Below are 56,846 nucleotides of genomic sequence, written 5' to 3' on the forward strand. Positions count from 1 at the left end.
GTGCGGGGCAGACCTGTGTGTGCGGTGCGCGTATTCTCGTGCAGGAAACGATTTATCAACAGTTTATCGAGCGCTTCCGCACGAAGGCGGCTGGTATTCGCGTCGGCGACCCGGAAGACCCGAAGACGCAACTCGGCCCGGTTATCTCGGACCGTTCGCGTCAGCGCATTCTCGGCATGCTCGCGCGCGCGGAACAGGATGGCGCGAAGCTGCTGACCGGCGGCAAGATTCCGTCGCATCTGCCGCAAGGCTTCTATCTGGAACCGACGGTGCTGTACGACGTGAATCCGAAGTGCGAGATTGGCCAGGAAGAAGTATTTGGCCCGGTGACGGTCGTGATGCCGTTCAAGGACGAAGCGGACGCGCTGCGCATCGCCAACGATACGCAGTTTGGTCTTGCCGCGTCGGTGTGGACGCTCGACGTCGCGCGTGCGCATCGCGTGGCGAGCAAGCTCGAGTTCGGCATGGTGTGGGTCAACGACCATCACCGGCTCGACCCGGCTTCGCCGTGGGGCGGTTTCAAGAACAGCGGTGTGGGCCGCGAGACCGGCATCGAGTCGTTCGATCAGTTCAGCGAGCCGCGCGCGGTGACGATCAACACGACGGGCAAGACGGTCGACTGGTATGCGGACGATGGTCAGTTGAAGCGCTTGAACTAAACGGCGCGAGTAACGGGTTTAACCAAGGTAAGCAATAGTTTGAAAGGCCTGCGCCGCGTTGATGCGGCGTAGGCCTTTTTTTCATTGCTGCGACGTTTTCAAGGACGGTGGACTAGCCGTGTTTCGCAATCACGCATTGATGATCGAGCAACGGTTCAGCGGTGCCGCTCCCATCTTCGATGTTCAACGCGCTATTGACGATCAGCCAACCGTCTTTCGTGGTTGCCCCGGCGCCTGTGACAAAAATGGTTTGCTCGGCCATTTCGTCGGTACCCGGGCGATCGCGCGCGACGACCCGAAACGGATTGTTCTGCGCCGACAGATTCGCAACCCGCATCACCCGATATCGATGGCCCTGGAGCGTCGCAGGGCGCCACATGCCAAGCGGTTCGTCGCGATAGGGAGCGAGCGCGCCGATGATGTCGGGCTGCACGCAGTCGATATGAATATGCAATTGCTGTTGCGAGCGTCGAAATTTCGAATTGATTTCAAGTCCGAGCTGATCGTCTGGCAATTGAACCTTCGCGCGCACGCTGACGTAGTGCCGTGAATGCCACGCATCGACCCAATAGTCGGGTGCATCCGGCTCGAGAATCTGCGGGCTCTCGATGCCGGTGACCCGATCGGTTGGAATCAGCAGGAACTGGGTGCTGCCTTGGATATCCTTCAGGATCGCATAGCGTTTTGCGAGGTTGACGTCCGTGCATACCCCCGGCTTGCCGGTCGACTGCTCGGGCGGCACGCATTGTTCATGAACGATTTGCCATAGCGCATTCGGGTTGCTGGCCGCCAGCGACGCGCAGCCGCCCACTACCACGGCCAGCGAAAAGACCAGTGTTTTCCGCAAAAAATTGAACATTCAAAAGACTCATCGGTAGTTAGATAGTGGGTGGCGCAAGTGCGCCGAGAACCTGTTCGCATGCGCTACCGATCGCAAGCAGGCGCCTGTCGCTGCCGAGTGGGCCGTCGAACTCGATGCCGACCGGCAAGCCGTCCGCGGTGCGGCCGGCGGGCACTGACAGGCCGGGCAGCCCGGCATTGGCCGACGGATCGGTGTTGCGCAGGTACGCGAGCATCGTGTCGAGCACCCGGCCGTTCACCGAGACCACCGACGAGCCGCGAATTTCATCGAGCGGCGTGGCGGGAATGCAAGTAGTGGGAAACAGCAGTGCATCGATGCGCTGCGCGGTGAATGTCGTAGCGTACAGCTGTTGCAGCCGGGGCCGCCAGGTGGTGAGTGCGGCCTGATAGTACGGTCCGAATGGGTCCGCGAGAATCGCCGCGAAAATTTCGCGCACGTCGGGACTCGCAATTGACTGCGCGAGTTCTTCGACCGTCTGCACCGGCGCATGGTTCGCAGTCAGCCATGCGCGGATATCGTCGAGCGTTTCATGCGCGGTGATTGGTGCCGTTTGCTCGTTCAGTGCCAGCAGGTCGGGTAGCGCGAGTTCGACGAAAGTCACGCCCGCGGCTCCGAGCGCACGCTGCGCGGCGCGCGCGACCGCTTCCACTGCCGGGTCAAGATCGCTCCATAGCGGCACGGGCAGGCCAATGCGCAGGCCTGCAAGCGCGACCGGCGGCAGCGTGCTGTCGCCGGTGATCACCGCGTCGAGCAGCGCGGCATCGGCCACCGTGCGCGTGATCGGGCCGACCGTATCGCGCGTGTGGCTCAGCGGAATGACCGCGTCCGGATCGTGATAACGGCGTTGCGCGCCGCCATTGCCCACCGATGGCCGAAAACCGACGCATCCTGTCAGTGCGGCCGGAATGCGATTCGAGCCGCTCGTGTCGGTGCCCAGGCCCGCGGGTGCAATGCGCGCGGCGACCGCAACCGCATTGCCGCCCGACGAACCGCCCGGAATCAGGCCTGGGTCGTACGGATTGCGCACGGGTCCGGGCGCGGCGAAATTGGTGCTGGTAATGCCGCACGCGAGCTCATGCATGTTCGCTTTGCCGAGCAGCACTGCGCCCGCATCGATCAGACGCTGGACAGAGGGCGCGTTGCTCTTCGGTTTGAAACCCGCGAGTGCGGGCGTGGCGCCCGCCGTCTGCAAATCCGCAGTGTTGATGTTGTCCTTCACGACCACCGGCAGACCCGCGAGCGGCAGGCGCGCTTTCGCGTCGGGCGATAACGCATCGATACGACGCGCGGCCTTGAGCGCGCCTTCCATATTCAACGCGGTCAATGCATTAAGGCTTGCGAGCGCCGCTGCGCGGGCGAGCAGCGTTGCCGCGTAGTCGGTCGCGCGCAGCTTGCCCGCCTGGATCGCCGCAACCGCTTCGCATGCGGTGAGTGCCAGTTGTTCGTCGACGGTCCATGCCATGCGGTATTTCCTCCCGGTGGATGCGCGCGGCCGCGTCCGCACAGCCACAGCCAGGCCGCACGGCGCGGAATCGGCGCGACGGGAGGCCTTTTACTTCTTCATGAAGCGCAGCGCAAGCCGCGCGAGCCGCGGCATCATCAACGGACGCAGCAGACGTGCATCATAGCCGCTCATGCGTTGCTCGTTTTCGACGACGCACAGTGCGAGAAGTTGCCGCGCGTTCAGCCCATCGCCGATCGTCGCACTGTTGGCCGCGAGGAAATTGGAATCGTGCGCGACGCCGTCGGCATCGATACCCTTCGCGATGGCGATGCGGTCCCACACCAGTTTTGCCCAGATCGCGGCCACGCGCAGCGAGTGCCATGGACGACGCCACCACGGCATCGTGCGCCGGTACCAGGTGACCCAGTTGATAAAGAACAGGATATGGCGCGCCTCTTCCTGAATGACCGGTTCGAAGGTTTCGACGAGCGCTTCGGGGAAGTAACCGGATTGCTGGGCTGAACGGAACAGGCCGAACGCGAAGAAACTGTCGATGCATTCGCTATAGCCGGTAAACATCCATGCCCATTCGGGATCGCGCGGCGCGGGGTATTCGGGCTCCGGCGCAAGCTCGATGCCGTATGCGGCGACGAGGCGCGACAGCACGTGCTTGTGACGCGCTTCTTCGGCTGCGTCCATTTCGATCGCTTCGCGTAGCAACGGGTCCTGCAATGTGGCCGCGTAAGTGGCCACGCGAATCGATGCGCGACCTTCGGTTTGTACGGCGATGTCCCAGATCGGTAGCGACGTCAGGCGTTTCAGCGCGTCCGGCGCGAGCGGTGGCCAGTTGATGACCGCGGGTTTATAAGGGTTATGAGTTTCCAGCAACATGCGGCAGAACATCTGCTTGTGATCTTCGGAGCCGATTCGCATGCGGGCCTGGTGTCGATACTTCCAATGGCGCAGCGCATGGTCGGCTCGGGCGGCAGCAGCATCTGTCAAGGTATCGGACATGGCAGGTGTGATGGAGCGTCTCGCAGATATGGCACCCTATTTTGTCACAATAATCTGGTATGTCGCTTGCGCGGCCGCACCGGCCGCCACAGGCAAGCGTTTGCGCATATGTCGGCTGCCGGCGCGAATGCTGTCCTGGTGCTGAATCGCACCTGTATCGGTCAGCGGCTTTCGTATGGTAATTGGACTTGCGCTGCGCGTCTTTTATTGATGGTCGTCGACCCACAGACGTCCCCAGCGGAACGCGTAGGCCAGCGCGTGTTCTTCGTCGAAGAAGTAGTCGAGTGCGTCGAACGAATACGCGTGGCCCGGCTCCGCCGCGCTTTTCTCGATGGTCAGATTGGCCGCGAACAATCCGTTCGGCAGGCGCTGTGCGGCGGGGGCGACCCGGTACCCCTTGTAGCGAATCAGTCGGTTCATTTGGTCCTGAGTCCGGTTCTGGTTCATCCGGTTGACGCGACTATCGTTCGCCAAAGCTTGCACGTCTGTGGGGTCGCACACGGTGCGACGACGCGCTCTGTGCGCGTGGCCGCATAGCGCGTGCGATTGGCGTGCGATTGGCTTTCGCGTGACGTGAACTGGCGGATCGGGTGGCGCTGTTCCGTGACACGGCTTAACGATCGGCGCGATGCGGACCGTCACCGTCGTCGATGCACATAAAGTGCGTGGTGCTCGAGCGCGGCGACCGGTCCTTGCCCTTGGTCTTGCGCTAGTCGGCCAGAGCGAAGATGCCCGCAAGGCTCGCATGAGGTGAACCGCCGGGTTCTACCGCACCACCGCTATGCGGCTGCCCGCCGAACGCGAGCGCGAATTGCGCGGCCTGGCGTCCGACTGTCGCGAGTTGTTCGGCGACCTTCGGGTCCGAGCAATGGTCCGCACTATCGAAGCGCGTTTCGAGCGTGTTGATGCCTGCGCCGAACGGCGTGGGCCACGCGCGCAGCGCGTGCACGATCGAGCGCAGCGAGGTCAGCACCGAGCCCGCTGCCTGCCATCCGTACGCAGTCACGATACAACCGGCCGCGCGTCCGTCGAGATACGGGCGCGCATCGTCACGCAGGTCTTCGAGTGTGTCGAGTGCGTTTTTAACGAGCCCGGATACGCCGCCGTGATAACCCGGCGTTGCGATGACCAGTGCGTCGGCGTTGCGTACGGATTCGATCAGCTCACGTTGCTCTTCGGTGCGCTCGACGCTGTCCGCCGCGTAGTGCGGCAGCCGATGCAGGAACGCGCCGCCGAACAGACGGGTTTGCGCGCCGGCCTGTTGCGCGCCGCGCAGCGCGAATGCAAGCGCGCGCTCGGTCGACGACGCCGCGCGTGTCGTGCCGCCGATGCCGACGACAAGGGGCGCGCGGGGATGCTCGAAACGGTTCAACTGATGACTCCTTGCTCAGTAACGGTGCGGCTACGGCCAGGCTGGAACCGCTATCTTAGAGATCGATTCGCGTGGCGCGAACCGACTTTTCGTTCTAACGATATACCGAACAACGGCTGTTTGCAGGCAGGCCGCGTGACGCCAGCGCCGCACGCATGCTGTTCTGCAGGTGGCGCCCGGCGCCGTGCCGCAAAGTTCAATGCGTTTGAGCTTTGCGGCGACCCGAACTCGCATCGAACTAGTGCGACGACCTGGATGCGGACAGGCCGGCCGGCGCTGTAGCCGCATCGTCGGGTATCGACGGAATCGTTTCGGATAACGGATAGGCATGACCGGTCCAGGGCTCCAGTCCGTTCTCCCATTTCGCGATGACTGCGGACGCGACACTATTGCCGACCACGTTGGTGGTCGTGCGTCCCATATCGATGAACTGATCGATCGCAAGCAGCAGCACGACGCCTTCGACCGGCAGCCCGAATAGCGGCAGCGTCGCGGCAATCACGACGATGGCCGCGCGCGGTACGCCGGCGACGCCCTTGCTGGTCAGCATCATCACGAGCAGCATCCAGAACTGTTGCCCGAACGACAGGTGAATGTCATAGGCCTGCGCGATAAAGAGCGCGGCAAACGCCTGATACATCATCGAGCCGTCAAGGTTGAACGAGTACGCGAGCGGCAGCACGAAGTTGCTGATGCGCGGTTTGACGCCGAAACGGGTCAACTGCTCGATGGTCTTCGGGTAAGCGGCTTCGCTGCTCGACGTGCAGAACGCGATGATCATCGGTTCGCGAATCATCCTGATCAGCGCGAAAATCGGCTTACCGAGCACGCCATAACCGGCTGCGAGCAGCACGCACCACAACACCATCATGCTGAAATACACCGCGCCGATAAATTTGCCATACGTGACAAGCATGCCGAGCCCCTGCACGGTAATCACCGCGGCGACTGCACCGAACACGCCAAGCGGTGCGAACCACATCACATAGCCGGTAATTTTCAGCATGATCGAGAACAGTCCCTCGATTGACGATAGCAGTGCGGGCGGCAGCTTGTCTTTCATCGCGCCCATTGCAATGCCGAAGAACACCGAGAACACGAGAATCGGCAAGATCTCGTTGTTCGCCATCGCCTCGACGATGCTGGACGGCACGATGTGCGTGACGAAGTTGTGCAGATTGAACGCGGCAGTGCTGACACCCGCGCTCGCACCCGCCGCCGGCACATGCAGGTTCATCTGGTGGCCCAGGTCGAATGCGTTCGCCAGCACCATGCCGATCAGCAGCGACGCGAACGATGCGCAGAAAAACCAGCCGAGCGCCTTCAGGCCCGCGCGGCCGACCACTTTCGGGTCGCCGATCGCAGACAGCCCTGACACGAGGCCGCTGAATACGAGCGGCGCGATCACCATCTTGATGAGCCGCAGAAAGATATCGGTAACCAGCGAGAAATTGGCGGCCATCGCTTTTGCTGCCGCAGGCGAATCCGCCGATTGGTGACAGAGGTACCCGGCCGCGATGCCTAACAGCATGCCGACGACAATCGCCAGCCCCAGTCTGTTCTGTTTCACGCTTTGTCTCCCGCGCATCATGCGCATTGAAATGGACTTATGCGTTGCAAGCCGCGCGCCGACTTCTGCCGGTAGTGCGGCAGAACTATCTTCATCGACCAAAATTCATTGCGCTGATTGGCATGTGAATGCGCGTGATTGCACCGCTCATTGCGCCGCTTGGTTAACGCCGCTTGGTTCACTAAGTAAAGGTATCGATGCGCGACACCGTGCCCGGTGTGCATGGCGTTACGTGCGGGATATCGAAGCAGCCGGCAGCGGCTCGAAGCGGAGTGCATAGCGTACGCAACGCCGTGCGAGGTGAGTGGTGGCGTCGAGTACAGGTCGCGTGAGGTCGCCATCGCTGAGTACCAGCGGCACTTCGGTGCAAGCCGCGATCACCGCATCCGCGCCCGCGTCGATCAGCATTTCGCCGAACGTGCGCATCGCGTTGCGCGTCGCGCTGGACAGGTCGCCGAGTTTGACCCGGTATAGCAGCGCCATCAGGCGCTCCTGATCAGCTGGCGTGAGGACGACCGGAGTGCGCCCGAGACGCGCGAAAGCCTTTTGATAGAGACCCGCTTCAATGCAGCCGCGCGTGGCAAGCAGGCCAAAGCGCGGCGAATTCGGGAACAGATGATCGCAACTTGCACACGCCTCTTCGATCATGCTGACGAACGGCACATTCACCGCTGCGCGAATCTCGGGCTCGAATGCGTGCGCGGTATTGCACGGCATCACGAGAAAATCGGCGCCCGCGCGCTCGAGTCCCGCAGCCATCGCGGCGAGCACCGTGCCGGGCGATTCGCCGCGGCCGGCAAGCGCTTCGCTGCGATCCGGTATTTGCGGGTTTGAATCGATGTGCACACGAAGGTGATCCTGCTCGCACTCGGCTGGCGTCGCCGCAATCAGCTTCGAGTAAAAATCGACGGTTGCCCGTGGGCCCATCCCGCCTAGAACGCCGATTACGAGACTTGCCGATGGTGTGCCGTTGGCCATGACGATTCCCGATCGCGGAAAGGGTATGGTCGATGATAGTTTTCAGAACCGTAATCTTCCAGATTCAATTGCGCGGGCGATGATTGACAGTCGTGCAACGCTTGCGAATTGCATACTTCGGACACGCGATTGCAAGTTTTATGTGAAAATCCTGCGCCTGCGAGTGAGTGCCGCGAATAAAAATGAAAGGCCTGCCGCACATGGGCGCGTTTAGAAGAGCCCACACGCAAACCGATGAAGGATAAGGAGTAGACAGTTGATTCAGCGCATCTCGCAGTTTTTCACGCAGGTCGTGCACCGCGTGCTTCCCGACCCCCTGATTTTCGCCATCTTCCTGACCATCGCGACCTTCCTGCTGGCATTCGGCCTGACACCGAAGCCGCCGATCGAGCTGATTTCACTGTGGGGCGCGGGTTTCTGGAATCTGCTCGCGTTCTCGATGCAGATGGCGATGATTCTGGTCACCGGGCACGCGCTCGCGAGTTCGGGCCCGGTCAAGCGGCTGCTCGTCGCGCTGGCGAATTCCGCGCGCACGCCGGGGCAGGCCGTGATGCTGGTCGCTTTCGTCGGCGCGGTCGCATGTGCAATCAACTGGGGTTTCGGGCTCGTGCTCGGCGCGATGCTGTCGCGTGAAGTCGCGCGGCGTGTGCGCGGCACCGACTACCGGTTGCTCGTCGCCTGTGCGTACATGGGCTTTCTGACGTGGCACGGCGGCCTGTCGGGCTCGGTGCCGCTGGTCGCCGCGACCAAGGGCAATCCGATGGAAAAGACCATCGGCCTGATCCCGGTGTCGCACACCATTTTCACCGGCTATAACGCGTTCATCACGTTCGGGCTGATCGTGATGCTGCCGATTCTCGCGCGCCTGATGATGCCGAAGCCACAGGATGTGGTCGCGGTCGATCCCGCGTTGCTCGAAGAACCGCCGACCGTCGAACGCAAGCTGCCGCCGAACGCAACGCTTGCCGAACGCCTCGAAGAAAGCCGGTTGCTGGCGATGCTCGTCGCACTTGTCTGCTATGGCTTCCTGGTTGTGCGCACAGTGACGAAGGGCTTCACGCTCGACATCGACACGGTGAATCTCGTGTTCCTCGCGACCGGCATGCTGCTGCACAAGACGCCGATGGCGTATGCACGCGCGGTGGCCGCGGCGGCGCGTGGCGCGTCGGGCATCATGATCCAGTTTCCGTTCTACGCCGGCATTCAGGCGCTAATGGATCACTCGGGTCTGGCCGGCGTGATTACGAAATGGTTCGTCGATATCGCGAACGTGCACACGTTCCCGCTGCTCGCGTTTCTGAGCTCGGCGGTCATCAACTTCGCGGTGCCGAGCGGCGGCGGCCACTGGGTCGTGCAAGGGCCGTTCGTGATGCCGGCCGCGCAGGCGCTCGGCGCAGACCTCGGCAAGTCGGCGATGGCAATCGCCTACGGCGAAGCGTGGACCAATATGGCGCAGCCGTTCTGGGCGCTGCCCGCGCTTGCGATCGCCGGGCTCGGCGTGCGCGACATCATGGGCTATTGCGTGACCGCATTGCTGTTCTCGGGCGTCGTGTTCGTCGCCGGGATGTACCTGTTTTAAGCCCCGCAAATGATTCGAGGGCGTATGCGATCGATCGGATCGCACACGCCCTCGAACCTGTCTCCTCCGTGTTGGCGCTTATGCCAGCGCGCGCCGCCCGTCGTTACTCTGCGTTGCACGTCCATCAACCAGCACCCGCGCAACGTCTTCCTTCAACAGGTAGACCGACACCGCCAGCAGCACGACATCCTTCATCAGGAACGGCACGTTGCCTGCCATCGCCGGGAAGCCGCCCGCCGATGCCGCCCAGCCGTCAGGCATGAACGGAATGATGGTGACCGTCCCGACGAAGGTCGCAACCGACCCGAGCGCGCCCAGCACGCCGATGCGTTTGTTCCAGAAACCGATGAAGATCAGCGTGCCGAACAGCCACTCGGATACGCCGAGAAACCAGCTTGCACCGCGAATACCGAATACCGGGTACAGCCAGAAGATCAGCGGGCCATGGCTGATGTAGGGAATCAGCACCTGCGCTTCGTAGTTAAACCATTTCTGGTAACCGAAGAACAGAAAGATGATGACCATCGACGCACGCACGATGTGATAGCTAAGGTCCCGCTTCAGCAGACCCGTGCGAGCCAGTGCGTTCACTAGTGTGTCCATGTTTCGCTCCTCGTTTTGTTCATTAATGGTGGCTATACAGGTTGCCGGTTTGACGGCGCTCGTTCCATCCGGCGGCCGGACGGGAACCTGAAGAGAAGCTGCCGCTAGCGGAGCCGCCATATGCGGTGTCGGCGGCGGCCTTGCTGGCCGCGCGGTTCGCGACATACACGGTGGCTGCATTGGGTTGCGCGTCCGGATAGTGGACCCTGCTGGTCGGATACGTGCCGTTCTGTTCGGCTGCGATCAGTTCGTTACGGACCTGAGCGCGAGTCAACGGCGCGACGTCAGTTGCATGAGCGGCAAACGGAGGGACCAGCAGCGCGGCAACGACAAGAGCCTGATTCAGACGTTTCATGGCAGACACCTTTAAGAAGAGTTTCCGTCGACGACGGCATGGGCTGAACTTTAGGTGCACGCGCTTTCTGCGTGAATCGCACGGCGGCTCATGAAACTGCTCTTTCGACTCACGCCCCGACGGAACTTCGCATACGTCCACCGGCGTGCGTCGAGCGCTATTCGCATTCATGCATTGCCGACGATTCTCGTCAGTCGCGGGTTGGACGGAGTGCGGATTCGAACGGCGTTCTCGTAATCCAACGGCGGATCGCAGCCATTCGATCGAGCGACATCGGGTTGCCGCATCGGGCGGAATAACTGTGTTGCCCGAACGTTAATAGCAAATCGACCGAACCCCGTGAAGGAGGGCACAACGATGGATGAGCTTGATCCGCAAGTGTTGGCCATGCTCGATGAGCGCCGTCGAAAAACGGCTGCGCTGCCCGCGCAGGAGTGGCCGCAGCGGCTTGCGTCGGTGCGTGAGCGTCTGGAACGATTGTCGGCGTTGGGCGGTTCGCGGGAGGACGTTGCGCAGGTGATCGATCGCACTCTGCCGGGGCCGGCAGGCGCGATTCCGGTGCGTATTTATGATCCGCGCGGCACTGATGATGAGCGCGCGGAGGACCGACTGGCAGCGGCACTGGTCTTCTATCACGGCGGCGGCTTTGTAGCGGGCGGCCTTGAGAGTCACGACGTCTTGCTGCGCGCGCTGACGAACCGCGCGCAGTGCGTGATCGTCGCCGTTGACTATCGGCTGGCACCTGAACATCCGTACCCGGCTGCGAATGAAGACACATGGGCCGCGTTGCAGTGGGTGCACGACCATGCCACAGAACTGAACATCGATGCTGCGCGCGTCGCGGTGGGCGGCGATAGCGCCGGTGGACTGCTGGCTGCTTATGTCGCGCAACGCGCGCGACGCAGCGGCTTGTCGTTGCGTCTGCAACTATTGCTCTATCCGAACACCGACGCGACAATGTCGCGTCCATCGTGGCAGACGTTCGGCATGCCTTATTTCCTCACCGACCGGCAGGACATGATCGAGCGCTACGACGCATGGTTGCCGCCCGGGATCGACCGCGCTTCGCCGGACGTTTCGCCGCTGTTCGCAACCGATCTGACCGGTCTCGCGCCCGCGCTGATCATCACTGCCGATCATGATGCGCTGTGCGACGAGGGCAATGAATATGCGGCGAAACTGCGTGCGGCGAAAGTCGCAGTCGAACATGTTTGCTGGCAAGGGATGGTGCACGGCTTTGTATCGATGGCCGGCATACTCGACGCGGGCAAGGCGGCGATAGAACGGATCGCAGCCGTGCTGCGCATTGCGTTGTCACAAAAGCGTCCCGATTAATTGACTGATTAAGGCGGTTGTCGTTAAAAGCTGACCAGATTCATTCGATTTATCGATGGGGACGCTGCGTCGCGCACGGCTTGAGTGGTGTTTGGCGGAGCAGTTTTTGTATGACGAAAGCGTGCACGTGTCGCGCCGTATGTATTGCGCCGTCAATCAACGAGGGGACGCCATGAACATCGATTTCCACTACGGGGTGATCTATATCGCTGCAAGGCTCGGCGGGTTGTCCGCGCCGGATGCGCAAACCGTCGCGCACGCGTGCCAGTACATCGACGATGCGACGACGCCGGGTTTGCTGAAATTCGATGGCGGTGAGCAGTTCGAGCGCTTCGCGTCCGCGCATAAGATGTTCGATTATCAGAACGTGCAGGACGATTTGAACCGGCTTGTGTGGACTCCGTTTCATTTCTTGCCTGCGGGTGTTGGCGACACGCTGGAAGAACGCGCGATCTGCCGGCCCGATAGCGACGTCGCGCGCGATCTCGTGAAGCATGCGCTTGCGCGACGCGGTGCCGACAATGCGTTGCACCGGTTGGGCGTGACGTTGCATACCTACGTGGACACATGGGCGCATCAGGGTTTCTCGGGTATTGAATCCGACTACAACAAGGTTTCGCATCTCGAAGCGGACGACTGCACGCGCGAAGACTGGCTCGAGCGTCTGGAGCGCTACACCGTGCATCTGGTCGACCGTTTTCAATCGGATGTGCTGACGCGCGCGCTGCCGCTTGGGCACGGTGCGGCGCTGACCTATCCGGACTTGCCGTGGGCGAAATGGCACTACAGGAACGGCAAGGGCAAGTTCGTGCGGCGCGATAACCTGCCTGAATTCATGACCGCGGCGGACATGGCCTGTCGTGTGGTGCAGGCGTGGGTCGCGAAGGCGGCCGACTTTGCCAGTCAGCCGGGCCTGCCTGCCGCCGCAAGAGCTGCCCTGCAGCAACTGCTCGCGACCAACATCGACATGGATGAAATGAAGCGGCTCAACGTGATTCGCGATGCGGCCGCGGCGGGTTCGATTCCTGGCATTCAGGAGCCGATTCCGGTGTATATCGCAAAGGGCGCGGGTTCATGGAAACACATCGCGACAGGCATCAAGGCCAATGATGACGGCGATGAGCTTTCGCAATGGACGCGAGCGTTCGAAACGAGCGACTATCGCAAGTTTCATGATGCAGTGAAGGAGCATCGTTTCGCGGTCGTGCAGGAGATCTTGCCGGTGTGTGGGCTGCGGCTTGCGTGATGAGTCCCGAACGACAAGGCGTTTGAGTAGAGAATGGGCCGCATGCGCGGCCCTTCGTTTATCGGTGCGCGCATCGCTTGTGAAAGCGCTTAGTCAGCGAACGGCAGCGAGCTTTGACCCTCGGCTCGCATGTCGAACACATTGAGCGTCATCGCGACGAGCGCGTAGTAGCCGAGCAAGCCAACCAGATTGATGACCACCGTATGACCGAAGCGATCGACCGCCTGCCTGTAAGTCGCATCGGATACGCGCTTCGTTTCGTACAACTCGGTCGCAAAGCGATAGATCAGTTGATCGTCGTTGTCGGCGAACGTCGGTTCGGCGCCTACGCGAATCGCTTCGGCGATATCCGCCGGCAAACCCGCCTGCAGCGCAATCGGATAGTGGATGTACCACTCGGCTTGCGCGCTCCAGCGCGCCGCGGTAACGAGGATCGCCAGTTCCGACAGACGCAGCGGCAGGCCGGTCTGGTAACGGCAGAACGCGCCAAGGCGCTGTGCGTGCTGAGCCAGTTCCGGGCTGAAGATCCAGCCGAGAAATGGCCCATTGAGATTGCCGCGCGGGCCGCTCAGAATGTCGTTGAGGACGGCCTTCTGCTCGTCGGTGGCCGTCGCGGTCTGGAATTGCGGAAGTCGTTGGCTCATGGTGGTTTCAGGTGGAATAGCGCGCATGCATCATAGCGCCGGCGACGTTGCGCCGGCAGATCTACCGCAGCGCGTGACGTCAACGCGCAATCGCTGCACCAATCGATTTCAACGCTGCATCGATCGCATCACCCAGCCGCTCGACGATCGTCGCGACGTGCTGCTCGGTGTAGATGAACGGCGGCGCAAGCAGCACATGGTCACCGCGCTTGCCGTCGGCAGTGGCGCCCATCGAATACGCCATCAAACCGCGCCGCATCGCTTCGCTTTTGATCAGCGCATGCAGTTTGTGTTTCGGATCGAACGGCGTCTTCGTCGCACGGTCGTGCACCAGTTCGACGCCGACAAAAAGACCTCGTCCGCGCCCATCGCCGATCGACGGATGTTTCGCATATCGCTCGCGCAGCAACGCGCGCAACTGTTCGCCGCGCGCCTTTACGTTGTCGAGGCAGCGGCGTACCCGGTGCGGGCCGCCACCGCTTCGAAGATTCAGCCGCGCGGCTTGGACAATTGCGCGGCGGTGTCGGCGGCGCCCATGCGGGCGGCGGCATCGGCGGCCGAGTTACCGCCCGCGTCACGCGCTTGCGGATTGGCGCCGCGCGCAACCAGCAGATCGACTATATCGGTGCGGTTGAACATCGCGGCCACCATCAGCGCGGTGCGGCCGTCCGGCGATGCGCCTTCGACATCCGCGCCATGGTCGAGCAGGATCTCGATGATCGATTTGAAACCTTTGAATGCGGCGCCGGCGATCGGCGTTTGCCCGTTGTTGTTGCGCAGGTTCGGATTCGCGCCCTGCTCGAGCAGCGTACGCACGGCGTCTTCATGGCCGTGATACGCAGCGAGCATCAGCAGGCTGTCACCCTTTTCATTGCGTAGATTCGGCGGTACGCCTTTCTCGATCACCGCGGCGAGCATGGTCGCATCGCCGCGTCTCGCCAGTTCGAATACCTCGTGTGCGAGTTCGAGCAGTTGCGGGTCGATATCGTCGGATGGTTGCTGCGCAGGCGTCGGTTTCTGGGTGTCGGTCATCGCGGACTCCTCGTGATAGGGCGGCGACGCCGGCATGCTGTCACGGCTTGAGCAGCTTGATCAGCTTGACCTGCGTCGCAGGACCGTCAAGCATAGCGCGGATCGCCTGTCGGCGTGTGGCTGCGGGGGCATCCATGACTGTATGCACTCGCTTGCCCGGCGATATGTAGCAGAGTGCGTCGTAGCACGATGAGCCGGGCTTGACGGTATGCCTCGCGCCGCGTTGTCCGCACAATGCTCAGGCTTCGTATTTGAACGACAGGGTTACACGGGCTCGATATTCAACCACCTTGCCGCCATCGACTCTCATGTCCAGCTTGCAGACTTCCGCGATGCGCAAATCGCGCAGCGATTTCGCAGCGGTCTCAACGGCATTTTTAGCTGCTTCCTCCCACGAGCTTGCGCTGGTGCCAATAATTTCTGTCACGCTGTAAACGCTGGGTGCCGGGTTCGATGTAGCCATGATTCCTGCTCCTTTGGTTAAGAGGCACGAACGACGCACCTCGGTCATTTATCATAGGCGCCTGGTGCCAAAACATCGCTTGAAGTAGCACACATACGAATCCCGGTTCACCACGAATTTCATTGGCGGATGCGTACTGGCTCGGAGCGGTTTCAACGGCCGATCGGGTCCGCGAATTGCTCGTGTAGCCCATGGCTTTCCAGCTGGCACGAGCTCTGCATAGCGAGCTCGCGTCGCCGACGCAAAGATTGGGATGGGGCGCGTTTATCGCGTGCTGCTTCGGCGATGCATGATGGATTTGAGTCGCGGCAATGAAACTCCACTGGGTACTAGCCGCCGTTCTCGCTTGTCTTATCCTGTTCGCGGGGGCCGCGATGCTGCAGGATCGTCTGCTCTATTTTCCCGAGAAAGCCGCTATTCAGGATGTCGTTTCGGGCGGACTGCGTGCGTGGCCGACGCCTGATGCTTTCCGGGGGCTTGGGGCGGAGCCGCCTGTTGCGGCGCGTGGTACTGCGATCGTCTTTCACGGCAACGCCGGGCATGCTGGCCACCGTCGCGCCTATGCCGCGGCGCTTAACCGCCTCGGACTGCGCGTGATTCTTGCTGAATACCCCGGCTACGGACCGCGCGATGGTGACCTCGGCGAACGGAGTCTGGTTGCCGATGCGCGGGAGACCATCGCGCTTGCGCATCGCCTTTACGGCGCGCCGCTGCTAATCGTCGGCGAGTCGCTCGGAGCGGCCGTTGCGGCTTCGGCCGCATCGCTTGAGTCCGACAAGATCGTGGGCCTGCTGCTCATCACACCATGGGATAGTCTCGGGCACGTCGCCGGTTATCACTATCCATGGCTACCGGTGAAGTGGCTGCTGCACGATCGATATGACAGCAAGGCCCACCTGAGTTCGTTTGATCGCCCGGTTGTCGTCGTCACTGCGCAACTCGATGCTATCATCCCTTCGCGCTTCGGCGAGGCGCTGTACAACGCGCTGGGCGAGCGGAAACGGCTGATCGTCGTGAAAGACGCCGGGCATAACGACTGGATCGCTCACGTTGACGAGAACTGGTGGCATGACGCAATCGGCTTTGTGCTCGGCCCTTCGGAATGACAGTGACTGGAGGACAACCATCATGGCGCTTGCGTGTCATGACGTCTCACGTTTTGCGGCTTGCGCGCAGATTCGCGAGACTGGATTCATTATCGGTATCGCGTGTGCCGCGCTGTTGATGAGCGGCGAAGCACGAGCGGCCGACGCGGCGAAGTCCATTGCGATGATGGATTGCACGCTGCTCGACGACAACGCCGCGTACAACGATGCCGCCACTGCGCAGCAGGACGCCGCGCGCGTCCGCGTGGTCAGCGACGAACTGCGCAGCCAGTTGAACAAGCGAGCGTTGTACCGTGTCGCCGACAATGGGCCGGCCGATTCGATGATCACCGGCCTGCGGGCGACGCAAAACCTGAATGCATGCAATGGCTGCGAACTTGAAATCGGCCGCAAGCTCAACGTCGACCGTGTCGGTGTCTGTTGGGTGCAGAAGATCAGCAATCTGATCCTCAACATTAACTTGCGTGTCGAGGATGTCGCGACGGGGAAAATGGTGTTTCAGCGTTCGGTGGACATGCGCGGCAATACGGACCGTTCATGGCGTCGCGGTGCGAGCGCGCTGGTCGATCTGCTCGCGGCGGATCGGATGTTGCGCAGTGATGCGGCGCACGATGGTTCGGATACAGCGCGAAGCGCTATCGCCGATGCAGGAAAAGGAAACCGATCGTTCCCAAAATGAGTTTCATGACGCCCCACGACGCGCCGCCTCATCGAACATCGCCTTAAGCTGCTCACGCTGTTCGTCGGTCAGATGCGCAGCAGCGTCCGGCATCGCGAGCACGACATCAAGCCTGAGTTCGCCCCGATTCCCTGCCGCATCAGACAACCCATGCGCGGCAAGCCGGATCACACTGCCTTGCGCCGAATTCGGCGGCACCGCAATGCGCATATCGCGACCGAACAGATGCGTATCGAACGGACCGCCGAGCGTCGCAGTCACGAAATCGACCTTCAGTTCGCTAACCAGATTAAGCCCGTCACGCCGGATGTCAGACCCGCACAAAATGACAACCGAAAGGATCGCATCGCCCGCCGCACCGCCATTCGAACCAGGGAATCCGCTGCCGCTCACCGTCAGTTGCTGGCCATCCCAGGCGCCGGCCGGCACGGTGACCTGATCGGTTTTCCAGTAGCTCTCCGAGCCGGTATTCTGGCAAGCGGCACAGCGGTTGACGTTCGCGCGCCCACTGCCGCCGCAAGTGCCGCAGCGCGCACCGTTTGCCGTTTTGCCTTGTCCGTCGCATGCCGCACAACGCCCGGGGTTAAAGCGCGCGCTCATTCCGCGGCATTGCTTGCAGGGCGCGGTTACCTGGTAACTGGTGGGCACATGCCCGCCATTCAGCGCGGCTTCAAGTGGCACATAGAGCTTGTCGTGCCGGTTCGCACCGCGCTGCGGCGGGCCTTCTTCGCCCGATCGATACGCCTGCCAGCGGTTCGCCGTCGTGGACCACGGTTTGCGCGCATCGCGATCGTCGGTGCGATGCGACTGCGGTTGGCGCGCCTGCGCATGGCGGCTGGCTTCCTGGGTGCCGGACGGCGCATGCTGCGCGGCCGCGCGCGTGCCGGTCAGCACCTCGAACGCTTCCTGAATCCGCTTGAAGATCGGCTCGACGTTCGATTCGCGGCCCTTGTTGCGGTCGGGATGGTACTTCGCTCGCAGGCGTCGATACGCTCGCTTGATCTCTTCCTGCGATGCGGTTTCAGGCAGATTTAGCTGCTTGTAGTAATCCCCGATGCTCACTCGTTCGTTCCGTCGACTTGGCAAGCCGCAAGTCTATCAAGTGAAAAGTGAAACGATTGCGCGATCGGGAAAATAATCCGGAAGAGCCGACGCGATGCGGCGCGGACGTGAAAGGGAACTCCGGATCGCGCGGTCATTCTCACCTCGACTCATCTGAAAAGACAGTCGCTACAACTGGCACTGTCGCTGACCGCAAGGAGGCTTGTAATGAAGAATCTGGCTGGAAAGGTTGCACTCGTGACAGGCGGGAGTCGCGGCATCGGCAAAGCGATCGCGCTTGCGTACGCAAAATGCGGGATGTCAGTCGCGCTCACCTATAAGGATGCGGCCGCACCGGCTCGCGAAACGGTCGAGCAGATCGAAGCCGGCGGAGCGAACGCGATAGCGATCCAGGTTGACGTGCGTGACGCGGCCGCCATCAAAACGATGGTCGATCGCGCACGCCACGCATTCGGCAGAATCGACGTGCTCGTGAACAACGCAGGCATCGGCCACGCAAAGCCATGGCATCAACTGACTGCCGACGACTGGCACACGACGATCACGACGAACCTTACGTCCGCATTTCTTGCTTCGCAGCAGGTGGCGCCGGAAATGGTGTCGCGCGGGTGGGGACGTCTGATCATGTTGTCGTCGGTCGCGGCGCAAACCGGTGGGGTGATCGGCCCGCACTATGCGGCATCGAAGGCGGGCATGATCGGTCTCGCGCACAGCTATGCCACGCTGCTCGCGAAAACCGGCGTGACATCGAATGCCATCGCACCCGCATTGATCGAAACCGATATGGTGAGCGGCAATCCGAACATCAAAAGGGATGTGATTCCGGTCGGCCGCCTGGGCGATGTCGATGAAGTGTCGGATATCGCGGTGCTGCTCGCGAGCAACGGCTATATCAACGGCCAGACGATCAATGTGAACGGCGGCTGGTACATGAGCAGTTAAAGACAGAGTCGCGACACAGCGACGGCGGAATCGCATTGCATGAATCGACACGCGCCGTGCGATCGTGCGTTGCTCACCGCTCTATCACGACGGGTGTGACTGTTTACAACAGTGTGCGCATGTTCCTGGACAGGCCGTTGCCGGCCTGGTAACCTGGCGTCTGTGTGATTTGCAGGCAGACGGAGAACCAGAATGGCAGCCATTTCGAATTCGCGCGAATCGAACGCGGCGGCGCGCTATATGCGCGCGACACGGGACGTCGAGCAGGCGTTCAGATTGGTGCGTGGCGAAGGTGAAGGCGAGAGGCCGATCAGCCACTCCGATGCGGTGTCGCGCCTTGAGCGGGCGCTCGAAGAGTTGAATGAAGCAGAACTGCTGTTTGATGCGCTAACGCGGGGTGTGCGCAACGCACACTGATCGTCGTGTTTGCAGGCCGGCGCTGCGCCGCCGGCTCGCGTCAAGTTTTTGCGGGCGAGTGCGCGACGCTGCGTCAGTCAGGTTGTCACTGTACGACTAGCGCACAGCAAGCCGCGCGCGAGCCCATCCCAGCGTTAACAGACTGATCGCCGCCCCGAGCATCAAATAAAGGCCCGGCGCGAGATTGCTGCCGGTCGTCGCGATCAGGCTTGCAATAACAAGCGGGGTAAGGCCGCCGAACACAGTCGTGCCGATGTTGTAGCCAAGCGCGACGCCCGTCGTGCGCGTGCGCGTCGGAAACAGCTCCGCCATCAGCGCGGGAACCGGCGCGAAATAGGTGACCTTCAACAGCGCGATCCATATCACCACCGCGAGCAGCGTCGGCACCGATGGCTGCGCATTCAGAAACATAAACGCCGGGTAGACCGTCACAAGGAACAGCGTGCCGGCGCCCAGCATGATGCGCGCGCGGCCCATCTTGTCGGACCAATGGCCGACAAACGGCGTCAGTACCATCATGATGCCGCCCGCCGTCAAGGTCGCAATAAAGCCGGCCGATTCGGCAAGCCCCAGTTGCCGCGATGCATAAGTCGGCAAATACAGCACCATATAGTTGGCGATGGTGGTCAGCACGGTTGAACCGATCGCCACAAGCACGCGTGCCTTTTGTGTGGCCAGCAATTCGCGCACCGGCGACACGGATTTCTCCGCGCGCTCGAATTCCGGTGTCTCGTCGATGCGGCTACGGATATACAGTCCTATCGGACCGATCAGCATCCCGAACAGAAAAGGAATACGCCAGCCCCAGGCATTGAGATCGTCGGGCGAAAGCTGGCTGGTTAGCAGCACGCCGAATCCGGACGCAAGCAGGTTGCTCGCGCCGAGACTCGAGAACTGCCAGCTGGCGATAAACCCTTTGCGCGCCGGCGCGTGTTCGATCAGAAACGCAGTCGAGCTCCCGAATTCGCCGCCGGCCGAAAAGCCTTGCAGAAGTCGTGAAATGAAAATGCCGATTGGCGCGAGCAGGCCGATTGTCGCGTACGGCGGAATCACTGCGACCATGCCGGTGCCGAGCGTCATCAGCGTGATCGACAGCGTCAGCGCTGCCTTGCGCCCCTTGCGATCGCTATAGGAGCCGAGCGCCAGTGCGCCGATCGGCCGCGCGAGATATGACACAGCAAACGTGCCGAGCGTCAGCAGCAGCGATGCGGTCGCGTCCTGCAGGGGAAAGAATGTTCGCGCGAGCGTCGTCGCGAAGTAAACGTAGACCAGCAGATCAAAAAACTCGAGCGTGTTGCCGATCGAGGTCGCGACAACCAGACGCGACGCACTGACGCGCGATGGGGGCGGCGCGGCGAAGGGATCGGACATCGTGGTGGAGTTGGCGCGCATTGACGGGGGCAGGGTCCAAATATCGTCATTATCCACAAATGCATCCGTAGGCGGCGCGCTTCGTGAGGCGTCCTCGCGGCGCGGAGCTCAACGATGCCGGTCGTCCGGATGCCGCGCGTGCGCAGCGCGGCGTGGCCCACGTGACGATACGCTTTTGCTATCAGCCCATCCAATACGCGGATTGTTCCCGCATCACGTGCCGCTTTATATTGGCCAGAACCGGAACCGGCTATAAGCCGAACAAAATCTGCCATAACCATAACGGCGCGCAGTGGGTGCGCCGCACAGGAGCGCACGATGAATCAGATCGATCTGGAGGGCCGCGTTGTCGTCATTACCGGCGGCGCGCGCGGCATCGGCTACGCGGTCGCACAACGCGCACTGCGATCGGGCGCGCAAGTCGCGCTGTGGGACATCGATACCGAGCGGCTCGAGCGCAGCAAGAAAGAGCTCAGCGCATTGGGCAGCGTTTCGGCGGCCACCGTCGAGCTGACCGACGAAGCGTCGATCGACAAGGCCGTCGCCGCAACGGTCGGCGCGCACCGCGCGATTCATGTGCTGATCAATTGCGCGGGCATCACCGGCGGCAACGGCACGACCTGGGAACTGCCGACCGAGGTGTGGCGACGCGTGATCGACGTAAACCTGATCGGCCCGTATCTGACGTGCCGCGCGATCGTGCCGCTGATGATCAAGCAGAACTATGGGCGCATCGTCAATATCGCGTCGGTGGCCGGCAAGGAGGGCAACCCGAACGCGTCGCACTACAGCGCATCGAAGGCGGCGCTGATCGGCCTGACCAAATCGCTCGGCAAGGAACTCGCGACAAAGAACATCCTCGTCAACGCGGTGACGCCCGCCGCGGCAAAGACCGAGATCTTCGATTCGATGAAGCAGGAGCATATCGACTACATGCTGTCGAAGATCCCGATGAACCGCTTTTTGCTGCCCGAAGAAGCCGCGTCGATGATCGTCTGGCTGTCGTCGGAAGACTGCGCGTTCAGCACCGGCGCGGTATTCGATCTGTCCGGCGGACGCGCAACCTACTGAACGGCACGACCAGTCAAACAAGCGCGCCCGGCCCGCACGGCCGTCCGTGCCAGGCTAGTTGCGCGCACAACCGGACAACCGCTCAACTGCACAACAAAACGGAGCCTTTGAAGATGGCGATGCCTACTATCCGGCACGTGCGTGCCTTCGTCGTACGCGGCGGCGGTGCTGATTATCACGATCAGGCCGGCGGTCACTGGATCGACGACCACATTGCGACGCCGATGGCGCGCTACCCTGAGTACCGGCAGAGCCGGCAGTCGTTCGGCATCAACGTGCTGGGCACGCTGGTGGTCGAGATCGAAGCAAGCGACGGCACGGTCGGCTTCGCGGTGACGACCGGCGGCGAGATCGGCGCGTTTATCGTCGAACGGCATCTCGCGCGTTTTCTCGAGGGCCAGCTCGTGACCGACATCGAAAAAATGTGGGATCAGATGTATTTTTCGACACTCTACTATGGCCGCAAGGGCGTCGTGCTGAATACGATCTCCGGCGTCGATCTCGCGTTGTGGGATTTGCTCGCGAAGGTGCGTAAGGAACCCGTGTACCAACTATTGGGCGGACCCGTGCGCGACGAACTGATGTTCTATGCGACCGGCGCGCGCCCCGATCTCGCGAAAGGCATGGGCTTTATCGGCGGCAAGCTGCCGCTGCAGCACGGCCCGGCAGAAGGCGAAGCCGGTCTGAAGCAGAATATCGAGCGGCTTGCCGATATGCGCAGCCGCGTCGGCGACGACTTCTGGCTGATGCTCGACTGCTGGATGAGCCTCGATGTCACGTACGCGACGAAGCTCGCGAAAGCCGCGCACGAATACGGTCTGAAATGGCTTGAGGAAGCATTGCCGCCCGACGACTACTGGGGTTACGCCGAACTGCGCCGCAACGTTCCACGCGGCATGATGGTGTCCACCGGCGAGCACGAGGCGACGCGCTGGGGTTTCCGGATGCTGCTCGAGATGCAATGCTGCGATCTGATCCAGCCGGATGTCGGCTGGTGCGGCGGCATCACCGAGCTGATCAAGATCTCGGCGCTCGCCGACGCGCATAACGTGATGGTCGTGCCGCATGGGTCATCGGTGTACAGCTATCACTTCGTTGTGACACGGCACAACTCACCGTTCTCCGAGTTCCTGATGATGGCGCCGAAGGCCGATCAGGTCGTGCCGATGTTCACGCCGCTGCTGCTCGACGAGCCGGTGCCCGTCAACGGGCGGTTGAAGGTGCCGGACACACCGGGCTTCGGCGTGCGCCTGAACCCCGAGTGCGCGCTCGTGCGGCCTTATCCTCACTAAACCGCACGCACGAACGTCGAGCGATTGAGAACCCCACACAGGCAGCGTGCGCAACGCAGGATGATTGCGCACGCATCGAAGTCGAAAAAAACGAAGGAGGCGGTTGTGCTGCTGAAAGACAAAGCGGTGATCGTGACGGGAGGCTCGCGCGGCATCGGCCGCGCGATTGCCGTTGCATGCGCGAAGGAAGGCGCGGATGTCGCGATCAATTACTGGGGCGACAACGACGCGTCGTATGGGCGCCGCTCCGCGGTGCGAGAAGTGACCGACGAAATCGAGGCGCTCGGACGCCGTGTGATTGCAGTCGAAGGCAACGTCGCCGGGCACGCGACCGGGACGGAGCTGGTGCGTCGCACGGTCGAAGCGTTCGGCAAAGTCGATGTGCTCGCAAGCAATGCGGGCATCTGTCCGTTCCACGCTTTTCTCGACATGCCGGCCGACGTGCTCGAAACCACCGTCGCAGTGAACCTGAACGGCGCGTTCTATGTGACGCAGGCGGCCGCGCAACAGATGAAAAAGCAAGGCACCGGCGGCGCGATCGTGGCGACGAGTTCGATCAGCGCGCTGGTCGGCGGCGGCATGCAGACGCACTACACGCCGACCAAGGCCGGCGTGCATTCGCTGATGCAATCGTGCGCGATAGCGCTCGGGCCCTACGGCATTCGATGCAACTCGGTGATGCCTGGCACGATCGCCACCGATCTGAACGCGGAAGATCTTTCCGATGAAGCGAAGAAAGCGTACTTCGAAAAGCGCATTCCGCTCGGGCGTCTGGGTCGTCCCGACGACGTCGCCGATTGTGTGGTGTTTCTCGCGTCGGACCGGGCCCGCTATGTGACGGGCGCGGCGTTGCTGGTCGATGGCGGTTTGTTCGTGAATCTGCAATGACGGCGGCGCATACCGCGGACAACCTGACTGTCAATCAGACGCTCAGTGCGAAGGCACAGTCCGCGATGCTGGCGCACGGTCGGCGGCGGCCGGCGTATCGCGTTTTAGCGTAAGCGAATGTTGACGCAGCAATTCGACGAAACGTTCCGCGGGCTCGGCCAGTGGCTCTTCCTTGCGCGTCAGAATGCCGAAGCCCGCGAGGCTCTTGCCGACTTCGACCGGCAGCGCAACCAGCAGCTTGCCGCGCACATGGTCGCGCACGACCGATTCCGGCAGCATCGCAATCGCGTCGTAGTTCTCGAGCAACTGCAGCGTCGCGAAGATCGACGCGCATTCGGTGAGATTCGTGGGCGTCGTGAGTCCCGCGCGCGCGAGTTCTTCTTCAAACAGCACTCGAGCCGGGCTGGTAATCGGCTGCGCGACCCACGGCCAGTCGATTACTTCCGGCAGCGTGAGGGCCGTGCGCCGTGCGAGCGGATGCACCGCACGCACGACCAGCAACAGCGTCTCGCGCGCAAGCGGCTCGAAACTGAAATCGTTGTGTTGCAGCGGATGGGTCAGGCGACCGAGCGCAAGGTCGATTTCGCGGCGGTGCAGCAGTTGCACGACCTGGTCGCTGGTTTCGCCGAGGATGCATACGTTCAGCAGCGGCCGCTCGGTTTTCAGCGTGGCCACCGCCATGGCGAGCAGATCGGGCGCGGCGCCCATGATCGCGCCGACCGTCAGCTGCCCATGGCCGCCCTTGCGCTTAACGTCGAGGTCCGCGGCAAAGCGGGTGAGTTCAGCGAGCGCGCGGCGCGCATACGCGAGGGTGACGACGCCCAGCGGCGTCGGCTGCATGCCACGCGCATTGCGCTCGAACAGCAGAAAGCCGAGTGCCTCTTCAATGTCACCGAGCATGCGGCTCGCGCTCGGTTGCGCGACATTGATCGCGTCGGCGGCCTGATGAACGTTACGCGCGTCGTCGAGTGCGACGAGCAGCGCAAGATGTTTGAACTTGAGCCGGTTGATCAATGCGACGGTGGCGGCGTTCTGGCTCATGGTCTGTGCGATCCGGTTTCGGTATCGCCCCATCCAAACAACGGATTGAGAGGCTATCGACGCCCGAATTATAGTCGTTGCATACGCGCGACCGCGAAAGCGCCCGGCAACCGCCGCACACGGCAGGAAAATAGTCCGCCACAAGAGACAGAACGGGAGACAACGCGACATGGAGACAATCGCTTTCCGGATGGTGCTCAACCCCGGCATGCGCGACGAATACGAACGCCGTCACGCGCAAATCTGGCCGGAACTGGTTGATGCATTGCATCATGCCGGCGTGCGCGACTATTCGATCTTCTACGATGACGCAACGCATCATCTGTTCGCGGTGCTCACGCGTACCGGCGATCACACGATGGACCAGTTGCCGCATCTCGACGTGATGCGCAAATGGTGGGATTACATGGCGGACATCATGCAAACCGCCGCCGATCACACGCCGTTTCAGCAGCCGCTCGCACGGGTCTTTGAATTGCCCGCGGCCGGACACCGCGGATGAACCACCCCTGCGCTGACGACGCTTAACGAACCAAAGGACGCTCCATGCAAGTGGTCGACCCGCACATTCATCTGTGGGACCTGAAGACACATCACTATCCGTGGCTCGCGAACCCCGGCGTGTCGTTCGTCGGCGACGCGCGCGACCTTAAACACGACTATCTGCTCGCTGATCTGCTGGCGCACGCGCAGCCGATCGAAGTATTGAAAGTGGTGCATGTCGAAGCGAATCACGATCCGGCGGACCCAGTCGAAGAAACGCGCTGGCTGCAGCAGATTGCCGACGATCCATCATCGCGCCGCATGCCGAACGGTATCGTCGCAGGCGTGGATCTGTCGTCGCCCGATGCGCAAAAAATTCTGGAAGGCCATGCAGCGTTCGCCAACACGCGCGGCGTGCGGCAGATCCTGAATGTTCACGAGAACCGGCTGTACGACTACATCGGCCGCCATCTGATGCGCGACGCGACATGGCGTGCGAATTTCGTACTGCTGCGCCGTTACGCGATGTCGTTCGATATGCAGTTGTATCCGTCGCAAATGGATGAGGCCGCCGCGCTTGCGCATGACCATGCCGACACGCAGTTCATCGTGAACCACACCGGCATGTTCGTCGATCGGGACAGCGTCGCGGGCTATCGTGCGTGGCGTGATGGCATGCGCAAGCTGGCTGGCTGCGCGAACATCGCGGTGAAGATCAGCGGGCTCGCGATGTTCGATCATCGCTGGACGGTCGAAAGCTTGCGACCGTACGTGCTCGAAACGATCGATACGTTCGGCGTCGAACGTTCGATGTTCGCCTCGAATTTCCCGGTCGACCGGCAATTCGGTTCGTATGCGGATTTGTGGAATGCGTATGCGGCGATAGTCGGCGGCGCGAGCGACGCGGAAAAGTCCGCGCTGTTCGTGCGCAATGCGGAGCGGCTCTATCGCATCTGAACGCGCTTTAAACGGGCGGCTGCAAACGGGCCCGTTACAACGCGGCACCCATGATGCCGCTTGCTGGAGGAGACACGCAGTGCAGCAACACACCGACGCGGTGCCAAGGCTGGAACTGAAGCATGCGAGCAAGTCGTTCGGCCGCGTGCGCGCGCTTGCCAATGGAGAACTCGTGTTATGGCCGGGCGAAGTGCATGCGCTGCTCGGCGAGAATGGCGCGGGCAAGTCGACGCTCGTGAAGATTCTCGCGGGCGTGCATCAGCCCGATGCCGGCGAACTGTCCATCGACGGCACGCCCTGTCGCTTTGCGACGCCAGCCGAAGCGCGCGACGCAGGCCTTGCTGTCATCTACCAGGAACCGACGCTGTTCTTCGATCTGTCGATTGCGGAGAACATCTATATGGGACGCCAGCCGGTGGACCGCGTCGGCCGCATTCAATACGACGCGATGCGCGACGAAGTAGACGGCCTGCTCGCGTCGCTCGGTGTCGATCTGCGCGCGGACCAGTTGGTGCGCGGCCTGTCGATTGCGGACCAGCAGGTGATCGAAATCGCGAAAGCACTGTCGTTGAACGCGAGCGTGCTGATCATGGACGAGCCGACTGCCGCGTTATCGTTGCCGGAAGTCGAACGGCTCTTCGCGATCGTGCGCAAGCTGCGCGAACGCGATGTGGCGACCCTGTTCATCACGCACCGGCTCGACGAAGTGTTCGCTTTGACGCAGCACGTGACGATCATGCGCGACGGCGCGAAGGTGTTCGATGCGCCGACCTCGACGCTGACCACCGAAGCGATCGTCGCGAAGATGGTGGGCCGCGACCTCCAAACGTTCTATCCGAAAGCGGATGTGACGCCCGGCGCGGTGCGGCTGTCGGTGCGCGGTTTGACACGCATCGGCGTGTTCAAGGACATTTCGTTCGACGTGCGCGCGGGCGAAATCGTCGCGCTCGCTGGGCTGGTCGGCGCGGGGCGCAGCGAAATCGCGCGCGCGATTTTCGGCATCGATCCGTACGACGCGGGCGAAGTTCGCATCGGCGACAAGCGGCTCGCGCCGGGGCGTCCGGCTGCGGCGGTGCGCGCGGGACTCGCGCTGGTGCCGGAAGATCGTCGCCAGCAGGGACTCGCGCTCGAGCTCAGTATCGCGCGCAATGCGTCGATGACGGTGCTAGGGCGCCTCGTCCGGCACGGACTGATTTTCACGCGCAGCGAAACGCAACTGGCCGCGCATTGGGGCGCGCGGCTTCGTCTCAAGGCGGATGACCCTGGCGCCGCAGCGGGCACGCTGTCCGGCGGCAACCAGCAGAAGGTAGTGCTCGGCAAGTGGCTTGCAACCAACCCGAACGTGCTGATCATCGATGAACCGACGCGCGGGATCGATGTCGGCGCGAAGGCCGAGGTGTATGGCGCGCTGTCGGAACTGGTGCAAAACGGGATGGCGGTGCTGATGATTTCGAGCGAACTTCCGGAAGTGCTCGGCATGGCCGACCGCGTGCTGGTAATGCACGAAGGACGCATTAGCGCGGAGATCTCGCGCGCCGATGCGAGCGAGGAACGGATCATGAGCGCCGCGCTCGGTCAGAGCGCCGCGCAATGGGGGCATGCCGCATGATGCGCCATTCGTCCACCCATGCCGCGCCGGTGCACGCGCCGGCCGAAAAGCGCGCGGCGCCGCGCGCGGGCGGCCTCGTAGCGGCGATTGCAAAGAGCCGCGAAACGACGCTCTTTATCGTGCTGTTACTGCTGATCGCGGGCACGGCGCTCGCGCGGCCGCAATTCCTGAATCTGCAAAACCTGCGTGACGTGTTGCTGAACGTGTCGATCATCAGCTTGCTGACTGCGGGAATGACCGTCGTGATCCTGATGCGCCACATCGACCTGTCGGTGGGCTCGACAGTCGGTGTCAGCGCGTATGCGGTCGGCAGCCTGTACGTCGCGTTCCCGCATATGCCGGTGCTGGTCGCGCTGGGCGCGGGTCTGGCAATCGGGTTGGTCGCGGGCGGCATCAATGCGCTGCTGGTTGCGGTTGGCCGCGTGCCGTCGCTGGTTGCCACGTTATCGACGCTCTATATCTTCCGCGGCGCCGACTACGCATGGGTGCATGGCGGACAAATCAATGCGACCAGCCTGCCGGACGCATTCTCTCGCCTTGCGACCGGCGTCGCGTTCGGCATCCCGACACTTGCGTTGATCGCCGCCGCGGTGCTGATTGCGCTCGGCGCGTATCTGAAGCATTTCCGCGGCGGGCGAGAGCACTACGCGATCGGGTCCAATCCGGAAGCTGCACGGCTAGCGGGCGTCAACGTCGAACGGCGCGTGATGTCCGGCTTTCTGTTGTCGGGCGCGATCGCCGGCTTTGCGGGCGCACTGTGGCTTGCGCGTTTCGGCACCGTCGACGCGAGCACCGCGAAGGGTATCGAGCTGCAGGTGGTCGCGGCGGCGGTGGTCGGCAGCGTCGCGATCACCGGCGGCGTCGGCACCATTCTTGGCGCCACGCTCGGCGCGCTCGTGCTCGGTGTGATCAGCATCGCGCTGGTCGTGTTGCACGTATCGCCATTCTGGGAGCAAGCGATCGAAGGCGCGCTGATCGTCGCGGCGATCGCCGCCGATACTTTGCTCGCGCGCTCCGTCGCCAAACGCATGATGAGGAAACGCGATCATGGCTAAACCCGATTCCGCGTTGCTCACACGCAAGCGCGAAACACCGCTGCGCTGGGAAACGCTGCTCGTGATCGTGCTGCTGTTGTCGCTCGGGCTGGGACGGGTGCTTTCGCCGGTGTTTCTGACCGGTGCGAACCTGTCGAACGTGTTGGCCGATCTGACTGAAATCGCGTTGATGGCGCTGCCGATGACGTTGATTATCGTCGCCGCCGAAATCGACCTGTCGGTCGCGTCGGTGCTCGGCGCATCGAGCGCATTGATGGGCGTGCTATGGCACACGGGGTTACCGATGCCCGCGGTGATCGTACTCGTGCTGCTGTTCGGTGTGCTTGCCGGGCTGCTGAACGGGCTGGTGATCGTCAGGTTGAACCTACCGTCGCTTGCGGTAACGATCGGTACGCTCGCGCTGTTTCGCGGTCTTGCGTACGTGCTGCTCGGCGACCAGGCGGTCGCGGATTTTCCCGCGGCATACACGGCGTTCGGCATGGATACGCTTGGCGCCACCTTTATCCCGCTGCCGTTCATCATCGTCATTGTTTGCGCGGTGCTGTTTTCGGTGCTGTTGCAGGCTACCGCCTTCGGCCGCAGCTTGTATGCGATCGGCGCGAACCCGACGGCAGCCGCATTCTCCGGCCTCGAAGTCGCAAAGATCCGGCTGACGACTTTCGTGCTGTCCGGCGCAATGAGTGCGCTTGCCGGCATCGTCTATACGCTGCGTTTTACGAGCGCGCGCGGCGACAACGGCGAGGGCTTCGAGCTGTCGGTGATCGCCGCGGTGCTATTCGGCGGTGTCAGCATTTTCGGTGGACGCGGCTCGATGATCGGCGTGCTGCTGTCTCTGCTGATTATCGGCATCCTGAAGAATGCGCTGACGCTCGATGATGTATCGAGCGAAACGCTCACTATCGTCACCGGCGCGTTGCTGCTCGCGTCGGTGCTGATTCCAAATCTCGTCGCCCGCTGGCGTGCGATGCGCGACCGGCGCTACCTCGCAAAGTCGGCGGCGTCGTGAGCCGTGCAAAACCCTGACCGATATCAACAACCCGGACCCCACCGGTCCGTCAATACCAGCGAGGAGACACGCAATGCATAAACCTCTGCTTTACGCGAAAGCCGCTGCGGCCACTGCAACGCTGCTATGTGCGGCGATGCTTGGCATCGCCGGCACCGCGCATGCGGCCGACCTGAAGAGCGGCTTGAAGATCGCCTTCGTACCGAAGCAGATCAACAACCCGTACGAAGTGATTGCCGACGACGGCGGCATGGCCGCGATCAAGGAATTCAAAGGCGACGGCAAGGTGGTGGGTCCGTCGGACGCGGGTGCTTCGTCGCAAGTGTCGTATATCAACACGTTGATTACGCAACGGCAGAACGCAATCGTGATCGCCGCGAACGATGCGAACGCGCTCGTGCCGTATCTGAAGAAAGCGATGTCGCAAGGCATCAAGGTCGTCACGTTCGATTCGGACACGGCGCCCGATGGACGCCAGCTGTTCGTGAACCAGGCGAACGCCGAGAGCATCGGCCGCGGGCAGATCCAGCTCGTGTCGAAGCTGATGGGCGGCGAGGGCGAGTTTGCGATTTTGTCGGCGACGCCGAACGCGACGAATCAGAACACGTGGATCAAGTGGATGCAGGAGGAACTGAAGAAGCCCGAGTATTCGAAGATGAAGCTCGTGAAAATCGCGTATGGCAATGACGACGACCAGAAGTCGTTCGTCGAGACGCAGGGCTTGTTGCAGGCGTATCCGAACCTGAAGGCGATCGTTGCGCCGACATCGGTCGGCATTGCGGCGGCCGCGCGCTATATCTCGACGTCTTCGAGCAAGGGCAAGGTCGCGGTCACGGGCCTCGGTACGCCGAATCAGATGCGCGCGTTTGTGAAGAACGGCACGGTCAAGGCATTCCAGTTGTGGGACCCGGGTCAGCTTGGGTATCTCGCTGCGTATGCGGCGGCCAATCTCGCGTCGGGGACGATTGCCGGCAAGGAGGGCGAGTCGTTTGACGCGGGCAAGCTCGGCAAACGCACGATTGGCGCGAGCGGCGAGATTATCCTTGGACCGCCGACCACGTTCGATGCGAGCAATATCGACAATTTCAACTTCTGACGTCTCGTCTCGCGGTGAAAAAAGCCGCGCGCTCACCCGCGCGGCTTTTTATTGAATGAGCCGGTTGCTTTGCACGTAGCGGATCATATCCGCGTTCCGCTCAATACCTAGCTTGCGCATCGCGTTGCCTTTTTGTGTCGCGATGGTGGAAATCGAACGATTCAGGCGCGCGGCGATTTCCGTGAGCGACAGGCCAGCGCCATACAAGCGGATCACTTCAAGCTCCTTGCCCGACAACGGCGAACGATCGTGGAGCGCGGGCGTCGCGGGGGGCGGGGCGTCGAGAATCGCTCGTACCGCCGCGGACCGGTACTGCAGTCGTTGCACCACAACGTTCAGCGTCGCTTCGATGAAAACGCCGACTTCCTCGGATTTCGTCACGATGCCCGCCACATTCATCTGATCGACTTCCAGCAGCACATCGCGATTGCGAACCATCGTGAACACGAGAATCGGCGTGTCCGGATAAAGCCGCTTAAGGCGCTGCATCAGAGGCAACCCGTCGCTATCCGCCTGCGCGCCGGGCATTAACAGATCGGTGATGATCAGGTCGCAGCGTGTGCCCTGCAATGCGGTAAGCAGTTCGGCGCCGGATGCGACGCTTGCGACGATATGCACGCCTGTCATGCCTTTCAATGCAGCGGCGGCCGCATGACGGATCACCGGATGATCGTCGGCGATCGCGATGTGGATTGCCCGAGCTGACGGGTGTTGTGAAGTGAAGCCCATGCTGGATGCGGTGCGAGACCGCGGCTTTCGTAACGCGTGGATTCTAGCGTTCGATTGCTGACGATGCAGCAAAGTGACGATATTTTACGGATCGGTCCATAAAAATCGAAGAATTCCTATGGTTCGCGCGAACCTCGGTGCGGATACTTCTGACCATCCGGACCCGTTCATTCTGAGTGATGGATTCGGATGGCAATGCTAATTCATTCATGAGGCTGAAAATATGCAAAAAATTGATCGCAACGCGTTGACTCAAGCGAACCTTGCCGGCGGCTGCAACAAGCGTAGTTCGTGCTCCGCCACTGCAACGACGATCGTCGTGGTGAAGGCGGGCTGATCATGCAGAAAATCGATCGTCATGCATTGATTCGCGCGGGCATTGCCGGCGGCGCCAACAAGGGCAGCTCCTGTTCCGCTACTGCGACATCTGTCGTAGTGGTGCAGACGGCAGCATCGTCCACGCCCTCCCAGACGTCGAAGCACTAAGCGTAACAGCGAACGCTGGAACGATCGCAAGGTCGCGGCGATACTCCAAGGGCGGGAGTATGCGTCGCGGCCGTGTCGTCTTGCCGAATGTCGAATCGATGAAGATCCGTCACTTACTCCGCCGCTATCTGTCGCTGCCGATGCGGCAGATCGCGGTATGGCGCTACCGGGTCCGCGCACGACTGTTATGCCGCATGTCGTTGCGCACGATCGAGCAGATTGCGTTGGCTGGATCGGCGGTGCGCAGCATCTTCGATGCGCGCGCACGCTGGGTGGGTGTCGAACGCTGGGAAACCGGTCGTGACGTGTTGCAATTGAAGTCGCTGAAACGGCGCGATGTCGAGGTCGGCGTGCGACTCGAAAAGCTGATTGATCAGCGGCTGCATTTCGGTCGGCAGTTGTGCATTGCCGAAGCATGGCCGGACCTCCAGGCGGTGGCGGCTGCCCTCGCGCAACGCATTGCCGAACTGAAAGCGCAGGCCGCAGCCCGGCCGGTCATCGTTGCGCCGTTTCATTACGTATCGCAATACGCGAACATCTATGTGATCGACGAACTGCGCAAGCGGCTCGGGCTCGAATCGCTCGGTGTCGTATCCGGTGTGCCGCGCAATCTGTATGGCGACGACGACGCGATGATCCCTGCGATAGACGTGTTGCATACGTATAGCGGCGAAAACCGCAACGGTCTCGGCTTGCGTGTGATCCGATCGCTGAAGCGCAATGGCGTGGTCGTGCTGTTTGCGGATGTGCCGCCGTACACGTTGACGCGTTTTCCGATGGAAACAGTCGGCGTCACGATGTTCGGCCGCGCGGCACGCATTCATCATGGCGTGTTTCGCCTCGGTGCGCCGGTGGATGCATGGCTGTTGCCGTTCTATCTGCGCTTTGAGCGAGGACGGTTCGGCGCGCAGCTATGCGATGCGATTCCACTCGCGGCAGAGAACGCGCCGCAACGGGTCGCGGACTGCATTGAACGCGCGCTGACCGATAACTTCGCCCGCTCGCTCGTGACGGGGCATCCGTCGATCTACGCATTTTCGCCAACCCGTTGAACCCTGTTCCGCGCAGCCGCTCGCTGCGCTTTCCCAGGTTTTAGAACGCCTGCGACGGCAGGCTTTTGCCATTACTGCAATGGGCCCAACCAATCTGCCCCAGTTTCGCGATGTCCCGTGGCGATGGATTGCGTATTCGACGTCGGCACTGCTTGCTGCGGCAATCGTCTTCGCGTTCAACCATCAGATTGAAATCAAACAGGATGTGCCGTGTGAAATCGTATCGTCGTCCGAGTTGAAGATTCGCGGCATCAGCGGGCTCGTGACGTCGATCGACGTGCAACCCGCCGCGCGCGTCGCGCAGGGCGCTCCGCTTTTCAGACTGCAGCGCGATCTCTCACTCGCGAGCGATGGCCGCCAGCGCTTCGATTTCGATGCGCAAATGCGCGACGAACAGTTGGCGGCCGCCGACACGCAGTGGCAACAGCGCAAGATCCAGTTGCGCGCGCAACTGGACGGCGTGCGTGCGACCGAGGCAAGCCAGCGCGCCGAACTGGCCGCGATGGATGAACAGATCGCGCAGGCCAGCGCGCTTGCCGCAGGGGCCGAGCGCAAGCTCCAACGGCTCGAGTCGGCGGCCGGGCTGGTCACGCAGAATCGCGTCGAGGACGCCGGCACAGAAGTGCATCAGGCGCGAGCGAGCATCGCGCAGGGCGCGGCGCGGCGTGCACAACTGGTTGGCCAGATCGGCGCGTCGCGCAATTCGCGCGTCGATCTGGAAGCGCAATTGAAGGAGCTGGATGCGCGCCACGCGCGCGACACGCAGGACATTCAGCTGCGTTTCGAGCAGTCGCGCCAGGATACGACGATTTCCGCGCCAAAGGCGGGCGTGATCACGTTTTCGAGCCTTGTGCCGGGTCGCATGCTCGCACCCGAAGACGTTGCGCTGGTGATTGCGACCGGCGACGATCGCCGCCTGCGTGCTGCACTGCTGATTCCGTCGCGGCGTCGCGGCTTCGTGCGGATTGGTCAAACGGTGCGGCTGAAATTCGATGCTTTCCCGTACTCGAAATTCGGCACCTACGAAGCGCGCATCGATGCGCTGTCCGATACGACCGTGGACGCACCCGCAACGCCGGACGCCAATCGGAAAAGCCCCGGCAAACCGGCCGGCGACAGTTACATGGCATGGGCGACGTTACGCGGCCGCACGTTCGATTTCGAAGGGCAACACTTCGACATTCTGCCCGGCATGCGGGCCATGGCCAGCATTGTCGTCGAGCAAAGAACGATTGCGGAGTGGGTGCTCGCGCCGCTGTTCCGCGTCTGGAGGAGCTGAGCGTGCGCATCATCTACCAGAACGAAGTGGCCGAATGCGGCTATGCGTGCCTTGCGATGGTGCTGTCCAATCTCGGACGTGCGACCGAGGTGCGCGAGCTGTCCGCGTTCAGGCCAATTTCGTCGAATGGCCTGTCGCTGATGGACCTCTACGACGTGGCCGTCGAGTTCGGTCTCGCGGTGCAGGCGTATCGTTTCGATGCGGCCGCGGATCTGCATTCGATTGCGTGCGGCGCGATCCTGCACTTCGGTGGCGCGCATTTCGTCGTGTTCGAGAAATGCGGCCGTGGCCATGTGCAGGTCATCGACCCCGCTGCCGGCAGAAGACGAATCTCGATCGAAACGTTTGTAGCGAACGTATCGGGCTATCTGCTTGAATGTACGGCGACACCGGCGCTGCCGCGTATTCGCGCGAAATCGCGTATTCCGGCGGCGCTTGCGCGCGTGCGGATGCTCAATCCGATGCTTGGCGCGCAGCTTGCGAAGGTGCTGTTCGTCGCGCTCGGTAGCCAGTTCGCGATTCTGGCGATGCCGTATCTGGGCAATCTCGTGCTCGACTATGTGGTGGCCGCGGACAATCTGAACCTGCTGAGCGTGTTGGTGCTGACGTTCGGCAGCATCTTCGCGGCCGGTGCATTGAGCCAGTACGTCCAATCCACGCTTGTCGAACTGATGCACGGTTGTGTTCGGATCAATTCCACCGAAGGGCTGATTGGCCACCTGCTGCGTAATCCGATGTCGTGGTTCGAGAAGCGGCACGTCGGCGATGTATTCGCGCGCGTGAAGGCGCAGGACGAGATTAGCGCGTACGCAACGCGCACCGTCACCTCGCTGTGCATCGATGTGACGGTCGGCCTGCTCGCACTCGGCTTGATGCTGATGCAAAGCCGGCGTCTGACGCTGGTCGCGCTCGCGATGTTTGCGATCTACGTCGCGGTTGCACTGGCGATGTTCGCGCGGATGCGCGACACGCATGCGCTAGTGGTCGAACGCTCGGCGCGCTGTGACGATGCGTTGATCGAAACCATCCGTGCCGCGTCGCTCGTCAAGCTTGCGCAGGGCGAAACGCGCCGCACGGCGCTATTCATGACGAAGTATAAGGAGTACATCGCGGCGACCTTGTCGAGCGCAAGGCTGACCAATACGCGCGATGCGATCCTGAAACTCATCAACTATGCGGACACGATTGCGATTACATGGTTCGCCGCGCGCCTGATGTTGAGCGGGACGGTTTCCGTCGGCGTGTTCTATTCGTTCCTGATCTACAAGTCGCTGCTTTCCGAGCGTTTCGCGCATGCGATCAACTCATGCTTTGCGTACCTGATGTTAAGCGTGCCGGCCGCGCGCGTCGCCGACATCGCGGACTGCGAAGTGGAACGCTATACGCCGCTTGAAGACACGCTACGTGCGGCGGAAGTGCGCGATTTCCGGCGGATCGACGTACGCGACGTGACGTTCCGCTACGGCGTATCGGACCAGCCGGTGTTGAAAAACGCGAACATCGCTATTTCCCGCGGCGACAAGATTGCGATTGTCGGCCCGTCGGGCAGCGGCAAGTCGACGTTGTTCAAGCTGCTGTCGGCCGCGGAGCCGCTGCAGGAAGGGCACATCGCGCTAAACGGCATCGACTGGCGCAATCTGAGCGTCGATGAAATTCGCCGCCATGCCGCGCATATGCGGCAAGGCGATCTGATCCTGCATGGCTCGATTGCCGACAATGTGTCGCTGTTCGCTGCGAGTGTCGATGAAGAGCGCGTGCATGCCACGCTTGCCGCAGTCGGTCTGCTCGACGACGTGATGCGTTTGCCGATGCGTACACGTACGGTGATCAGCGACACGATTGCGAATATATCCGCGGGTCAGCGGCAGCGTCTGCTGCTTGCGCGTGCGTTATATCAGCAGCGCAGCGTGCTGCTGCTCGACGAGCCGACGTCGAATCTCGATCCGGCGTCGGTCCGGCACATTGCCACGCTGCTGCGGCAACTGGACTGCACGGTCGTCGTGATCACGCACGACCTGACGCTGGCGGCGGCCTTCGAGATTCGCTACCGGCTACACGACGGGGCGTTGCTGCGAGAGACGGCGGATGGTGGAAGTCTCGCGATGGAGCTTGCCCATGGTTAAGCGCTATCTGGCGATCTGCGCGTACGTAGCGATGCTGATGGACAGCGGCGCTGCACAGTCGGCGGACCTGCTGTCGGTCGTCGAACAGGCAGTTGACCACGACGCCGCCGTTGCGCAGGCTCGCGCTTCGTACGACGCTGCGCGCCAGGCGGTGCCCGCGGCGCGGGGCGCGCTGCTGCCGCAACTGTCGGGCGGCTGGGGGCGCGGCTACAACCGCATCGATACGCAGGACTTCCCGCGCAGCACGTACTGGCAGAGCGGCTGGACCGTCAGCCTGACGCAGCCGCTGTTCGACTGGACACGCTGGACCGCGTATCAGCAAGCCGGCGTGATCGAAGCGCGCGGCGCCGTCGAATTCGGCGGCGCGCGTCAGGCGTCGATGCTGCGCGCGGCAAAAGCGTATTTCGACGAACTCGCCGCGGAAGACGATCTGCGTCGCATCGATGATTACCTTGCGGCCATCGATGTCGAACTGGAGCAGTTGCAGCGCCGGCGCAACGCGGGCGAGGCGACCATCATCGACATGCGCGAAGCACAAACGCTGCGTAGCGAAGTCTATTTGCAAAGACGTGCGGCGCAGAATGCGCTGCAAACGAAGCGTCGCGCGCTCGAACAGGTGACCGGCGCGCCCTTTGAGCCGCTGGTACGGTTGAAAGGCTCGATGACATTTCCGGCTGCTACGCCCGCTGACCCGGACGTATGGGCCGAGCAGGCGCGAGAGCATGGTTTCCAGGTGCAGATGCGGCAGCTCGACTGGCAGATTGCGCAATACGATGTCAGCAAAGCGCAAGCGGCGCATTATCCGGTCGCAGGCGTGACGGCGAGCTACACGCCTGCGGGCGCGGCGGCAGGCTACGCACGGCCTACGACCACGACGACTGCGATGTTCACGGTGACGATACCGATTTTTTCCGGCGGCGAAACGCAGGCAAAAGTCAGGGCGTCCACGGCACTCGAGGATAAAGCGCGCAACGGCTTGCTGTCGGCGCAGCGCGACGCCGAAGCAGCCGCGCGCGACAGCTTTGCGCGCTATGAAGCGGGCCGCGAACGGACCAGCATGCTGATCGACTTTGTCGCAGCGTGCCTAGACACGCTTACGGCCACGCAAGCAGGTTACAGAGTCGGAAGCCGTACCAGCACGGACGTATTGCGCGCGATGAATGCGCTTTACGGCGCGCAGCGCGACTTGCGTGCCGCGCGGTACGACACGATCGTCGCGCTATTGCAACTGAAGGCTGACACCGCGACGCTCGATACCGACGATATAACGGCGATAGGCACGTTGCTGATGGCGCAAAGCCCGGGCAACGACACACCGCAGTAAGGGATAACGCGAACTCCGGCGCGCGGGCAGCCGCTGCCGGCGCGGGCACCGATGCGGTAAGCTGAGCACTTGCCGCGATAGACGGCACCCACAAAAGAGACACTGGAGGCGACATGCGCAAGCTCCGCTCGCAGAGCTGGTTCGGCAGGGACGACAAAGATGGTTTTATCCATCGGTCGTGGATGAAGAATCAGGGTATCCCGCACGACGAATTCGACGGCCGGCCAGTGATCGGCATCTGCAATACGTGGTCTGAACTCACCCCATGCAACGCGCATTTCCGTGAACTCGCCGACTATGTGAAGCGCGGCGTGCGCGAAGCCGGCGGTCTACCGCTTGAATTCCCGGTGATGTCGCTGGGCGAAACCAATTTGCGACCCACCGCGATGCTGTTTCGTAATCTTGCGTCGATGGACGTCGAAGAATCGATTCGCGGCAATCCGATCGACGGTGTGATTCTGCTGGTCGGGTGCGACAAGACCACGCCGGCGCTACTGATGGGGGCGGCGTCGTGCAATCTGCCTGCACTCGCGGTATCGGGCGGCCCAATGCTCAATGGCCGTTTTCGCGGCGGCACGCTCGGCTCGGGCACCGGGGTCTGGCAAATGTCGGAGGAAGTGCGCGCGGGCACGATGACGCAGCACGAGTTTGTCGAAGCCGAGTCGTGCATGAACCGCTCGCGCGGCCACTGCATGACGATGGGTACCGCTTCGACGATGGCGTCGATGGTCGAATCGCTCGGCATGGGCCTGCCGCACAATGCGGCGATTCCCGCCGTCGACGCGCGCCGCCAGGTGCTCGCGCATCTGGCCGGGCGCCGCATCGTCGAGATGGTGCGCGACGATCTGACGATGGACAAGATCCTGACGCGTCAGGCTTTTGAAAACGCGATCCGCACGAATGCGGCGATCGGCGGCTCGACAAACGCGGTCGTGCACCTGCTGGCGATTGCGAAGCGCATCGGCGTCGAGTTGACGCTCGAAGACTGGGAGCTCGGGTCCGAGGTGCCGTGCCTGGTGAACCTGCAGCCGTCGGGCGAATTCCTGATGGAAGATTTCTATTACGCAGGCGGGCTGCCTGCGGTATTGCGGCAACTCGGCGAACAGGGGCTATTGCATCGCGATGCGTTGACCGTCAATGGCAAGACGATCTGGGACAACGTGCGCGACGCGCCGAACTATAACCAGCAAGTCATTACGACTTTCGCCGAGCCTTTCAAACCGCACGCGGGCATTGCGGTGCTGAAAGGCAACCTCGCGCCGAATGGTGCGGTGATCAAGCCGTCGGCGGCCACCGAGTCGCTGCTCAAGCATCGCGGCCGCGCGGTCGTGTTCGAAAACGTCGAGGAATTGCATGCGAAAGTCGACGACGATTCGCTCGACATCGATGAAAACTGCGTGATGGTGTTGAAGGGGGCGGGGCCGAAGGGCTATCCGGGATTCGCGGAGGTCGGCAATATGCCGTTGCCGAAGAAGGTGCTGCAAAAAGGCATCACCGACATGGTGCGGATTTCGGACGGCCGCATGAGCGGCACCGCGTACGGTGCGGTGGTTTTGCACGTGTCGCCGGAGGCCGCGGCCGGCGGTCCGCTGGCGCTCGTGCAGACCGGCGACATGATCGAGCTCGATGTGAAGGCGCGGCGCCTTCATCTCGAAGTGTCCGACGAAGAGCTCGACCGTCGTCGTGCCCAATGGCAGGCGCCCGAATTGCCGAAGCGCGGCTATTACCGGCTTTATGTCGAACACGTGCTGCAGGCCGATCAGGGCGCGGACCTCGACTTCCTCGTGGGTGCGAGCGGCGCGCCGGTGCCGCGCGAATCACATTGACCGGCATTGCGCAATGTGCCTTGAACGTTGAGCGGCGCGATCGATGACTGCTGCGACCGAAACGCCATTTTCGCCGGCGGGCATGTGGCCTGTGTTGTACGCGTATTTTGACGCGCACAACACGCTCGATCGCGACGCGATGCGCCGGCAAGTCGAGGCGACGATCGCGGCGGGCGCGCGCGGCATCGTTATCCTCGGACTTGCGACCGAGGTAAATCGGCTGTCGCTCGATGAGAAGTATTGCGTAATCGACTGGGCGGCGTCGGATATCGCGTCGCGCGTGCCGTTGGCGGTCACCGTCACCGGCGATAGCGTGGATGCACAAGTGGCATTGGCAGACTACGCGGCGACGCGTGGCGCGACGGGCCTGATCCTGCAACCACCATCGATGCGTGACCAGCCGGAGTCGTTCTATTTCGACTTCTTTGCAGAGGTGATGCAGCGCACGTGCTTGCCGACCGGGATTCAGAATGCGCCGGAGTATCTGGGTGTCGGCCTGTCCGGGCAGTCGATCGTCGCGCTTGCCGGGCAATGCCCGGAGTTTCGCTGGCTGAAGGGCGAGGGGCCGGCCGTGACGATTCGCGCGACTATCGATAGCCTGCGTACGCTCGGTCATCCTTTGCCGGTGTTCAACGGTAGAGGCGGGCAGGAGCTGGTCGATAATCTGCGCGCGGGCTGCGCAGGTCTGATCGTCGCGCCGGATACGTTCGACTGGCAGGCTGCTATTTACGAGGCGTTTGCGGAAGGCGACGTGGCGCGCGCGGAAAGCTTGTACACGCAACTACTGCCGGCCATTGTGTTCGTGATGCAGTCGCTCGATACGCTGACGTGTTACGGCAAGCGCATCGCTGCATGGCGGATGGGGTGGGACGTCGCGCACGATCGCGGCGTGGCGCCGACGCCATTCGGGCTGGAATGTGCGAGGCGATTCGCGGCAAACCTCGGGGCATTCGCTGACCGGCGGCAGGCACGTTAGCGGGGCGTGCGGTGCACGGCGTCGCCGTCGAACGGCTGCATGAACGGCTGCGTTTTACTCACGCCGTATCGCAAACGTATCGGCATAACCCGCCGGGTTCGCACCGTCCCACACGCGCCCATCGATGAACACCTGCGGCGTTTGAAGTTCCGGCACAGTCACGCCCACATGTCGCGCCGCTTCGCGATACAACTCAGTCTGATTGATCCGCGCCGCAATCTCCGCATAATCGTCGCGCCTGTCAATCATCCCCCAGCGCTGGTATTGCGTCAGAAACCACACACCATCGTCCGGCCACGGATAGTTCACATGTCCGCCCGCAAAGAACCGCACCGGCAAGCGCGTCGCATGCACGGGCTCACCCTGCAAGCGCGGCGCGATCATCTCAGCCGGCACGCCGATAAATTCCGGCTGCGCGAGACGCCGCGCAATTTCCGCGCAATGCCCGTCCTCATCGAGCCACCGGCACGCTTCCAGCATCGTCTGCACGAGCGCGCGCGACGTGTTCGGAAAGCGGCTCACGAAATCGCGCCGGCATGCGAGCACCTTTTCCGGATGATCCGGCCAGATCTCACTGCTGTACACGACTGTCGCGCCGACACCTCGAGCCTGAGCAACCGCATTCCATGGCTCGCCGACGCACAGGCCGTCCAGCTTGTCCTGCGCAAGCGCATCGACCATTTGCGGCGGCGGAATCACGACGCTTTCAATATCTCGCAACGGATGAACACGTTGCGCGGCGAGCCAGTAATACAGCCACATCGCGTGCGTGCCGGTCGGGAAGGTTTGCGCGAACACGGGCTTTCGGCCCAGTGTGGCGAGCGCCTCAGCCAGCGTGCGATGCGAGCCGAGCGCTTCGGTCAGGCGGCGCGACAATGTGATCGCCTGGCCGTTGCGGTTCAGCACCATCAGCACGGCCATATCGGTTTGCGGCCCACCGAGGCCCAGCTGGACGCCATACACGAGACCATACAGCGCGTGCGCGGCATCGAGATCGCCGGAAATCAGCTTGTCGCGCACCGCGGCCCACGATGGCTGGCGGACCAGTTCCAGCGTGAGTCCATGCGCGTGACCGAATTCGTATAGCTTCGCGGCAACGAGCGGTGCGGCGTCGCTGAGCGCGACGAAGCCGACACGCAGATGCGTCTTTTCGAGCCCGCTTTGCGCCGGGCGCGCTGCGTCCGGCCGGTTGGGTTGTTCAAGTTGAGTCATGGGCGGCCCATCATTCCGGCAAGCCTGCCGACGCGACGATCTGGCGCGCGACATCGACAAGTTTGATGCTCTGGTCCATCGCGCGCTTGCGCAGCGTCGCGTACGCGGCGTTTTCGGTCATCTTCTGACGCTCCATCAGCACGCGTTTAGCGCGATCGATCAGCTTGCGTTCGGCGAGTTCGTTTTCGGCCTGCGCAAGCCGTTCACGTAGTTTCGATTCCTGCGCGAAACGCGCGAGCGCGACTTCGAGAATCGGTGCGAGACGTTCGGTAGCGAGACCTTCGACGAGATATGCGGTCACGCCCGCATCGACCGCGTCGCGAATCAACTGCTGGTTGCCGTCGTTGCTGAACATCAGCACCGGTCGCGGCGCGGTCGCGTTCATCACCGCGAGCTGCTCGAGCGTGTCGCGCGAAGGCGATTCGGTATCGATGATGATCACGTCTGGCCGTTCGCTGGCGACGGTCTGGTGCAGCGCATGCGGTGTCGCCGTGCCGGCCAGCATCTCGTAGCCGAGTTGCGCGAGGGTTTCGCGCAACTCGCCGATGGGCTTGTCGGTGTCGGTGACCAGCAGTACACGCAGCATGTTGTTCCAGTTCGGGTCTTCGGCAGCGCGCGGCGGCGCCTGATTTCGCTTCGCTTCACATCAGTCCGCGACATCAGCCCGCGACGGCAGCGGTCTCGACGAGCCGCTTCAGTTCCGGCACGCACGAGCCGCAGACGGTGCCGCAACCGAGCTTTGCTTTCAGTTCGGGCACGCCCGCGCCGTTCGCAATGGCTTCGTTGATACGGGACTCCTTCACCTGCGTGCAACTGCACACGACACGGTCGCGCACCGCCGGTTCGACGCGCAACGCCGCGAACGCGGCGAAGCGCGGGCCGCTCCAAGGCTGCGCGTCGCGCAATTTTGCCAGCAATGCGGCGCCGTTGCCGGTGTCGCCCGCCAGCGCGAAACCGTCGAGCATGTTGTCGCGCCAGATCGCTCGCCTGTCAAGCCCGCGCCGAGCGTCGCGGTACTCGAGCGTATCTTCGCCGGCCGGCATCACGAGCGCGGCGTGCACGCGCTCGAGCCACCCTTGCGGCGCGCTGGTGTGCGCAGCGCGCAAAACCAGCAGATCGTCGGCATCGAGCGTGACCGATGCATACGCGCACTCCTTTAACAGCGGTTGCAGCGCGGCCTGCAACGCGAGCGCGTCGCCGCGGCGTGCGGCGATCATCCGCCACGGCAGCTCGGCACGTTCGACGCGCACCGCGGCGTGCTTCAGTTCCGGCTGCTTCGACTGCGGGTCGACGGCCGCGAGCGTCGTTTCGTTGATGCCCCCGCTCGCGGCGAATTGCCCGTTCCAGTGCATCGCGGCGAACACCGCGCCGGACCGCACATCGTCGGAGATCTGCAGCGGCAGCACCAGCGCGCCGCGCCGGCTCTTCACCTGCAAAAGGTCGCCTTCAGCGAGGCCGCGCCGCGCAGCGTCGCCCGGGTGCATCGTCAGCGACGCCTCGGGCGTGTGCGAGAACAGCTTCGCGACGCGGCCCGTGCGGCTCATGCCGTGCCACTGATCGCGCAGGCGGCCCGTTGTCAGACGGAACGGGTAGCGCGCGTTGACCTCGTCGGCGACCGGCAGATATTGCGTCGGATGAAAGCGCGCGCGGCCGTCCGGCGTCGCGAACTGCCCATCCGTATAGCGGCGCGCCGCACCGGCCGCGGCGCCGGCTGGATACGGCCATTGCTGCGGACCGGCTTCGTCGAGCAGCGCGTAGCTGATGCCGCCGATATCGAGGTCGCGTCCGGTGGTCAGCGCGCGATGCTCGTCAAACACCGCTTCGGTCGTATCGAAGCCGAACATCCGCGGCTCGCGCGACAGCCGCTCTGCAATGCGGCGCGCGACTTCGTTCGCGATCCACCAGTCCGGCTTCGCGTCGCCGGCGGGTGCGACCGCGGCCCGCACTCGCGTGATGCGGCGCTCCGAGTTGGTGACCGTGCCGGCTTTTTCGCCCCAGCTCGCGGCGGGCAGCAGTACGTCCGCATACGGCACCGTATCGGTCTGCATGAACGCATCCTGCACGACGACGAATTCGGCGTTATCGAGTGCTTCGCGCACCTTCGCGATGTCCGGCATCGAATGCACGGGGTTCGTGCACGCGATCCAGATCGCCTTGACCTTGCCGGCGCGCACCGCGTCGAACATGTCGACGGCGGGCAAGCCCGGCGTCGCGGACAGACGCGCGACATCGTCGAGACCCCAGAACCGCGCGACCTCTTCGCGATGCGCGGCATTGCCGATGTCGCGATGCGCGGCGAGCATCGTCGCCATGCCGCCGACTTCGCGGCCGCCCATCGCATTCGGCTGGCCGGTCAGCGAAAACGGACCGGCGCCGGCGCGGCCGATCTGCTGTGTCGCGAGATGCAGGTTGATCAGCGCGAGATTCTTGTCGGTGCCATGGCTCGACTGGTTCAGTCCCATGCAGTACAGCGACAGCGACGCGGGGCTTGCGCCGAACCATTCGGCCGCCTGCAGCAGGTCACGCTCGGCGATCCCGCACAGCTCGGCGGCGACGCGCGGTGTGAACTCGCGCACCAGCGCCTTCAATTCCGCGAAACCGGTTGTGTGCGCATCGATATATGCGCGATCGATCAGACCTTCCCAGATCAGGTGATGCAGCATCCCGTTGAAGAGCGCGACATCGGTACCGGGTTCGATCGCCAGATGCAGATCCGCCATCGCGGCGGTATCGGTGCGGCGCGGATCGACAACGATCCAGCGGATATCCGGATTAGCGGCCTTCGCTGCTTCAAGCCGGCGAAACAGGACCGGATGCGCCCACGCCATATTGCTGCCGGCGAACAACACGGTCTGTGCGTGTTCGAGGTCTTCGTAGCAGGTCGGCGGGCCATCGGCGCCCAGCGCCATCTTGTACCCGGTGACTGCGCTCGACATGCACAGCCGCGAGTTCGTATCGATGTTGTTGGTGCCGATCAGGCCTTTCGCGAGCTTGTTGAAGACGTAATAGTCTTCTGTCAGCAACTGGCCGGATACATAAAACGCGACCGCGTCCGGGCCGTGCTCGGCGACTATATCGGCAAAGCGCTGCGCGACCGTGTCGAGCGCTTCATTCCACGGCACCGTGTGGCGCGGCTCGTTGCGCTGCGTGCGCAGCGCCGGTTGCAGCAGGCGGCCGGTTTCGCTGCGCGCGCTATCCGCAAGCGACAGGCCTTTGCTGCACAGCTTGCCGAAATTCGCCGGATGATCGGGGTCGCCCTGCACGCCGGTGATGCGTCCGTCTTCCGCTTCGATCAGCACGCCGCAGCCGACGCCGCAGTAACAGCAGGTGGAACGGGTGACGGTTTTCATCGGATCGAACCTCCTCGCTGCGATTGCCGTTTAGCTATTCGAGGCACAGATACACCGAGCCGTCCGCGTCGACGCGCACCGGAAAGTGGCGCGCGCAACCTTCGTCCGGCGCTTTCGCGACGCCGCTCGCGAGATCGATATTCCACGCGTGCAGCGGGCAAGTGACGCTCTCGCCATGCACGATGCCGAGCGACAACGCGCCGCCCTTATGCGGGCAACGGTCGAGCAGTGCATACACGTTGTCCTGCGCGGTGCGAAACAGCGCGATATTGCCGCCCGCGCGTTCGAGCACGCGGCTGCCGAGTTTCGGAATATCGGCAACGGTGCAGATGCGCGTCCACGCGCGAGTGACTTGCATATCCATGGTCATGTTTCCTGTGATCGGACCGTCAGGCCACGACTTTGAGCGGGATGTATTCGTTCTTCTGCGTGCCGCCGATGCGCGCTTCCCACGGATCGGGCAGCCCTTCGAGCGAGTACAGCAGCCGTTCGTACAGCGCCTTGCGGCTTGCCGCGTCGTCGACCACCTTCTGCTTCACATAGTCGAGGCCGACGCGTGCGATGTAGTGCACGGTGCGATCGAGGTAGTACGCTTCTTCGCGGTAGAGTTGCAGGAACGCACCGGTGTACTCCTTCACTTCATCGGCGGTCTTCACCTTCACGAGGAACTGCGCAACCTCCGTCTTGATCCCGCCATTGCCGCCGACGTACAACTCCCAGCCGCTGTCGACCGCGATCACTCCGACGTCCTTGATGCCCGCTTCCGCGCAATTGCGCGGGCAGCCTGACACGGCGAGCTTGGTCTTGTGCGGCGACCACATATTCGCGAGCATCGTCTCGAGATCGATGCCCATCTGCGTGCTGTTTTGCGTGCCGAAGCGGCAGAATTCGCTGCCTACGCACGTTTTTACGGTACGGATCGATTTACCGTATGCGTGGCCGGACTTCATGCCGAGGTCTTTCCACACATTCGGCAGGTCTTCTTTCTTGATGCCGAACAGGTCGATACGCTGACCGCCCGTCACCTTCACCATCGGCACGTGGTATTTGTCGGCGACATCCGCGATACGGCGCAGTTCGGCGGAGTTCGTTACGCCGCCTTTCATCTGCGGGACCACCGAGAACGTGTTGTCCTTCTGCACGTTCGCATGCACACGCTCGTTGACGAAGCGGCTTTGCGGATCGTCGACCGCTTCGCGTGGCCAGGTCGACAGCAGGTAATAGTTGATCGCCGGGCGGCAGGTCGCGCAGCCGTTCGGCGTGCGCCATTCGAGAAAGTCGTAGACTTCGCGATGCGTCAGCAGGTGATGGTCGCGAATTGCCTTACGCACTTCGCCGTGATTGTGGTCCGTGCAACCACACACAGCCTTGGTCTTCGGTGTTTCCTGGAAGCTCGAGCCGACCGTGCTCATCAGAATCTGCTCGACGAGCCCGGTGCACGAGCCGCACGAGCTCGATGCCTTCGTGTGCTTCTTCACATCGTCGAGCGTGAACAGGCCTTTCTCGGTGATCGCCTTGACGATCGTGCCTTTGCACACGCCGTTGCAGCCGCACACTTCGTCGCTGTCGGCCATCGCCGCTGCGCGGCTTTGCCCTTGCACGCCCGCGTCGCCGACGCTCGATTCGCCGAACATGATGTGATCGCGCAGCTCGCCGAGCTTGCGGCCTTCGCGCAGCAGCTTGAAGTACCACGCGCCGTCGGCGGTATCGCCATACAGGCACGCGCCGACCAGTTGATCGTCGCGGATCACGAGCTTCTTGTACACGCCGCCCGCCGGATCGGACAGCACGATTTCTTCGGTGCCTTCGGCGCCCATGAAGTCGCCGGCCGAAAAGAGGTCGATACCGGTTACTTTCAGTTTGGTCGACAGCACCGAGCCCTTGTAGCTGCCGATGCCCATCAGCGCGAGATGGTTCGCTGCGACCTTTGCCTGCTCGAACAGCGGCGCGACCAGTCCGTATGCAATGCCGCGATGGCTCACGCATTCGCCGACCGCGTAGATACGCGGATCGTAGGTCTGCAACGCGTCGCTCACGACAATGCCGCGATTGCAATGCAACCCGGCCGCTTCGGCAAGGGCCGTGTTCGGCCGGATACCCGCGGCCATCACGACCAGATCGGCCGCGATCGTGCTGCCGTCGCTGAAGACCACGCCGGACACTTCACCCGCATCGTTGCCGGTGATCTCCGCAGTCGCCTTGCTGAGCAGGAATTTGAGCCCGCGTGTCTCGAGCGAGCGCTGCAGCAGCTTGCCGGCGGCCGCATCGAGCTGCCGCTCGAGCAGCGTTTCGGCGAGGTGCACGACCGTCACTTCCATGCCGCGCAGCTTGAGTCCGTTGGCGGCTTCGAGCCCGAGCAGCCCGCCGCCGATCACCACCGCGTGACGCTTCACGGTGGCCGCGTCGATCATCGCCTGCGTATCGTAGATGTCGCGATACGTGATCACGCCCTTCAGCTTGTTGCCGGGCACCGGCAGGATGAACGGCGTCGAGCCGGTGGCGATCAGCAAGCGCTCGTACGGCGCTTCCGTGCCATCGGTCGCGATCACCTTGCGGCGCACGCGGTCGATCTTTTCGACGGTTTTGCCCAGATGCAGATGAATGCCGTTCTGCTCATACCACTCGATCGGGTTGAGCACGATGTCGTTGAACGACTGCTCGCCGGCCAGCACCGGCGAAAGCAGGATACGGTTGTAGTTCGGGTGCGGTTCGGCGCCGAAGACCGTGATGTCGTAATGATCGGGTGCGATCGTCAGCAATTCTTCGAGCGTGCGGATGCCGGCCATGCCGTTGCCGATGACGACGAGTCGGGGTTTGCTCATGATGTCCGTTCTGCCGAGGTATCGCGCAGCGGGTGTCAGAACCCGATGCGACACACGTCGAACGCCATTGCCCGACCGGTATCGGCTACCGTTCCCGCCGCGCGCCGGAATGTGCGCGTCGTCGCGAAACGGCTGCCAGGTAGTGCGCGGACCGCCGCCGCCAGATCGCGCATGCGGGTCCCGCCTGATGCCGCCCTGCGTCGTTGCAGGAGGCGAGAGCCTTTAAGCAACGGTCATGCCATTCAGCAGCAAAACCCGGAATCCTTATAGGGCAAAGGATTGCGCGCACCCGAAGCCGTTTCATATTGCACCGCAGCAGTGCGCGCAGACATGAATGCACCGATTTAGCGCGATGCCGCGCTGATGCGATGCTCGCCTGATTTCTATTTGCTTTCGCCGGGAATAAGCGCCGGCAGCGGACGTTCTGGAGACCTGGTGGCTCTCCGCGGCACGGAACCGTGCGAAACAAGATGGACCATTTCATTGAAATTGCTGCGAGCCATGGCCAGAGCTTTACAGGCTATATCGCATTGCCCACGCAGGATTGCGCGCCGGGCGTCGTGCTGCTGCACGATACCTTCGGCATCGACGAACATACCAAAGCGATCGCCAGACGCTATGCCGAGGAAGGGTATCTGGTGGTCGTACCCGATCTCTACTGGCGGCTGTCGCCGCGCGCGTCGTTCAGCCGGCGCGGCGACGGCGACACGCACGCGCATGACTATGAGCGGCGCCTCGACCTCGAGCACGCGCTCGACGACATCAACTCCACCTTCGAGGCGCTGCGCGAATATCCGGCCCATCGCGGCAAGGTCGGCGTGCTCGGCTTCGGACTCGGCGGCAAGCTGGCGGTGCTCGCGGCCGCGCACACCGACGTCGATTGCGCGGTCGGCTACTGCGGCGCCGCGCTAGAAGGGTATTTGCATGAGGCCCGGCATTTGCGTTGTCCGCTGGTGCTACATCTGGCCGGGCGCGTGGCGTCCGCCAGCGAGACGCTCGTGCGTGGAAAAATCCGCGCGGCGTTCGAGTACCGGCCGGGCGTGTCGATCTACGAATACGAGTGCGGCGAGTCGTTTACGGTGCCCGGCCCGGGGTTCGACCGGACCTCGGCGTCGCTGGCGTATTCGCGCTCGCTGTCGCTGCTGAAGAAAACGATGGGGCCGATCTACGGGATCGAGCGTGTGTGGAAGCGGCACACGTATCACAAGTACGTGACGCGCGACGCGGATGCGGTGATGGAAACGATGGTCGCCGATCCGTACTTCAACGACGTGCCGACGATGACCGGCGCGATCGGCCACGAGTCGCTCAGGCGGTTCTACATCGAGCAGTTCATGTACTCGATTCCGCCGGACGCGCGGCATGTGCCGGTATCGTTTACGGTCGGCACGGACCGGATCGTCGACGAATTCGTGATGGGCTGCACGCACACCTGCGAAATGCACTGGATGCTGCCGGGCATCGAGCCGACCGGCAAGTACTTCGAAGTCGCGATGGTCGCGGTGATCTGCTTTCGCGGCGACCGGATCGATAATTTGCATGTCTATTGGGACCAGGCGACGGTGCTTGCGCAAATCGGCAAGCTCGACGCCGAAGGTCTACCGGTGGTGGGTATCCAGTCCGCGCGCAAGGTGCTCGATATTGCGCGGCCGAGCGATTCGTTGCTGCCGGGCATGAGCGGTGCCGACGACAAGCGGGGGTGAGCGCGGTAGGCTATGTGGCGTTGCCGGTCGATTCCTGCAGGGGCGCGCATGGGCACTAATACGATCGTATCGCTGACCGTCGCCGGGGTGCTGGCGGTGGGCCCGTTCGCCGCGTCGATGGCGATGGCGGCGGGTGACGTTTGCGGGACGTTGTCCGGCACGGATGCCGATGCGGCAAATGCCGCGAATGCCGCGAATGCCGCAAGCGGTGCGAGTCCCGTCAGCGGCTTCCATGTCCGCGAAGGAGAGCCGGTCAATCTGCTCACTGGAGGCAAAACCACGCCGGGCACGCTGCACGTATATGCCGATAACGGTGTGTATCGGCTCTACTGGCAGCCGGAGGGTCGCGTCGAACGTTATGTGCTCGCGAATGCGGGTCCGAACGCGGTCAGGCTGATCGCGATGCCGACGCAAGGCGTGCCCGCGCGCAATGGCGAACCCGGTACGATGCTCGCGCCGCAGCAGGTGCTGTCTTGTCCGATGCTGTGACGCACGCGCACGCGCACGCATACGCATACGCAGCTGTCGACCCATCCGGACTGACAGTGGTCGTGAGTTTTCCACGCGGATGCCGTCCGCGGCCTGCACGCCGGGTACGGCGTGGTGATCTTCGCGGTGGTCGTGACGATGCGAGGCTGCACGGTCACGCGCTCACGTTCAGATTGTTGGCGCGGCTTCGAGCGGCGCACCCGGCCACCATTTCCAGCTGTGCCGCGCATGGTGACGCAGTTCGATCGTCGTCAGCGGCGCGATTTCAATCTGCGTAAATGACGTGGCCGACGCACGCAGCACGTGAATCAGCGCGGCGCGCAGCACGGCCGCGTGAGTGATCGCGACGACGGTTCTGACGGTGCTATCAGTCGGGTTGACGCTGGTGGAGAGTGCGAGCTTGTCGAGCCAGATGCCCACGCGCGAGAGCACCATTTCAAACGATTCCCCGCCTGGCGGCGCCGCGGCGGGGTCGCGCAGCCACGCTTCGAGCGCGAGCGGCGCTTGCGTGGCGACATCGGCGATGCGCAGGCGTTGCCATTCGCCGTAGCAGGTATCCGCGAGTTCAGCCGCGACCGTCGCGGTCAGGCCAAGCGCGCGAGCGGTATCGCGTGCGCAGGCCGCGGGGCTCGTCAGCGCGTGCAGGTTGCGAACGCTTTCGAAGCGGATGCGCTCGCGCTGTGCATGCGCGTTCACTTCGGCGAGACCGCGCGCATCGAGCGGTTCGTCGTTGCCCGCGAACGTCGCGCTGCGTTGCGCGGCGGTCGACGCGTGGCTGATCAACCATAGTCGTGTCGGCATGTCGCTCCATCGTGGCGCGCTGTTTGTCATTGAGCGCCGTTTTACGGGGCCAGTGTGATCCTTTCAGGCGCCGCACAGTTTAGCGCGTAGAATGAGCGCTTACGCGAAGCGGGGAAGCCGGTGCAAGTCCGGCGCGGTCGCGCCACTGTAATCGGCCACATGGTGGTCGGAAGTCAGACCCACGCTTCGTGCCATTCCTGTTGCATCGACTATCGGGGCGCGTAACCCCAAGGAGATCTCCATCATGACCGACGCCGTTTTCAAGCCGCTCGACGCACTCGAGCCTGCCGCCGAGCCCACGCCTATTCCGCTGCGCGAACTGTTGCCGTGGGTTGTGTTCGGCGGTTTGCTGCTGTTGCTCGCACTGTATTTCGTCGGCGCCGAACAAGGCGCGACTTCGCTGATCCCCGGCATGTACGTGCACGAATTCGTTCACGACGGCCGCCATCTGCTCGGCTTCCCCTGCCACTGACGCAGGAGCAAACCATGGTAGGTAAATTGCTGGTGCGCGGGATGCTCGCAGGCATCGCCGCGGGGCTGATCACGTTCGGATTTGCCCGCGTAGCAGGTGAGCCGCAGGTCGATCAGGCCATTTCGTTCGAAGAGAAAGCCGACGCGGCGAAAGGCGAAGCGCCCGAGCCCGAACTGGTGAGCCGCGGTACGCAAGCGGGCGCCGGGTTGCTGACCGGCGTGCTCGTGTATGGCGCGGCGGTCGGCGGGCTGTTCGCGCTGACCTTCGCTTATCTGTACGGCCGCGTCGGCAAGACGAGCGCGCGTGCGCTGTCCGCGTGGCTCGCGCTCGGCGCGTTTATCGCGGTGGCGATCGTGCCGGCGCTCAAGTATCCGCCCAATCCGCCGTCGGTCGGTGACCCTGAAACGATCGGCTATCGCACCGGGCTGTACTTCCTGATGATCGTCATTTCGCTGACCGCGCTGGTGTTTTCGATGAAAGTGCGGCGTCATGCGGCCGCGCGTTTGGGTGCGTGGAATGGCGCGATCGTTGCGGGCGTGGTGTTCGTTGTGATTATTGCGGCGGTGCAGGCTGGCTTGCCGGATATCAACGAAGTGCCGGCCACGTTCCCGGCCGTCGTGCTGTGGAAGTTCCGCGTCGCGGCGCTTGGAATGCAGGCCGTGCTGTGGACTACGCTCGGTTTGCTGTTCGGCGCGCTCGCCGAACGCATGCAGCGCGTGCAGCGGGCTGCGCAAGCGGAGCACCGGTTGGCGGGCTGAGACGGCGCAGTGCACCTGTTGCTCAATGTGCTTGATACGGCGGTGTGCGCTAGACGGCGGCGCGTGCAGCAAGCGCGTGCGCGCCGCCTTCCGCCCCACGTTTCCCGCGGGACGCACCGCCAGGCGGCAGCTCGACCAGTTCAAGAAAGCGCGCAAGACACGGGTTGCCATTCGTCGGCAACCACACCAATACCTGAGAAATCGACGGCGCTTCGGTCAATGGCTTGAATACCACGTCAGAAAGCTGCGCCCGCTGCATCGACGCGGGTACCAGCGCGACGCCTGCCCCTTCGTCGACCAGACTCAACACGGTCTGCTGTAAGCGCACCTCGAAGCGCACGTCAGGTTCGAATCCGCTGGCGCGGCAATGCTCGACGATCGCCGCATGCAGGCCTTCACTGACCTCTCGTACCGCAATAACGAACGGCTCCCGCGCGAGTTGCGCGATGCGAAGCCGGCGCGCGCGGGCGAGTGGATGCCGGCGCGGCAGCGCGACGCACAGTGGTTCGGTCAGTAGCGTGCGCGCGGCGAGCGCGGGGTGCGGCGCGCCGGACAGCATGATCGCGGCATCGAGCCGTCCGTCGAGCACTTGCGGCGCAAGGTCGTTCGACACGATTTCCCGCAAATTCAACGTGACGTCAGGAAATGCTGCGCCGTAGCTGCACGCGTACGTCGGCAGCACGCTGTACGCGGCGCACATCGTGAAACCGATTGTCAGCTCGCCGCGTTCGCCGAGGACGGCCGCGCGTGCATTGCGGCCGGCCTGGTCGAGCGCCGCGAGAATTGCTTTCGCGTCGGCATAGAACCGCGTGCCGGCCGCGGTGAGCGTCACACTGCGCGAATTGCGCTCGATTAACGTAACGCCGAGCGACGCCTCGAGCGCCGCAAGCTGCCGGCTGAGCGGCGGCTGGGACAGATTGAGCCGTGCGGCTGCGCGGCCGAAGTGCCGCGTCTCGGCGAGCGTGACGAAATAGCGAAGCGGCTTGACGTCGATCATGATGCAAAAAAGGTATCGATAAGCGATTCATTCAGCATTGGATTGTATCGTTGTTCGCGCTTACGCTGACGACCTTCCGACTCTGCGCCGCGCGTCTTCGATGCTGTCCACGCTTGAAATCCTGATTCCTGTCTTCGCGTTGATCTTCGCTGGCTTTGGTTGCCGGCGGCGCAATCTGCTTGGCCCGACCGCCGCGTCCGAACTTAACCGTTTTGTCGTGTGGCTTGCGTTGCCCGCGCTGCTGTTCGACACGATGGCGCACTCCACCTGGCATCAACTCGATCAGCCGGGTTTTGTCGCGACCATTTCGATTTCACTCGCGGTGGTGTTTATCGGCGTGCTTGCGGTGCGCATCGTGCAGGGGCGCCATCTGGCCGACGCGAGCGTCGATGCGATTGCGGCGTCGTATCCGAATACCGGTTACATCGGCTTTCCGCTCGCGATGATCGTGTTCGGCAACGCAAGCCTCACGCCGACGACGATTGCAACGATCCTCGTCGCGTGCGTGCTGTTCGCATTGGCCATCGTGCTGATCGAAACCGGTTTGCAGACCGAGCGCGCGCCGCACAAACTCGGTTTCAAGGTGCTGCGCTCGCTGGCGAAAAATCCGCTGATCGTGTCGCCGATCGCGGGCGCGGTGGTGGCGGGCTTGAACTGGACTTTGCCGCACAGCGTCGACACGTTCCTGAAGTTGCTGAGCGGCGCGGCGAGTCCGTGCGCACTGGTGAGCCTCGGTCTTTTCCTGGCCGGGAAGCGGCCGGCGGGCGATGGACGCAACACATCGTTCGTCTTTACCGCGATCAAGCTCGTCGTGCAGCCGGCGCTCACGTGGTGGATAGCGTCCCGTGTGTTCGCGCTGCCCGCCGACACCGTGGATATCGCGGTACTGCTGGCCGCGCTGCCGACCGGCACCGGGCCGTACATGCTTGCCGAATTCTATCGGCGCGAGGCCCACGTCACTTCGCAGACCATTCTCTTCTCGACGCTGGCGTCGCTCGTGACGCTGTCGATGCTATTGCTGATCATGCAGCGGCACGGCATCTGAACTTTTCATCGACGCCGGTCTGCCGCATGCCGGCGCGTTAGTTGAACCGTTCGGCGCGATAGGGCCGTGGATCCGTGAACGGCGTCGCGCCGGTGATCATTTCGGCAAGCAGGCGGCCGGTGACCGGCCCAAGCGTGAGCCCATGATGGTTGTGGCCGAAGGCGAACCACAAGCCGCTGTGTCGCGGCGCCGGGCCGATCACCGGCCGCATGTCGGGCGTACACGGCCGCATGCCGAGCCATGGCTGCGCATCGAGCCGTTCACCGATACCGAACGCCGCGCGGGCGAGCGGTTCCACACGTGCGAGCTGGATGCCGGTGGGTGGCGTATCGCGCATCGCAAGCTCCGCGCCGGTGGTGACGCGCAAACGGTTGTCTTCCATTGGCGCGACCACATAACCGCGTTCGATATCGATGACGGGCACCGACAACGGCGTGCGCGTCGGCCGATAGTGCATGTGGTAGCCGCGCTTTACACGCAACGGAATGCGATACCCGAGCGGCCCGAACACGATATCCGACCATGGGCCGAGCGCGATCACGACGTCTCGCGCGCTGACGCGTCCGGATTCTGTCTGGACGGTCCATGCGCCGCTTTCGGCGCGTAGCGTCGCCGCATCGCCGTTGATCGTCACGCCGCCAATGCTTTCAAACAGTCGCGCGTAGCTTTTTACCAGCGCGCCTGGACTGCGCACGCTTTTCGGATCGCGCCAATGAAGACCGCCGCACAGGCTTTCGCCGATGCCGGGTTCACGCGCGTGTAGCGCGGTTGCATCGAGCGTCTCGACATGCAGCCCATGTTCGCGCGCGGCGGTTTCGGCGGCTGCACGTTTTTTGTCGAGCGCTGCTTGCGTGCGGTACGCCTCGATCCAGCCGCCGTCGTGCACCAGATCGGCCGCGCCGGCGCGCGCGATCAGCGCATCGTGCTCGGCGATGCACGCACTGATCAGCGGCAACATATCGTGCGCGGCGGCCGCATGGCGTCCCGGCGCGGATTCCCACCAGTAGCGCATCAGCCATCCGGCGTAGGAGGGCAGCGCTTTGTAGTCCCAGTAAAGATCGGTCGAGCGGTTGCGCGCATAGCGCAGCAATGTGCCGAAGCTGCGTGGAAAACCATACGGAACGATCGATGAACGCTCGATCAGCCCGGCGTTGCCGAAGCTCGTTTCTTCACCCGGGGCGCGCCGGTCGACAAGCGCGACACGCTGCGCGCGGTCCTGCAGGTGCACAGCCGTTGACACGCCGACGATGCCGGCGCCCAGAACGATAACGTCGAAGTCCATACGGGTTTGGGGGTGTTGGATAGTGTGGAGTCCGGCTCGTCGCGATGCGGATTGCCCAACGATTATAGGGGACCGCGGTTTCGCTCGACGAGCGATAGCCTCGCACGAGACTACGCGACGAGTGCATTTCAGAGGTTTCGATGGTTAACGCGCGCGATGTCCGAGATTGCGGATCGCTGTGGAATACGACATGCATCGGTACTCTGCACTTCATCTGCTACGTGTGCCGTTTTCTTAGGCGATCAGGATCGCTAAAAAGAAAATTCTTGAGTCTACGGTGGCAGAGATGTCGCTGTGAAGTACCAACCAGTCTGATCGGTTGATCGGTTGCTCGCGATGCGCGCCGCGGGCATCGCGCGAATCAAATCTCCTGCACGCCCGACACCTCGAGCACGAGGTCGCTTTCGGCAATCGCGACGCACGGCAGGATATAGCCTTCCGCCTTTTCCTCCGCGCTGACGCCCGGCCATTCAATCTGATAACGCACGCCGCCCGAGGTCATCTTGCACATGCAGGTGCGGCACGTGCCGTTGCGGCACGAACGTGGGAGCCGCAAACCGGCGAAGCCCGCGGCTTCGAGCACGGTTAACGAATCGGGTGCGTCGAACGAGCGTCCGAGCGGCTGGATCAGTACGGTAAACGTTGCGTCAGGTTCGAGCATTGCAATCGATTGGTCTGCAAACAGCATCGCGCAGCCCATATGTGCCGCACGAGGGCAAAGGTCAAGCGTAGCGGAGTTTAATGGAAAAGGTGGGCGCGACGCCGCGTAGCGCGCGCTTTGGCCACGCGAAGCGCACGCACGCGGGCGCGACATGCAAAGCGATCAGGAAATCGACACGCCGAGCAGACGACCAACCCCAAACGTAAACGCGGCCGCGATCAAACCGAT

Annotated in this window: 55 protein-coding genes, 1 pseudogene and 1 riboswitch (2 of these 57 cut by a window edge); of the genes and pseudogenes, 29 read left to right on the forward strand and 27 right to left on the reverse strand. The window is 62.8% G+C overall.

The window, feature by feature from the left end:
• Positions 1-659: the end of an aldehyde dehydrogenase gene (locus tag BX592_RS03675; RefSeq protein ID WP_134190281.1), read on the forward strand. It extends 853 nt beyond the left edge of the window; 659 of the gene's 1,512 nt are visible here — the last part of the coding sequence; its start codon lies off the left edge, out of view; the stop codon is at positions 657-659.
• A 112-nt stretch (positions 660-771) separates the two neighbouring features.
• Here the strand turns inward: BX592_RS03675 and BX592_RS03680 are convergent, their stop codons facing one another.
• The 7 genes from BX592_RS03680 to cuyB form a co-directional block, all read right to left on the reverse strand.
• Positions 772-1,518 (reverse strand): CDP-diacylglycerol diphosphatase, encoded by a 747-nt coding sequence (locus BX592_RS03680; protein ID WP_134190282.1) that lies wholly within the window; start codon positions 1,516-1,518, stop codon positions 772-774.
• 19 nt (positions 1,519-1,537) lie between these two features.
• Positions 1,538-2,983, reverse strand: a complete 1,446-nt coding sequence (gene iaaH / locus BX592_RS03685) for an indoleacetamide hydrolase (protein WP_134190283.1) — start codon at positions 2,981-2,983, stop codon at positions 1,538-1,540.
• 90 nt (positions 2,984-3,073) lie between these two features.
• On the reverse strand, positions 3,074-3,979 hold the full coding sequence (locus BX592_RS03690; protein ID WP_134190284.1) for a ferritin-like domain-containing protein: 906 nt from the start codon (positions 3,977-3,979) through the stop codon (positions 3,074-3,076).
• 204 nt (positions 3,980-4,183) lie between these two features.
• Positions 4,184-4,399, reverse strand: coding sequence for a transcriptional regulator (locus tag BX592_RS03695; protein WP_134190285.1), 216 nt, complete (start codon positions 4,397-4,399; stop codon positions 4,184-4,186).
• Positions 4,400-4,688: 289 nt separating this feature from the next.
• Positions 4,689-5,351 (reverse strand): NADPH-dependent FMN reductase, encoded by a 663-nt coding sequence (locus BX592_RS03700; protein ID WP_134190286.1) that lies wholly within the window; start codon positions 5,349-5,351, stop codon positions 4,689-4,691.
• A 238-nt stretch (positions 5,352-5,589) separates the two neighbouring features.
• Positions 5,590-6,921 (reverse strand): dicarboxylate/amino acid:cation symporter, encoded by a 1,332-nt coding sequence (locus BX592_RS03705; RefSeq protein ID WP_243849282.1) that lies wholly within the window; start codon positions 6,919-6,921, stop codon positions 5,590-5,592.
• 228 nt (positions 6,922-7,149) lie between these two features.
• A complete protein-coding gene (gene cuyB, locus BX592_RS03710; protein ID WP_134190287.1) occupies positions 7,150-7,899 on the reverse strand; it encodes a cysteate racemase in 750 nt (249 codons plus the stop codon).
• 256 nt (positions 7,900-8,155) lie between these two features.
• Between cuyB and BX592_RS03715 the strand changes: the two genes are divergently transcribed.
• Positions 8,156-9,478 (forward strand): TIGR00366 family protein, encoded by a 1,323-nt coding sequence (locus tag BX592_RS03715; RefSeq protein WP_134190288.1) that lies wholly within the window; start codon positions 8,156-8,158, stop codon positions 9,476-9,478.
• A 78-nt stretch (positions 9,479-9,556) separates the two neighbouring features.
• Here the strand turns inward: BX592_RS03715 and BX592_RS03720 are convergent, their stop codons facing one another.
• Both BX592_RS03720 and BX592_RS03725 read right to left on the reverse strand, forming a co-directional pair.
• Positions 9,557-10,081, reverse strand: coding sequence for a YkgB family protein (locus BX592_RS03720; RefSeq protein WP_134190289.1), 525 nt, complete (start codon positions 10,079-10,081; stop codon positions 9,557-9,559).
• Positions 10,082-10,103: 22 nt separating this feature from the next.
• Complete coding sequence (locus tag BX592_RS03725) at positions 10,104-10,436, reverse strand: DUF4148 domain-containing protein (protein WP_134190290.1); 333 nt, start codon at positions 10,434-10,436, stop codon at positions 10,104-10,106.
• Between the two features lie 357 nt (positions 10,437-10,793).
• Between BX592_RS03725 and BX592_RS03730 the strand changes: the two genes are divergently transcribed.
• Positions 10,794-11,771, forward strand: a complete 978-nt coding sequence (locus tag BX592_RS03730; protein ID WP_134190291.1) for an alpha/beta hydrolase — start codon at positions 10,794-10,796, stop codon at positions 11,769-11,771.
• Positions 11,772-11,943: 172 nt separating this feature from the next.
• Positions 11,944-13,017 carry a DUF6765 family protein gene (locus BX592_RS03735; protein ID WP_134190292.1) on the forward strand — a complete coding sequence of 358 codons (1,074 nt, stop codon included), beginning with the start codon at positions 11,944-11,946 and terminating at the stop codon, positions 13,015-13,017.
• A gap of 89 nt (positions 13,018-13,106) precedes the next feature.
• Here the strand turns inward: BX592_RS03735 and BX592_RS03740 are convergent, their stop codons facing one another.
• From BX592_RS03740 to BX592_RS03755, 4 genes and pseudogenes are all read right to left on the reverse strand, one after another.
• On the reverse strand, positions 13,107-13,661 hold the full coding sequence (locus BX592_RS03740; protein WP_134190293.1) for a carboxymuconolactone decarboxylase family protein: 555 nt from the start codon (positions 13,659-13,661) through the stop codon (positions 13,107-13,109).
• A 79-nt stretch (positions 13,662-13,740) separates the two neighbouring features.
• A pseudogene (locus tag BX592_RS03745) lies at positions 13,741-14,115 on the reverse strand (aspartate aminotransferase family protein); the annotation flags it as partial.
• A 35-nt stretch (positions 14,116-14,150) separates the two neighbouring features.
• Positions 14,151-14,693 carry an ankyrin repeat domain-containing protein gene (locus BX592_RS03750; protein ID WP_134190295.1) on the reverse strand — a complete coding sequence of 181 codons (543 nt, stop codon included), beginning with the start codon at positions 14,691-14,693 and terminating at the stop codon, positions 14,151-14,153.
• 238 nt (positions 14,694-14,931) lie between these two features.
• A complete protein-coding gene (locus tag BX592_RS03755; RefSeq protein WP_134190296.1) occupies positions 14,932-15,156 on the reverse strand; it encodes a dodecin family protein in 225 nt (74 codons plus the stop codon).
• A gap of 311 nt (positions 15,157-15,467) precedes the next feature.
• Here BX592_RS03755 and BX592_RS03760 point away from each other — a divergent pair, with 311 nt between their 5' ends.
• Entirely contained in the window at positions 15,468-16,262 is a 795-nt protein-coding gene (locus tag BX592_RS03760; RefSeq protein WP_134190297.1) for an alpha/beta hydrolase, read from the forward strand.
• Between the two features lie 22 nt (positions 16,263-16,284).
• Entirely contained in the window at positions 16,285-16,941 is a 657-nt protein-coding gene (locus tag BX592_RS03765; protein WP_134190298.1) for a DUF3280 domain-containing protein, read from the forward strand.
• Positions 16,942-16,944: 3 nt separating this feature from the next.
• On the opposite strand, the gene BX592_RS03770 is transcribed toward BX592_RS03765, so the two are convergent.
• Positions 16,945-18,003: a DnaJ C-terminal domain-containing protein gene (locus tag BX592_RS03770; protein ID WP_166676298.1), complete on the reverse strand. Its 1,059-nt coding sequence runs from the start codon at positions 18,001-18,003 to the stop codon at positions 16,945-16,947.
• Between the two features lie 207 nt (positions 18,004-18,210).
• On the opposite strand from BX592_RS03770, the gene BX592_RS03775 reads away from it, so the two are divergent.
• Together BX592_RS03775 and BX592_RS03780 are read left to right on the forward strand one after the other, a co-directional pair.
• Positions 18,211-18,945, forward strand: a complete 735-nt coding sequence (locus BX592_RS03775; RefSeq protein WP_134190300.1) for an SDR family NAD(P)-dependent oxidoreductase — start codon at positions 18,211-18,213, stop codon at positions 18,943-18,945.
• Positions 18,946-19,137: 192 nt separating this feature from the next.
• The gene (locus BX592_RS03780) at positions 19,138-19,362 is read left to right on the forward strand and encodes a hypothetical protein (protein ID WP_134190301.1); all 225 of its coding nucleotides are present in this window, start codon (positions 19,138-19,140) and stop codon (positions 19,360-19,362) included.
• Between the two features lie 96 nt (positions 19,363-19,458).
• Here BX592_RS03780 and BX592_RS03785 read toward each other — a convergent pair whose 3' ends face one another.
• Positions 19,459-20,733, reverse strand: coding sequence for an MFS transporter (locus BX592_RS03785; RefSeq protein WP_208327838.1), 1,275 nt, complete (start codon positions 20,731-20,733; stop codon positions 19,459-19,461).
• A 318-nt stretch (positions 20,734-21,051) separates the two neighbouring features.
• Between BX592_RS03785 and BX592_RS03790 the strand changes: the two genes are divergently transcribed.
• The 3 genes from BX592_RS03790 (at position 21,052) to BX592_RS03800 (ending at position 23,984) form a co-directional block, all read left to right on the forward strand.
• On the forward strand, positions 21,052-21,804 hold the full coding sequence (locus BX592_RS03790; RefSeq protein WP_134190303.1) for an SDR family NAD(P)-dependent oxidoreductase: 753 nt from the start codon (positions 21,052-21,054) through the stop codon (positions 21,802-21,804).
• A gap of 113 nt (positions 21,805-21,917) precedes the next feature.
• Positions 21,918-23,096 carry an L-rhamnonate dehydratase gene (rhmD, locus tag BX592_RS03795; protein WP_134190304.1) on the forward strand — a complete coding sequence of 393 codons (1,179 nt, stop codon included), beginning with the start codon at positions 21,918-21,920 and terminating at the stop codon, positions 23,094-23,096.
• Positions 23,097-23,201: 105 nt separating this feature from the next.
• Positions 23,202-23,984 carry an L-rhamnose 1-dehydrogenase Lra1 gene (locus tag BX592_RS03800; RefSeq protein WP_134190305.1) on the forward strand — a complete coding sequence of 261 codons (783 nt, stop codon included), beginning with the start codon at positions 23,202-23,204 and terminating at the stop codon, positions 23,982-23,984.
• 42 nt (positions 23,985-24,026) lie between these two features.
• Here BX592_RS03800 and BX592_RS03805 read toward each other — a convergent pair whose 3' ends face one another.
• On the reverse strand, positions 24,027-25,025 hold the full coding sequence (locus tag BX592_RS03805; protein WP_134190306.1) for a LysR family transcriptional regulator: 999 nt from the start codon (positions 25,023-25,025) through the stop codon (positions 24,027-24,029).
• A gap of 169 nt (positions 25,026-25,194) precedes the next feature.
• On the opposite strand from BX592_RS03805, the gene BX592_RS03810 reads away from it, so the two are divergent.
• The 6 genes from BX592_RS03810 to rhaS all read left to right on the forward strand — a co-directional run bounded on the left by BX592_RS03810 (position 25,195) and on the right by rhaS (position 31,231).
• On the forward strand, positions 25,195-25,527 hold the full coding sequence (locus tag BX592_RS03810) for an L-rhamnose mutarotase (RefSeq protein ID WP_134190307.1): 333 nt from the start codon (positions 25,195-25,197) through the stop codon (positions 25,525-25,527).
• Between the two features lie 44 nt (positions 25,528-25,571).
• Positions 25,572-26,465 (forward strand): amidohydrolase family protein, encoded by an 894-nt coding sequence (locus BX592_RS03815; protein ID WP_134190308.1) that lies wholly within the window; start codon positions 25,572-25,574, stop codon positions 26,463-26,465.
• Positions 26,466-26,544: 79 nt separating this feature from the next.
• Positions 26,545-28,074 carry a sugar ABC transporter ATP-binding protein gene (locus BX592_RS03820; RefSeq protein WP_208327839.1) on the forward strand — a complete coding sequence of 510 codons (1,530 nt, stop codon included), beginning with the start codon at positions 26,545-26,547 and terminating at the stop codon, positions 28,072-28,074.
• On the forward strand, positions 28,071-29,129 hold the full coding sequence (locus BX592_RS03825; protein ID WP_134190310.1) for an ABC transporter permease: 1,059 nt from the start codon (positions 28,071-28,073) through the stop codon (positions 29,127-29,129). Before BX592_RS03820 ends, BX592_RS03825 begins: the two co-directional genes overlap by 4 nt.
• Complete coding sequence (locus BX592_RS03830) at positions 29,122-30,135, forward strand: ABC transporter permease (protein WP_134190311.1); 1,014 nt, start codon at positions 29,122-29,124, stop codon at positions 30,133-30,135. Before BX592_RS03825 ends, BX592_RS03830 begins: the two co-directional genes overlap by 8 nt.
• A gap of 73 nt (positions 30,136-30,208) precedes the next feature.
• Positions 30,209-31,231 (forward strand): rhamnose ABC transporter substrate-binding protein, encoded by a 1,023-nt coding sequence (gene rhaS / locus BX592_RS03835; protein ID WP_134190312.1) that lies wholly within the window; start codon positions 30,209-30,211, stop codon positions 31,229-31,231.
• 48 nt (positions 31,232-31,279) lie between these two features.
• Here the strand turns inward: rhaS and BX592_RS03840 are convergent, their stop codons facing one another.
• Positions 31,280-31,960: a response regulator gene (locus BX592_RS03840; protein WP_134190313.1), complete on the reverse strand. Its 681-nt coding sequence runs from the start codon at positions 31,958-31,960 to the stop codon at positions 31,280-31,282.
• A gap of 339 nt (positions 31,961-32,299) precedes the next feature.
• Here BX592_RS03840 and BX592_RS33710 point away from each other — a divergent pair, with 339 nt between their 5' ends.
• The 7 genes from BX592_RS33710 to BX592_RS03870 all read left to right on the forward strand — a co-directional run bounded on the left by BX592_RS33710 (position 32,300) and on the right by BX592_RS03870 (position 41,026).
• On the forward strand, positions 32,300-32,446 hold the full coding sequence (locus BX592_RS33710) for a hypothetical protein (RefSeq protein WP_166676299.1): 147 nt from the start codon (positions 32,300-32,302) through the stop codon (positions 32,444-32,446).
• 59 nt (positions 32,447-32,505) lie between these two features.
• Complete coding sequence (locus BX592_RS03845; protein WP_243849283.1) at positions 32,506-33,498, forward strand: lysophospholipid acyltransferase family protein; 993 nt, start codon at positions 32,506-32,508, stop codon at positions 33,496-33,498.
• A gap of 79 nt (positions 33,499-33,577) precedes the next feature.
• Entirely contained in the window at positions 33,578-34,777 is a 1,200-nt protein-coding gene (locus BX592_RS03850) for an HlyD family secretion protein (RefSeq protein ID WP_134190314.1), read from the forward strand.
• 2 nt (positions 34,778-34,779) lie between these two features.
• Positions 34,780-36,900, forward strand: coding sequence for a peptidase domain-containing ABC transporter (locus tag BX592_RS03855; RefSeq protein ID WP_134190315.1), 2,121 nt, complete (start codon positions 34,780-34,782; stop codon positions 36,898-36,900).
• Positions 36,893-38,224: a TolC family outer membrane protein gene (locus BX592_RS03860; protein WP_134190316.1), complete on the forward strand. Its 1,332-nt coding sequence runs from the start codon at positions 36,893-36,895 to the stop codon at positions 38,222-38,224. The genes BX592_RS03855 and BX592_RS03860 overlap by 8 nt, the downstream gene beginning before the upstream one ends.
• Before the next feature lie 113 nt (positions 38,225-38,337).
• Entirely contained in the window at positions 38,338-40,050 is a 1,713-nt protein-coding gene (locus BX592_RS03865) for an IlvD/Edd family dehydratase (protein WP_134190317.1), read from the forward strand.
• A gap of 43 nt (positions 40,051-40,093) precedes the next feature.
• Complete coding sequence (locus BX592_RS03870; protein ID WP_243849285.1) at positions 40,094-41,026, forward strand: dihydrodipicolinate synthase family protein; 933 nt, start codon at positions 40,094-40,096, stop codon at positions 41,024-41,026.
• A 54-nt stretch (positions 41,027-41,080) separates the two neighbouring features.
• On the opposite strand, the gene BX592_RS03875 is transcribed toward BX592_RS03870, so the two are convergent.
• From BX592_RS03875 to nirB, 5 genes are all read right to left on the reverse strand, one after another.
• Positions 41,081-42,238: a CmpA/NrtA family ABC transporter substrate-binding protein gene (locus BX592_RS03875; protein WP_134190318.1), complete on the reverse strand. Its 1,158-nt coding sequence runs from the start codon at positions 42,236-42,238 to the stop codon at positions 41,081-41,083.
• A gap of 10 nt (positions 42,239-42,248) precedes the next feature.
• A complete protein-coding gene (locus tag BX592_RS03880; protein ID WP_134190319.1) occupies positions 42,249-42,824 on the reverse strand; it encodes an ANTAR domain-containing response regulator in 576 nt (191 codons plus the stop codon).
• A gap of 73 nt (positions 42,825-42,897) precedes the next feature.
• The gene (locus BX592_RS03885; protein WP_134190320.1) at positions 42,898-45,588 is read right to left on the reverse strand and encodes a nitrate reductase; all 2,691 of its coding nucleotides are present in this window, start codon (positions 45,586-45,588) and stop codon (positions 42,898-42,900) included.
• Positions 45,589-45,622: 34 nt separating this feature from the next.
• Positions 45,623-45,952 (reverse strand): nitrite reductase small subunit NirD, encoded by a 330-nt coding sequence (gene nirD, locus BX592_RS03890; RefSeq protein WP_134190321.1) that lies wholly within the window; start codon positions 45,950-45,952, stop codon positions 45,623-45,625.
• A 25-nt stretch (positions 45,953-45,977) separates the two neighbouring features.
• Entirely contained in the window at positions 45,978-48,410 is a 2,433-nt protein-coding gene (nirB, locus tag BX592_RS03895) for a nitrite reductase large subunit NirB (RefSeq protein WP_134190322.1), read from the reverse strand.
• Positions 48,411-48,880: 470 nt separating this feature from the next.
• On the opposite strand from nirB, the gene BX592_RS03900 reads away from it, so the two are divergent.
• Entirely contained in the window at positions 48,881-50,113 is a 1,233-nt protein-coding gene (locus tag BX592_RS03900) for a dienelactone hydrolase family protein (RefSeq protein WP_134190323.1), read from the forward strand.
• 48 nt (positions 50,114-50,161) lie between these two features.
• The gene (locus tag BX592_RS03905) at positions 50,162-50,602 is read left to right on the forward strand and encodes a hypothetical protein (protein WP_243849287.1); all 441 of its coding nucleotides are present in this window, start codon (positions 50,162-50,164) and stop codon (positions 50,600-50,602) included.
• A 168-nt stretch (positions 50,603-50,770) separates the two neighbouring features.
• On the opposite strand, the gene BX592_RS03910 is transcribed toward BX592_RS03905, so the two are convergent.
• Positions 50,771-51,403, reverse strand: a complete 633-nt coding sequence (locus BX592_RS03910; RefSeq protein ID WP_134190324.1) for a histidine phosphatase family protein — start codon at positions 51,401-51,403, stop codon at positions 50,771-50,773.
• Positions 51,404-51,477: 74 nt separating this feature from the next.
• Positions 51,478-51,662: riboswitch (cobalamin riboswitch) on the forward strand.
• Between BX592_RS03910 and BX592_RS03915 the strand changes: the two genes are divergently transcribed.
• Positions 51,648-51,875 (forward strand): CbtB domain-containing protein, encoded by a 228-nt coding sequence (locus tag BX592_RS03915; protein WP_134190325.1) that lies wholly within the window; start codon positions 51,648-51,650, stop codon positions 51,873-51,875. (Overlaps the previous riboswitch by 15 nt.)
• A 14-nt stretch (positions 51,876-51,889) precedes the next feature.
• Positions 51,890-52,633, forward strand: a complete 744-nt coding sequence (locus BX592_RS03920) for a CbtA family protein (RefSeq protein ID WP_134190326.1) — start codon at positions 51,890-51,892, stop codon at positions 52,631-52,633.
• A 49-nt stretch (positions 52,634-52,682) separates the two neighbouring features.
• Here BX592_RS03920 and BX592_RS03925 read toward each other — a convergent pair whose 3' ends face one another.
• Entirely contained in the window at positions 52,683-53,630 is a 948-nt protein-coding gene (locus BX592_RS03925; protein WP_134190327.1) for a LysR family transcriptional regulator, read from the reverse strand.
• 100 nt (positions 53,631-53,730) lie between these two features.
• Between BX592_RS03925 and BX592_RS03930 the strand changes: the two genes are divergently transcribed.
• Positions 53,731-54,675, forward strand: coding sequence for an AEC family transporter (locus BX592_RS03930; RefSeq protein WP_134190328.1), 945 nt, complete (start codon positions 53,731-53,733; stop codon positions 54,673-54,675).
• A gap of 37 nt (positions 54,676-54,712) precedes the next feature.
• Here BX592_RS03930 and BX592_RS03935 read toward each other — a convergent pair whose 3' ends face one another.
• The 3 genes from BX592_RS03935 to BX592_RS03945 all read right to left on the reverse strand — a co-directional run.
• Positions 54,713-55,957: an NAD(P)/FAD-dependent oxidoreductase gene (locus tag BX592_RS03935; RefSeq protein WP_134190329.1), complete on the reverse strand. Its 1,245-nt coding sequence runs from the start codon at positions 55,955-55,957 to the stop codon at positions 54,713-54,715.
• A 361-nt stretch (positions 55,958-56,318) separates the two neighbouring features.
• Entirely contained in the window at positions 56,319-56,645 is a 327-nt protein-coding gene (locus BX592_RS03940) for a 2Fe-2S iron-sulfur cluster-binding protein (RefSeq protein ID WP_208327840.1), read from the reverse strand.
• A 135-nt stretch (positions 56,646-56,780) separates the two neighbouring features.
• Positions 56,781-56,846 carry the 3' portion of a VIT1/CCC1 transporter family protein gene (locus tag BX592_RS03945; protein WP_134190330.1) on the reverse strand. It continues 1,104 nt past the right edge of the window, so only the last 66 of its 1,170 coding nucleotides appear in the window; its start codon lies beyond the right edge, outside the window; the stop codon is at positions 56,781-56,783.

Origin of the sequence: Paraburkholderia rhizosphaerae (assembly GCF_004366595.1) — a bacterium.
GTDB classification, from domain to species: Bacteria; Pseudomonadota; Gammaproteobacteria; order Burkholderiales; family Burkholderiaceae; genus Paraburkholderia; species Paraburkholderia rhizosphaerae.

Bases quoted from the DNA above. Each gene is read 5' to 3' on its own strand.
- BX592_RS03760 (WP_134190297.1), top strand. From the start codon at position 15,468: ATGAAACTCCACTGGGTACTAGCCGCCGTTCTCGCTTGTCTTATCCTG.
- BX592_RS03815 (WP_134190308.1), top strand. From the start codon at position 25,572: ATGCAAGTGGTCGACCCGCACATTCATCTGTGGGACCTGAAGACACAT.
- BX592_RS03825 (WP_134190310.1), top strand. From the start codon at position 28,071: ATGATGCGCCATTCGTCCACCCATGCCGCGCCGGTGCACGCGCCGGCC.
- BX592_RS03915 (WP_134190325.1), top strand. From the start codon at position 51,648: ATGACCGACGCCGTTTTCAAGCCGCTCGACGCACTCGAGCCTGCCGCC.
- BX592_RS03730 (WP_134190291.1), top strand. From the start codon at position 10,794: ATGGATGAGCTTGATCCGCAAGTGTTGGCCATGCTCGATGAGCGCCGT.
- BX592_RS03805 (WP_134190306.1), bottom strand. From the start codon at position 25,025: ATGAGCCAGAACGCCGCCACCGTCGCATTGATCAACCGGCTCAAGTTC.
- BX592_RS03875 (WP_134190318.1), bottom strand. From the start codon at position 42,238: ATGACTCAACTTGAACAACCCAACCGGCCGGACGCAGCGCGCCCGGCG.
- BX592_RS03925 (WP_134190327.1), bottom strand. From the start codon at position 53,630: ATGATCGACGTCAAGCCGCTTCGCTATTTCGTCACGCTCGCCGAGACG.
- BX592_RS03880 (WP_134190319.1), bottom strand. From the start codon at position 42,824: ATGCTGCGTGTACTGCTGGTCACCGACACCGACAAGCCCATCGGCGAG.
- BX592_RS03755 (WP_134190296.1), bottom strand. From the start codon at position 15,156: ATGGCTACATCGAACCCGGCACCCAGCGTTTACAGCGTGACAGAAATT.
- BX592_RS03740 (WP_134190293.1), bottom strand. From the start codon at position 13,661: ATGAGCCAACGACTTCCGCAATTCCAGACCGCGACGGCCACCGACGAG.
- BX592_RS03930 (WP_134190328.1), top strand. From the start codon at position 53,731: ATGCTGTCCACGCTTGAAATCCTGATTCCTGTCTTCGCGTTGATCTTC.
- BX592_RS33710 (WP_166676299.1), top strand. From the start codon at position 32,300: ATGCAGAAAATCGATCGTCATGCATTGATTCGCGCGGGCATTGCCGGC.
- BX592_RS03725 (WP_134190290.1), bottom strand. From the start codon at position 10,436: ATGAAACGTCTGAATCAGGCTCTTGTCGTTGCCGCGCTGCTGGTCCCT.
- BX592_RS03935 (WP_134190329.1), bottom strand. From the start codon at position 55,957: ATGGACTTCGACGTTATCGTTCTGGGCGCCGGCATCGTCGGCGTGTCA.
- iaaH (WP_134190283.1), bottom strand. From the start codon at position 2,983: ATGGCATGGACCGTCGACGAACAACTGGCACTCACCGCATGCGAAGCG.
- BX592_RS03910 (WP_134190324.1), bottom strand. From the start codon at position 51,403: ATGCCGACACGACTATGGTTGATCAGCCACGCGTCGACCGCCGCGCAA.
- BX592_RS03860 (WP_134190316.1), top strand. From the start codon at position 36,893: ATGGTTAAGCGCTATCTGGCGATCTGCGCGTACGTAGCGATGCTGATG.
- nirD (WP_134190321.1), bottom strand. From the start codon at position 45,952: ATGGATATGCAAGTCACTCGCGCGTGGACGCGCATCTGCACCGTTGCC.
- BX592_RS03765 (WP_134190298.1), top strand. From the start codon at position 16,285: ATGGCGCTTGCGTGTCATGACGTCTCACGTTTTGCGGCTTGCGCGCAG.
- BX592_RS03785 (WP_208327838.1), bottom strand. From the start codon at position 20,733: ATGTCCGATCCCTTCGCCGCGCCGCCCCCATCGCGCGTCAGTGCGTCG.
- BX592_RS03830 (WP_134190311.1), top strand. From the start codon at position 29,122: ATGGCTAAACCCGATTCCGCGTTGCTCACACGCAAGCGCGAAACACCG.
- BX592_RS03690 (WP_134190284.1), bottom strand. From the start codon at position 3,979: ATGTCCGATACCTTGACAGATGCTGCTGCCGCCCGAGCCGACCATGCG.
- BX592_RS03870 (WP_243849285.1), top strand. From the start codon at position 40,094: ATGACTGCTGCGACCGAAACGCCATTTTCGCCGGCGGGCATGTGGCCT.
- BX592_RS03940 (WP_208327840.1), bottom strand. From the start codon at position 56,645: ATGCTGTTTGCAGACCAATCGATTGCAATGCTCGAACCTGACGCAACG.
- BX592_RS03775 (WP_134190300.1), top strand. From the start codon at position 18,211: ATGAAGAATCTGGCTGGAAAGGTTGCACTCGTGACAGGCGGGAGTCGC.
- nirB (WP_134190322.1), bottom strand. From the start codon at position 48,410: ATGAGCAAACCCCGACTCGTCGTCATCGGCAACGGCATGGCCGGCATC.
- BX592_RS03735 (WP_134190292.1), top strand. From the start codon at position 11,944: ATGAACATCGATTTCCACTACGGGGTGATCTATATCGCTGCAAGGCTC.
- BX592_RS03720 (WP_134190289.1), bottom strand. From the start codon at position 10,081: ATGGACACACTAGTGAACGCACTGGCTCGCACGGGTCTGCTGAAGCGG.
- BX592_RS03850 (WP_134190314.1), top strand. From the start codon at position 33,578: ATGGGCCCAACCAATCTGCCCCAGTTTCGCGATGTCCCGTGGCGATGG.
- rhaS (WP_134190312.1), top strand. From the start codon at position 30,209: ATGCATAAACCTCTGCTTTACGCGAAAGCCGCTGCGGCCACTGCAACG.
- rhmD (WP_134190304.1), top strand. From the start codon at position 21,918: ATGGCGATGCCTACTATCCGGCACGTGCGTGCCTTCGTCGTACGCGGC.
- BX592_RS03750 (WP_134190295.1), bottom strand. From the start codon at position 14,693: ATGACCGACACCCAGAAACCGACGCCTGCGCAGCAACCATCCGACGAT.
- BX592_RS03885 (WP_134190320.1), bottom strand. From the start codon at position 45,588: ATGAAAACCGTCACCCGTTCCACCTGCTGTTACTGCGGCGTCGGCTGC.
- BX592_RS03920 (WP_134190326.1), top strand. From the start codon at position 51,890: ATGGTAGGTAAATTGCTGGTGCGCGGGATGCTCGCAGGCATCGCCGCG.
- BX592_RS03865 (WP_134190317.1), top strand. From the start codon at position 38,338: ATGCGCAAGCTCCGCTCGCAGAGCTGGTTCGGCAGGGACGACAAAGAT.
- BX592_RS03695 (WP_134190285.1), bottom strand. From the start codon at position 4,399: ATGAACCGACTGATTCGCTACAAGGGGTACCGGGTCGCCCCCGCCGCA.
- BX592_RS03680 (WP_134190282.1), bottom strand. From the start codon at position 1,518: ATGTTCAATTTTTTGCGGAAAACACTGGTCTTTTCGCTGGCCGTGGTA.
- BX592_RS03790 (WP_134190303.1), top strand. From the start codon at position 21,052: ATGAATCAGATCGATCTGGAGGGCCGCGTTGTCGTCATTACCGGCGGC.
- cuyB (WP_134190287.1), bottom strand. From the start codon at position 7,899: ATGGCCAACGGCACACCATCGGCAAGTCTCGTAATCGGCGTTCTAGGC.
- BX592_RS03810 (WP_134190307.1), top strand. From the start codon at position 25,195: ATGGAGACAATCGCTTTCCGGATGGTGCTCAACCCCGGCATGCGCGAC.
- BX592_RS03900 (WP_134190323.1), top strand. From the start codon at position 48,881: ATGGACCATTTCATTGAAATTGCTGCGAGCCATGGCCAGAGCTTTACA.
- BX592_RS03905 (WP_243849287.1), top strand. From the start codon at position 50,162: ATGGGCACTAATACGATCGTATCGCTGACCGTCGCCGGGGTGCTGGCG.
- BX592_RS03845 (WP_243849283.1), top strand. From the start codon at position 32,506: ATGCGTCGCGGCCGTGTCGTCTTGCCGAATGTCGAATCGATGAAGATC.
- BX592_RS03840 (WP_134190313.1), bottom strand. From the start codon at position 31,960: ATGGGCTTCACTTCACAACACCCGTCAGCTCGGGCAATCCACATCGCG.
- BX592_RS03780 (WP_134190301.1), top strand. From the start codon at position 19,138: ATGGCAGCCATTTCGAATTCGCGCGAATCGAACGCGGCGGCGCGCTAT.